At 68.0% G+C, this 53,433-nt stretch carries 46 protein-coding genes and 1 riboswitch; of the genes, 28 read left to right on the top strand and 18 right to left on the bottom strand.

The window, feature by feature from the left end; all coding sequences use genetic code 11:
* Positions 1-102 precede the first annotated feature (102 nt).
* The 6 genes from mdtD to IAE41_RS07695 all read right to left on the bottom strand — a co-directional run bounded on the left by mdtD (position 103) and on the right by IAE41_RS07695 (position 5,674).
* Positions 103-1,551: a multidrug transporter subunit MdtD gene (mdtD, locus tag IAE41_RS07720; RefSeq protein ID WP_200732667.1), complete on the bottom strand. Its 1,449-nt coding sequence runs from the start codon at positions 1,549-1,551 to the stop codon at positions 103-105.
* A 90-nt stretch (positions 1,552-1,641) separates the two neighbouring features.
* Positions 1,642-2,724 (bottom strand): uroporphyrinogen decarboxylase, encoded by a 1,083-nt coding sequence (gene hemE, locus IAE41_RS07715; RefSeq protein WP_079222811.1) that lies wholly within the window; start codon positions 2,722-2,724, stop codon positions 1,642-1,644.
* A 26-nt stretch (positions 2,725-2,750) separates the two neighbouring features.
* On the bottom strand, positions 2,751-2,990 hold the full coding sequence (locus tag IAE41_RS07710; RefSeq protein WP_019336384.1) for a WGR domain-containing protein: 240 nt from the start codon (positions 2,988-2,990) through the stop codon (positions 2,751-2,753).
* 120 nt (positions 2,991-3,110) lie between these two features.
* The gene (aroB, locus tag IAE41_RS07705) at positions 3,111-4,223 is read right to left on the bottom strand and encodes a 3-dehydroquinate synthase (protein WP_200732666.1); all 1,113 of its coding nucleotides are present in this window, start codon (positions 4,221-4,223) and stop codon (positions 3,111-3,113) included.
* On the bottom strand, positions 4,220-4,762 hold the full coding sequence (locus IAE41_RS07700; protein WP_079222809.1) for a shikimate kinase: 543 nt from the start codon (positions 4,760-4,762) through the stop codon (positions 4,220-4,222). The genes aroB and IAE41_RS07700 overlap by 4 nt, the downstream gene beginning before the upstream one ends.
* Before the next feature lie 84 nt (positions 4,763-4,846).
* Positions 4,847-5,674: a kinase gene (locus IAE41_RS07695; protein ID WP_200732665.1), complete on the bottom strand. Its 828-nt coding sequence runs from the start codon at positions 5,672-5,674 to the stop codon at positions 4,847-4,849.
* A gap of 40 nt (positions 5,675-5,714) precedes the next feature.
* Between IAE41_RS07695 and pdxH the strand changes: the two genes are divergently transcribed.
* Positions 5,715-6,314: a pyridoxamine 5'-phosphate oxidase gene (pdxH, locus tag IAE41_RS07690; RefSeq protein ID WP_079222807.1), complete on the top strand. Its 600-nt coding sequence runs from the start codon at positions 5,715-5,717 to the stop codon at positions 6,312-6,314.
* Between the two features lie 87 nt (positions 6,315-6,401).
* Here pdxH and IAE41_RS07685 read toward each other — a convergent pair whose 3' ends face one another.
* Positions 6,402-6,851 carry a hypothetical protein gene (locus IAE41_RS07685; protein WP_200732664.1) on the bottom strand — a complete coding sequence of 150 codons (450 nt, stop codon included), beginning with the start codon at positions 6,849-6,851 and terminating at the stop codon, positions 6,402-6,404.
* 254 nt (positions 6,852-7,105) lie between these two features.
* On the opposite strand from IAE41_RS07685, the gene IAE41_RS07680 reads away from it, so the two are divergent.
* A complete protein-coding gene (locus tag IAE41_RS07680; RefSeq protein ID WP_200732663.1) occupies positions 7,106-7,567 on the top strand; it encodes a DoxX family protein in 462 nt (153 codons plus the stop codon).
* Positions 7,568-7,641: 74 nt separating this feature from the next.
* Here IAE41_RS07680 and prpR read toward each other — a convergent pair whose 3' ends face one another.
* Entirely contained in the window at positions 7,642-9,225 is a 1,584-nt protein-coding gene (gene prpR, locus IAE41_RS07675) for a propionate catabolism operon regulatory protein PrpR (protein WP_200732662.1), read from the bottom strand.
* 153 nt (positions 9,226-9,378) lie between these two features.
* Here prpR and prpB point away from each other — a divergent pair, with 153 nt between their 5' ends.
* From prpB to pbpC, 8 genes are all read left to right on the top strand, one after another.
* Complete coding sequence (gene prpB, locus IAE41_RS07670; protein WP_200732661.1) at positions 9,379-10,272, top strand: methylisocitrate lyase; 894 nt, start codon at positions 9,379-9,381, stop codon at positions 10,270-10,272.
* Between the two features lie 36 nt (positions 10,273-10,308).
* Positions 10,309-11,466 carry a 2-methylcitrate synthase gene (prpC, locus tag IAE41_RS07665; protein WP_079222802.1) on the top strand — a complete coding sequence of 386 codons (1,158 nt, stop codon included), beginning with the start codon at positions 10,309-10,311 and terminating at the stop codon, positions 11,464-11,466.
* 97 nt (positions 11,467-11,563) lie between these two features.
* Positions 11,564-14,182, top strand: coding sequence for a Fe/S-dependent 2-methylisocitrate dehydratase AcnD (acnD, locus tag IAE41_RS07660; RefSeq protein ID WP_200732660.1), 2,619 nt, complete (start codon positions 11,564-11,566; stop codon positions 14,180-14,182).
* A gap of 94 nt (positions 14,183-14,276) precedes the next feature.
* Positions 14,277-14,981, top strand: a complete 705-nt coding sequence (locus tag IAE41_RS07655; protein WP_200732659.1) for a hypothetical protein — start codon at positions 14,277-14,279, stop codon at positions 14,979-14,981.
* A 31-nt stretch (positions 14,982-15,012) separates the two neighbouring features.
* A complete protein-coding gene (gene prpF, locus IAE41_RS07650) occupies positions 15,013-16,197 on the top strand; it encodes a 2-methylaconitate cis-trans isomerase PrpF (RefSeq protein WP_200732658.1) in 1,185 nt (394 codons plus the stop codon).
* 99 nt (positions 16,198-16,296) lie between these two features.
* Positions 16,297-17,757 carry a bifunctional 2-methylcitrate dehydratase/aconitate hydratase gene (locus IAE41_RS07645; protein WP_200732657.1) on the top strand — a complete coding sequence of 487 codons (1,461 nt, stop codon included), beginning with the start codon at positions 16,297-16,299 and terminating at the stop codon, positions 17,755-17,757.
* A gap of 122 nt (positions 17,758-17,879) precedes the next feature.
* Positions 17,880-22,787: an alpha-2-macroglobulin gene (locus IAE41_RS07640; RefSeq protein ID WP_200732656.1), complete on the top strand. Its 4,908-nt coding sequence runs from the start codon at positions 17,880-17,882 to the stop codon at positions 22,785-22,787.
* A 49-nt stretch (positions 22,788-22,836) separates the two neighbouring features.
* Complete coding sequence (gene pbpC / locus IAE41_RS07635) at positions 22,837-25,218, top strand: penicillin-binding protein 1C (protein WP_200732655.1); 2,382 nt, start codon at positions 22,837-22,839, stop codon at positions 25,216-25,218.
* A gap of 106 nt (positions 25,219-25,324) precedes the next feature.
* On the opposite strand, the gene IAE41_RS07630 is transcribed toward pbpC, so the two are convergent.
* Positions 25,325-25,912, bottom strand: coding sequence for a ferritin-like domain-containing protein (locus tag IAE41_RS07630; RefSeq protein WP_200732654.1), 588 nt, complete (start codon positions 25,910-25,912; stop codon positions 25,325-25,327).
* 29 nt (positions 25,913-25,941) lie between these two features.
* A complete protein-coding gene (locus IAE41_RS07625) occupies positions 25,942-26,424 on the bottom strand; it encodes a peroxiredoxin (protein ID WP_079222793.1) in 483 nt (160 codons plus the stop codon).
* A gap of 228 nt (positions 26,425-26,652) precedes the next feature.
* Here IAE41_RS07625 and IAE41_RS07620 point away from each other — a divergent pair, with 228 nt between their 5' ends.
* On the top strand, positions 26,653-27,546 hold the full coding sequence (locus IAE41_RS07620) for a DnaJ C-terminal domain-containing protein (RefSeq protein ID WP_108758018.1): 894 nt from the start codon (positions 26,653-26,655) through the stop codon (positions 27,544-27,546).
* Between the two features lie 70 nt (positions 27,547-27,616).
* Here IAE41_RS07620 and pilH read toward each other — a convergent pair whose 3' ends face one another.
* Together pilH and IAE41_RS07610 are read right to left on the bottom strand one after the other, a co-directional pair.
* Positions 27,617-27,988, bottom strand: a complete 372-nt coding sequence (gene pilH, locus IAE41_RS07615; protein ID WP_005410644.1) for a twitching motility response regulator PilH — start codon at positions 27,986-27,988, stop codon at positions 27,617-27,619.
* 88 nt (positions 27,989-28,076) lie between these two features.
* Entirely contained in the window at positions 28,077-29,072 is a 996-nt protein-coding gene (locus tag IAE41_RS07610) for a YhdH/YhfP family quinone oxidoreductase (protein ID WP_200732653.1), read from the bottom strand.
* A 152-nt stretch (positions 29,073-29,224) separates the two neighbouring features.
* Between IAE41_RS07610 and hflK the strand changes: the two genes are divergently transcribed.
* The 9 genes from hflK (at position 29,225) to IAE41_RS07565 (ending at position 36,669) form a co-directional block, all read left to right on the top strand.
* The gene (gene hflK / locus IAE41_RS07605; protein ID WP_108747183.1) at positions 29,225-30,358 is read left to right on the top strand and encodes an FtsH protease activity modulator HflK; all 1,134 of its coding nucleotides are present in this window, start codon (positions 29,225-29,227) and stop codon (positions 30,356-30,358) included.
* Positions 30,355-31,218, top strand: a complete 864-nt coding sequence (locus tag IAE41_RS07600; protein WP_079222789.1) for a protease modulator HflC — start codon at positions 30,355-30,357, stop codon at positions 31,216-31,218. Before hflK ends, IAE41_RS07600 begins: the two co-directional genes overlap by 4 nt.
* Positions 31,219-31,285: 67 nt before the next feature.
* Positions 31,286-31,471 (top strand): DUF2065 family protein, encoded by a 186-nt coding sequence (locus tag IAE41_RS07595; RefSeq protein WP_079222788.1) that lies wholly within the window; start codon positions 31,286-31,288, stop codon positions 31,469-31,471.
* Positions 31,472-31,905: 434 nt separating this feature from the next.
* On the top strand, positions 31,906-33,198 hold the full coding sequence (locus IAE41_RS07590) for an adenylosuccinate synthase (protein ID WP_006463282.1): 1,293 nt from the start codon (positions 31,906-31,908) through the stop codon (positions 33,196-33,198).
* 698 nt (positions 33,199-33,896) lie between these two features.
* Entirely contained in the window at positions 33,897-34,253 is a 357-nt protein-coding gene (locus tag IAE41_RS07585) for a hypothetical protein (RefSeq protein ID WP_200732652.1), read from the top strand.
* A gap of 156 nt (positions 34,254-34,409) precedes the next feature.
* Entirely contained in the window at positions 34,410-35,054 is a 645-nt protein-coding gene (locus IAE41_RS07580) for a hypothetical protein (protein WP_200732651.1), read from the top strand.
* A 71-nt stretch (positions 35,055-35,125) separates the two neighbouring features.
* A complete protein-coding gene (locus IAE41_RS07575) occupies positions 35,126-35,770 on the top strand; it encodes a transcriptional regulator (protein WP_234458369.1) in 645 nt (214 codons plus the stop codon).
* Positions 35,733-36,140: a hypothetical protein gene (locus IAE41_RS07570; protein ID WP_079222784.1), complete on the top strand. Its 408-nt coding sequence runs from the start codon at positions 35,733-35,735 to the stop codon at positions 36,138-36,140. Before IAE41_RS07575 ends, IAE41_RS07570 begins: the two co-directional genes overlap by 38 nt.
* 103 nt (positions 36,141-36,243) lie before the next feature.
* Complete coding sequence (locus tag IAE41_RS07565; protein ID WP_188115487.1) at positions 36,244-36,669, top strand: DUF4259 domain-containing protein; 426 nt, start codon at positions 36,244-36,246, stop codon at positions 36,667-36,669.
* A gap of 4 nt (positions 36,670-36,673) precedes the next feature.
* Here the strand turns inward: IAE41_RS07565 and IAE41_RS07560 are convergent, their stop codons facing one another.
* The 3 genes from IAE41_RS07560 to IAE41_RS07550 all read right to left on the bottom strand — a co-directional run bounded on the left by IAE41_RS07560 (position 36,674) and on the right by IAE41_RS07550 (position 38,781).
* A complete protein-coding gene (locus IAE41_RS07560) occupies positions 36,674-37,321 on the bottom strand; it encodes a M23 family metallopeptidase (protein WP_200732649.1) in 648 nt (215 codons plus the stop codon).
* 4 nt (positions 37,322-37,325) lie between these two features.
* The gene (locus IAE41_RS07555) at positions 37,326-38,282 is read right to left on the bottom strand and encodes a L,D-transpeptidase family protein (RefSeq protein WP_200732648.1); all 957 of its coding nucleotides are present in this window, start codon (positions 38,280-38,282) and stop codon (positions 37,326-37,328) included.
* Positions 38,283-38,376: 94 nt separating this feature from the next.
* Positions 38,377-38,781 carry a hypothetical protein gene (locus tag IAE41_RS07550; RefSeq protein ID WP_200732647.1) on the bottom strand — a complete coding sequence of 135 codons (405 nt, stop codon included), beginning with the start codon at positions 38,779-38,781 and terminating at the stop codon, positions 38,377-38,379.
* A 79-nt stretch (positions 38,782-38,860) separates the two neighbouring features.
* Here IAE41_RS07550 and IAE41_RS07545 point away from each other — a divergent pair, with 79 nt between their 5' ends.
* On the top strand, positions 38,861-39,226 hold the full coding sequence (locus IAE41_RS07545) for a MerR family transcriptional regulator (protein ID WP_108758029.1): 366 nt from the start codon (positions 38,861-38,863) through the stop codon (positions 39,224-39,226).
* 99 nt (positions 39,227-39,325) lie between these two features.
* Positions 39,326-41,452 carry a methyl-accepting chemotaxis protein gene (locus tag IAE41_RS07540; protein ID WP_200732646.1) on the top strand — a complete coding sequence of 709 codons (2,127 nt, stop codon included), beginning with the start codon at positions 39,326-39,328 and terminating at the stop codon, positions 41,450-41,452.
* Positions 41,453-41,641: 189 nt separating this feature from the next.
* Here IAE41_RS07540 and IAE41_RS07535 read toward each other — a convergent pair whose 3' ends face one another.
* Positions 41,642-42,118 carry a hypothetical protein gene (locus IAE41_RS07535; protein WP_200732645.1) on the bottom strand — a complete coding sequence of 159 codons (477 nt, stop codon included), beginning with the start codon at positions 42,116-42,118 and terminating at the stop codon, positions 41,642-41,644.
* Between the two features lie 23 nt (positions 42,119-42,141).
* Entirely contained in the window at positions 42,142-44,241 is a 2,100-nt protein-coding gene (locus IAE41_RS07530; protein WP_200732644.1) for a catalase, read from the bottom strand.
* A 116-nt stretch (positions 44,242-44,357) separates the two neighbouring features.
* On the opposite strand from IAE41_RS07530, the gene IAE41_RS07525 reads away from it, so the two are divergent.
* The 3 genes from IAE41_RS07525 (at position 44,358) to IAE41_RS07515 (ending at position 47,217) form a co-directional block, all read left to right on the top strand.
* Complete coding sequence (locus IAE41_RS07525; RefSeq protein WP_200732643.1) at positions 44,358-45,080, top strand: AraC family transcriptional regulator; 723 nt, start codon at positions 44,358-44,360, stop codon at positions 45,078-45,080.
* Positions 45,081-45,161: 81 nt separating this feature from the next.
* The gene (locus IAE41_RS07520; protein WP_200732642.1) at positions 45,162-46,523 is read left to right on the top strand and encodes an amino acid permease; all 1,362 of its coding nucleotides are present in this window, start codon (positions 45,162-45,164) and stop codon (positions 46,521-46,523) included.
* A gap of 283 nt (positions 46,524-46,806) precedes the next feature.
* Positions 46,807-47,217, top strand: a complete 411-nt coding sequence (locus IAE41_RS07515; RefSeq protein ID WP_079222771.1) for a VOC family protein — start codon at positions 46,807-46,809, stop codon at positions 47,215-47,217.
* A 58-nt stretch (positions 47,218-47,275) separates the two neighbouring features.
* On the opposite strand, the gene gcvP is transcribed toward IAE41_RS07515, so the two are convergent.
* Positions 47,276-50,143 carry an aminomethyl-transferring glycine dehydrogenase gene (gcvP, locus tag IAE41_RS07510; protein ID WP_108747172.1) on the bottom strand — a complete coding sequence of 956 codons (2,868 nt, stop codon included), beginning with the start codon at positions 50,141-50,143 and terminating at the stop codon, positions 47,276-47,278.
* A 55-nt stretch (positions 50,144-50,198) separates the two neighbouring features.
* A riboswitch (glycine riboswitch) is annotated at positions 50,199-50,301 on the bottom strand.
* A 308-nt stretch (positions 50,302-50,609) separates the two neighbouring features.
* Between gcvP and IAE41_RS07505 the strand changes: the two genes are divergently transcribed.
* The 3 genes from IAE41_RS07505 to IAE41_RS07495 all read left to right on the top strand — a co-directional run bounded on the left by IAE41_RS07505 (position 50,610) and on the right by IAE41_RS07495 (position 53,356).
* Positions 50,610-51,836: a multidrug effflux MFS transporter gene (locus IAE41_RS07505; protein WP_200732641.1), complete on the top strand. Its 1,227-nt coding sequence runs from the start codon at positions 50,610-50,612 to the stop codon at positions 51,834-51,836.
* Between the two features lie 140 nt (positions 51,837-51,976).
* The gene (locus IAE41_RS07500; RefSeq protein ID WP_200732640.1) at positions 51,977-52,870 is read left to right on the top strand and encodes a siderophore-interacting protein; all 894 of its coding nucleotides are present in this window, start codon (positions 51,977-51,979) and stop codon (positions 52,868-52,870) included.
* Positions 52,871-52,951: 81 nt separating this feature from the next.
* The gene (locus IAE41_RS07495) at positions 52,952-53,356 is read left to right on the top strand and encodes a hypothetical protein (RefSeq protein WP_200732639.1); all 405 of its coding nucleotides are present in this window, start codon (positions 52,952-52,954) and stop codon (positions 53,354-53,356) included.
* Positions 53,357-53,433 lie beyond the last annotated feature (77 nt).

The following is a 53,433-nucleotide window of genomic DNA, read 5'->3' as shown; positions in this document are numbered from 1 at the left end:
CGGCGTCCCCGCAAACCCACAGTGCCCCGCCATCCCACGGAATGCCGCTCTTGATCTTGCTTCGGCTTCTGCAGGTGCAGGGCGCAGCCCTGCCGAAAAAAACTACTCCGCGACCGACTCGACCTGCCGCGGTTCCGGCCTCGTATCCGGCAGCTGCCAGAAAATCATCGTCGAAGTCAGCGTGATCGCCCCCACGCAGATGAACGTCGCATGCAGTGCCGCCGTCGCGCCATGGCCCTCCAGATGCGTGCCGAACGCGGCCAGCAGGCTGCCGGCCGCCGCTGCACCAAAACCGGCCGCGAGCATCATCACCATCGACAGCAGGCTGTTGCCGGAACTGGCGAATTCGCGGTCCAGGTCACGCAGCGTCACGGTGTTCATCACCGTGAACTGCAGGGAATTGACCGCACCGAAGAACGCCAGCTGCACCAGGCGCCAGGCCAGGTGCTGGCCCGGGGTCATCAGGATGAAGCTGGCCATCGCCAAGCCCACCAGCACCGTGTTGATCATCAGCACGCGGCGGTAGCCGTACTGCTCCACCAGCCTCACCGCCAGTTTCTTCGACACCATGCCCGCCGCCGCCACCGGCACCATCATCAGGCCTGCATGCATCGGCCCCAGGCCGAGGCCGACCTGCAGCAGCAGCGGGATCAGCATCGGCATGGCGCTGCTGCCGATGCGCGAGAACAGGTTGCCGAGGATGCCGATGCGGTAGCTGGGTACGCGGAACAGCGCCAGCGAGAACAGCGGTGCGGTGGAATTGGCCGCGTGCAGCCAGTAGCCGACCAGCGCAGCCAGGCCGCCCACAGTCATCAGCATGATCAGCGCATGCGGCGTGCCCAGGCCGGAAATGCCGTCCAGCGCCAGTGACAGCACCACCATCGCGAAGGCCAGCATGATGTAGCCGCGCAGGTCGAAGCGGGTGCGGTGGCTGGCGTAGTGGTCGGGCATGATCTTCATCGCGGCGATGAACCCGATCACGCCGATCGGCAGGTTGATCAGGAACACCCAGTGCCACGAGGCGATCTCCACCAGCCAGCCGCCCAGCGTCGGGCCGATCAGCGGGCCGATCAGTGCGGGAATGGCGATGAAGCTCATCGCGCGCAGGAAGTCCTCGCGCGGTACCGAACGCATCACGGCCAGGCGGCCGACCGGCAGCAGCATCGCGCCGCCGATGCCCTGCAGTACGCGGGCGCCGACCAGCTGGTGCAGGTGCTGCGCCAGCGCACAGGCCAGCGAGCCGAGGGTGAACAGGATGATCGCGACCAGGAAGGTACGACGGGTGCCGTAGCGGTCAGCGATCCAGCCGGAGGCCGGGATGAAGGTGGCGACCGCCAGGGCGTAACTGAACACCACCGACTGCATCTGCAGCGGGCTTTCGCCCAGGCTCCTGGCCATCGCCGGCAGTGCCGTGTTGACGATGGTCGAATCGAGCATCTGCATGAAGATGGCCAGCGAAACCAGCCACAGCAGGGGGCGGAAACGGGCGTATTCGGCGGGCGATGCGGAGGTGTCTGGTGCGGGCGCGCCTGCGGGCGACGGTTCGGACATGGCGTGGGGGCCGGTGCAGCGTGGGGCCGCCATGATCGCGCAATGCAGGTCACGGCGCGATCAATGCCGCGCCGTGGCCTGTGCCGGGGTTCAGCGCTGGCTGTGCGCGTGCACCGCGTCGACCAGCACCTGCACGTGCGCCGGGTCCATGTCCGGCGACATGCCGTGGCCCAGGTTGAACACGTGGCCCTCGCGCGAACCGCCGTTGCCGGCGGCATAGGTGTCCAGCACGCGCGCGGCGGCGGCGGCGATGGCGTCGGGCGAGGCATACAGCGTGGTCGGGTCGAGATTGCCCTGCAGGGCAACACGGCCACCGGTGCGGCGCAGCGCTTCGTCCAGGTCCAGCGTCCAGTCCAGGCCCAGCGCATCGGCGCCGGTCTGCGACAGCGCTTCCAGGTGCAGGCCGGTGCCCTTGCCGAACAGGATCAGCGGCGTGCGCTCGCTGCCTTCGCCGCGCTCCAGGCCTTCGGCAATGCGCTGCAGGTAACGCAGCGAGAACTCGCGGTACATCGCCGGCGACAGCACGCCGCCCCAGGTGTCGAACACCTGCAGGGCCTGCGCGCCGGCGGCACGCTGTGCGCCGAGGTAGGCGATGACCGCCTCGGTGGTGACGTCCAGCAGGCGGTGCAGGGCCTGCGGGTGGTTCAGCGCCATCGCCTTGATGCGCGCGAAATCCTTGCTGCCACCGCCTTCCACCATGTAGCAGGCCAGCGTCCACGGGCTGCCGGAGAAGCCGATCAGCGGCACCTGGCCGTCCAGTTCGCGGCGGATCAGGCGCACCGCGTCCATCACATAGCCCAGGTCCTGTTCCATGTCCGGCACCGCCAGCCTGGCGATCGCGGCTTCATCGCGCACCGGGTGGCGGAACTTCGGGCCTTCGCCTTCGACGAAGTACAGCTCCAGGCCCATCGCATCGGGAATGGTGAGGATGTCCGAGAACAGGATGGCCGCATCCAGCGGGAAGCGGCGCAGCGGCTGCAGGGTGACTTCGCAGGCGATCTCGGGGTTCTTGGCCATGGCCAGGAAGCTGCCGGCCTTGGCCCGGGTCGCGCGGTATTCCGGCAGGTAGCGGCCGGCCTGGCGCATCAGCCAGACGGGGGTGCAGTCCACCGGTTCGCGGCGCAGGGCGCGCAGCAGGCGATCGTTGCGGAGAGGGCTGGTCACGATGGGCATTCCTTGGGCGAAAGTTGGCAGCGGCGTCAGTCGCCGTGCGAAAGAATCTGGAAGCCCCGATGCAGTTCGGCATCACGGGCCTTCTCGAAGGCATGGCGGGCTTCGTCGGCCTGCAGGAACAGCTCGCGCCGCAGCTGCGAGCGGGCACCGACGCGGCCGCTCTCGCGCAGCAGCTCCCAACCGCCGAACAGGTCCGGCTGCAGGCTCAGGCGCAGGAAGCGCGGTGCCTGCGCACCGGCATCGGGATGTTGCAGGTAGACGTGCATGGGCCCGATTGTATCGCCCCGGGGGCGACACGGGCCTGTAGCGCCGAGCCCATGCTCGGCTGCGCTTCATGCCGCGAAGGACCGGTAGCGCCGGGCCATGCCCGGCGGTCGTGCGCGGTGTCAGGCCGCGCCGAGCACCTTCAGCACCGCCGCTTCATCCACGTCCGGCACCACTTCAGCCCGGCCCATGCCACGCCACAGCACCAGGCGCAGGCGGCCGGCCACGTTCTTCTTGTCCAGCCGCATCCGCCCCAGCAGGGCCTGTGGGTCCAGCCCGGCGGGGATCGCCACCGGCAGCTGCAGCCGTTCCAGCAGGGCCTGCAGGCGCACGCGGTCGGCATCGTCGGCCAGGCCCAGCGCGGTGGACAGCCTGGCGGCCAGCACCATGCCAACCGCCACGGCCTCGCCATGGTTCAGTGCATCGCGGCCCGGGGCCGAATAGCCCTGCTCGGTCTCGATGGCGTGGCCGAAGGTGTGGCCCAGGTTGAGCAGGGCGCGCTCGCCCTTCTCGAACGGGTCGCGCTCGACGATGGCGGCCTTGTGCCGGCAGCTGCGCGCGATGGCCTCGGCCAGTGCGGCATCCTCACCGGCCAGCAGCGCATCAGCGTGCTGCTGCAGCCATTCGAAGAACACCGCATCGCCCAGCGCGCCGTACTTCACCACTTCAGCCAGGCCGGCACGCAGTTCGCGCGGCGGCAGCGTGGCCAGCACGCGGGTATCGGCGATGACCGCGCGCGGCGGATGGAAGGCGCCGACCAGGTTCTTGCCGGCCGGGATGTCCACGGCGGTCTTGCCGCCGACCGAGGAGTCGACCATGGCCAGCAGGGTAGTGGGCAGCTGCACGCAGTCCACGCCGCGCATCCAGCAGGCCGCCGCGAAACCGGCCAGATCGCCGACCACGCCGCCGCCGAGGGCGAACACGCAGGCATCGCGGGTGGCACCCAGCGCGGCCAATGCCTCGATGGCGCGGCCGAACTCGGCCAGGGTCTTGGAGGCTTCGCCGGCCTGCAGGACGTGTTCGCCAACGATCAGGTCCGGGCGCGCGGCCAGCAGCGTCTGCCTGACGGCTGCCAGATAAAGCGGGGCGACCTCGCTGTCGCTCAGCAGCAGCACGTGGCGGCCACGCACGTGCGAGGCCAGCGCGGCGCCGTCGGCCTGGGCGCCGGCGCCGATGGTGATGGAGTAGGGGCGGTCGCCGCCAACGGCGACCTGCAGCTGAGTGGGGGAAGTCATGCGTTCAGGTCCTGGCGCTGCCATTGCATGGCCAGCTTGACGACAAGCTGGGCGGTGGCATCGGCAGCGGTAAACGGGTCGGTATCGAGGGTGAGGTCGGCCAGCTCGCGGTACAGCGGGTCACGCAGCGCGGCCAGATCGTGCAGCACCTGCTCGCGGTCGGGGCGCTGCAGCAGCGGCCGGCCCTTGTCGCGGGCCAGGCGCTCCAGCTGCGCGGCCACGCTTACCCGCAGGTAGACCACGAAGCCGCGCTGGGCGATGAGCGTACGGTTGCCGGCTTCCAGCACGGCGCCGCCGCCGGTCGAGACCAGCTGGCCCCGGCCTTCCAGCACGCGGGCCAGGGCCTCGCGTTCATGGCTGCGGAAGCCGGCTTCGCCGGAATGTTCGAAGATCGTGGGAATGCTGGCCCCGGCCGCATCGACGATGGCCTGGTCGACATCGACGAAGTCCAGCGTGAAGCGCTCGGCCAGGCGGCGGCCGATGCAGGTTTTGCCGGCGCCCATCGGGCCGATCAGGATCAGGTTCGGAGCAGGATTCATGCCCTCTGATGCTACCACTTCCGCACCCCTGGCCTGGCACGATGGTTGCTGTTGGAAGCATCCGCCGCGGCGCAGCGGTGGGGGTCAGCGCACCGCCTGCACCTGGCGCTGGCCATCCAGCACCACCACGTGGTCGGCGTGGTCGGGCAGGGCGCGCAGGGCCTGCCGGCTGACCCGCTCGTAGTACTGCACGAAGCGCTCCAGCTGGGGGCGGCTCATGCCGTGGCGTCCCGGCTGGGCAGCCTGCAGGTTCTGTTCCTGCTGCCAGCGCCAGCGCGGCACCACCGAGAAATCCGGCGGCTGCAGGAACCACAGGCGGTCACAGCGCTGCCACAGCGCCGGATAGTCGCGGGCCAGCGCCTGGTTGCACCAGCGCCGCCAGCGGCCATCGGCATCGGCCTCGCGTTCCAGCGCGTTCAAGGGGCTGTCCAGCTCGGCATCGTCCTGTGCGGGCGTGCCGAGGAACCAGCCTTCGAACACCAGCAGGTCCAGCGGCGCTTCCAGCGCCACCCACTGCGCTTCGGGCAGCCGCTCATCGGCCAGCTTGTCGAAGCGCGGCAGTGCCAGTGGCCGGCGTGCGGCCACCGCGTCGAGCACGGCATGGGCCAGGGGCAGGTCGTGAGTGCCGGGCGGGCCGCGGGTGATCAGCAGCGGGTGGACCTGGCGGGCGAGGCGCTGCCGCTGCGCGCGGGGCAGGTAGACATCATCGATGGACAGTGCCGCCGCGTTCAGTCCGCGCGCCCGTGCGCGGGCGACCACCTGGGCGGCCAGCGTCGATTTGCCGCTGCCCTGCACGCCGCTGATGGCCAATACTGGCACCGTGGCACCGCTGGCCAGTGCATCGTCCAGCGCCTGCTCGGCGAGCGTTTCGGGGAATCCTTTCACCTGGGGCATGTACGCAGCAGCAACCATACCGCCACAATAGCCCAATCCGTGCACGAAGAAGCGAACCATGACCGACCTTTACGCCGAAGCCCTGTCCACCTTTGCCGCCCTGTTCGACGAGGCGAAGCAGAGCCGCGAGGTCGAGCCCAACGCGATGACCGTGGCCACCGCCGATACGCAGGGCCGCCCGTCGGCGCGTACCGTGCTGCTGAAGGCGTTCGATGAGCGCGGCTTCGTGTTCTACACCCACCTGGACAGCCACAAGGGCCGGGAACTGCAGGCCAATCCGCAGGCGGCGCTGCTGTTCCTGTGGCGCAGCCTGCGCGAGGCCGGCATCCAGGTGCGCATCGAAGGGCGCGTGGAGCAGGTGGCCGATGCCGAGGCTGATGCGTACTTCGCCAGCCGTCCGCGGATGAGCCAGATCGGTGCCTGGGCATCGCTGCAGTCGAAGACGCTGGCGACGCGCGAGGAATTCGATGCACGCGTGGCCGAGGTCGAGGCCCGTTTCGAAGGCAAGGACGTGCCGCGCCCGGATGGCTGGAGCGGCCTGCGCGTGGTGCCCGACCGCATCGAGTTCTGGTACGGCGCACAGTTCCGCCTGCACGAACGCTGGTGCTACGAAGCGGGTGCGGAAGGGCGCTGGAGCAAGCGGCTGCTGTATCCATAAGGCGGCAGGAACTGCGCAGGCAGCAGCACCAGGTGCGCTGCCTCGCCAGCCGAGCCCCTGTTCGGCCGGACGGAGCAGGGGCAGCGGTCAGCAGGCGCTGCTGTGATCCGAAACGGACGCCGCCGAAAACCAGTCGTCCATGCGATCGGCAACCGGATTGTAGCCGTCGACGAAATCACCGCTCACGGTGGCCATCCAGGCGTTGATAACAGTACAGGCGTCGCGCGCGGTGGCGGCCGAGTGTTCCAGATCGAGCTGATGGGCGCTGTTGCGCGACGTGCCCTTGCGCAGGTGCAGGCTGAGCTCATAAGGGCATGCGGCTGCCGGCGCATAGTGCACATGCAGCGATGCCCGCACGCGCTCGCCGTGGCGCAAGGCGAAATCGCCATTGGCGTAGAACACCATTCCGCTGAAGTAAAGATCGCGCAGCAGGAAGGCGACATCCGGGTCTGCCACGTCCTCGAGTACCGCCGGTGTTGCATCCAGCAGATTGTTTTTGGCAAAACACCAGCCCCACGGCGCCAGGAAGTACGGCAAGGGGTGCTGCTGCCGCAGCCGTCGGTCCTGCTGGATGAACGTGTCGATGTGGCGTCTCCTGTGCCGGGGTGGGGCGGCGGGTGCATGCACTATCTGGCCAACGCCCTGTTCCGGGCAACCTGCGGTTCCCTGGGAGAGCGAAGAGATCGGCCCGTCGCGGCGAACGCGTGTCGCATCCAGGCCTGTCCGCTTCATGCGCGAGCAGGGGGCTGGCGGGCACACTGCCTTGAATTTCCTCGATTTCCGGAGTCGCCATGCTCTTCTGGCGTTGCCTGTTTGCCGTACCGCCGCCGCGCCGCGGCGTGGAAGCACTCCTGCTGCTGCTCGCCCGCATCGTGGCCGGGGTGATGTTCTGCGTATCGGGCTGGAACAAGGTGTTCACCGCGGCCGGCCGCGAGCGCATGGTGCATACGCTGGTCGAGGCGGGCATCCCGTTCCCGGTGTTCAGTGCACCGGTGCTGGGCGCGATTGAATGGATTGCCGGTGGGCTGCTGGTGCTGGGCCTGCTCAGCCGGCCCTCGGCCCTGCTGCTGGCGGGCATCTGCGCGGTGGCCGCATTGACCGATGGCATCGCGCGCATTCCGGCAGGGTTGAGCGTGCCGGACTGGCTGAGCTGGTTCTTCTACCTGAGCGAAGTGCCGCTGGGGGTGTTGCTGCTGTGGATAGCGGCGGTGGGCAGCGGCCGGTTCGCCGTTGAGGCGCGCTGGGCGCGCTGACGGCACGCATCCTGTAGAGCCGAGCCCATGCTCGGCTGATGTTCCCGCAGAAGCAGCCGAGCATGGGCTCGGCTCTACAAACCCTCCGCGCGCAACCAGCGCCACAGCGTGGTGCGCGACACACCCAGCGCCTGCGCCATGCCCTCGCGGTCATTGCGGTGCTCCTGCAGCAGCGCTTCCAGCTGCACGCGTGGCGGGCGCCTGCCGTTGCTTTCCAGTGGCAGCGCAGCCGCACCTTCGTTCACCAGCTCCGGCGCCAGCTGCAGCAGGCGCGCGGCATCAATGAGCCCTTCGCCTGGCTGCCAGTGGATGCGCAGGCGATCCACCAGGTTGCGCAGTTCGCGCACGTTGCCGGGCCATTCGGCAGCGGTCAGTACCGCCAGTGCATCGTCATCCAGTGGCGCGTCAATGCCGCGCAGCTGACGGAAGAAATGCTGGGCCAGCAGCGCGATGTCCGTACGCCGCGCCCGCAGCGGCGGCAGTGCGATGCGCAGCGCCGCCAGCCGGTAATACAGGTCGCGACGGAAGCTGCCCGCTGCCGCGCGCTGGTCCAGTGATTGCAGCGTGGCGGCGACCACGCGCAGGTCGACCGGGGTCGGTTCGGTGGCACCCACGCGCAGCACTTCGCGTTCCTCCAGCACCCGCAGCAGCCGGGTCTGCAGCGGCAGCGGCAGTTCGCCGATCTCATCCAGGAACAGGGTGCCACCGTCGGCCGCTTCGACCAGGCCAACGCGGCCACCCCGTCGTGCACCGGTAAAGGCACCATCGCTGTAGCCGAACAGCTCGGCTTCCAGAAGCGATTCGCTGATTGCGCCGCAGTTCAGCGCCACGAAGCGGCCACGACGGCCGCTGGCCGCGTGCAGCTGGCGCGCCACCAGCTCCTTGCCGGTGCCGGTTTCGCCGGTGACCAGCACAGTGCTGTCATGTGGTGCATAGAGCGCGATCTGTGCGCGTACCTGCGCCATCGCATCGCTGTCGCCGAGCAGGGCATGCGCATCATTGCGTGGGGCGGCACGCCGGCGCGCGGCCGGCCGGCTGCCACCGGAGCGGGCCAGCGCCTGGGTCAGTTCCAGTGCGTGTTCGAAGGCATGGCGCACCGAATCGGCCGAATACAGCAGCACGCCCGGCAGGCCCATCTGTTCGGCATGGTCGATGGCCATGCCGGTGCCGACGATCACCTCGATGCCATTGGCGCGCAGGTCGGCGATGCAGTCGCGTGCATCTTCGCGGGTAACGAAGCGGCGGTGCTCGATGTCCAGGCCGAAACTCTGCTGGAAGTTGCTGAACACCGGTACGTCGCTGGCGTGGGTGACCAGGCCGATGCGCGGGGCGATGCGGCGGGCGCGGGCCAGGGCTTCCATCAGGTCGAAGCCGTTGGCCTGGATCGGCACCAGTGGCAGCTCAAGCCGCCCGCGCAGCCACGCGGCATTGGAGCCGCCGGCGATCACCACGTCGCAGTGCTCGCGGCGCAGGCGCTGGCCGATCACGTCCACCGCCTCCTCGAAGCCCAGGTTGATCTGCTCGATGCGTGCGCGGCGGTCGAACTCGGGGATGACATCGCCGAGCAGGCCGGTCAGGCGCGAGACGCTGACGGTCCAGATGACCGGGCGTCCGGGGTCGGCATCGGCATGGCGCAGGGGCGAGCGGGGCAGGTACATGGCAGCGGCAACGGGTAGCGATGTTTCATGATACATCCGTTTCAATGTTTCATTTGTTTCATCGTTGCAATGCGGTCATGCCTTTGAAATCAACCGCTTGCAGCTTGGCATGGTGCTTGCGCCTTCTCTCCCGTTCCCAACCTGGATTGCCGCATGACCGCTTCCACTCCTTCTTCCGCCGGTGCCCGCTTCCGTGAGGCGCTGGCTGCCGAATCGCCGCTGCAGGTGATCGGCGCGATCAACGCCAACCACGCCCTGCTGGCCAAGCGCGCCGGCTTCCGCGCCATCTACCTGTCCGGCGGAGGTGTCGCTGCGGGTTCGCTGGGCCTGCCGGACCTGGGCATCAACACCCTGGAAGACGTGCTGATCGACGTGCGCCGCATCACCGATGTCTGCGACCTGCCGCTGATGGTCGACATCGACACCGGCTTCGGCCCGAGCGCGTTCAACATTGCCCGCACCGTGAAGTCGCTGATCAAGGCCGGCGCGGCTGCCTGCCACATCGAGGACCAGGTCGGCGCCAAGCGCTGCGGTCACCGCCCGGGAAAGGAGATCGTCTCGCAGGGTGAAATGGTCGACCGCGTGAAGGCTGCCGCCGATGCCAAGACCGATCCGGACTTCTTCCTGATCGCCCGCACCGACGCCATCCAGGTGGACGGCGTGGACAAGGCCATCGAGCGCGCCATCGCCTGCGTCGAGGCCGGTGCCGACGGCATCTTCGCCGAGGCCGCCTACGACCTGGACACCTACCGCCGCTTCGTCGATGCGGTGAAGGTCCCGGTGCTGGCCAACATCACTGAATTCGGTGCCACCCCGCTGTTCAGCCGCGACGAACTGGCTTCGGCCGGCGTGGCGATCCAGCTGTTCCCGCTGTCGGCCTTCCGCGCTGCCAACAAGGCGGCCGAGAACGTCTACCAGTCGGTGCGCCGCGACGGCCACCAGCGCAACGTGGTCGACGCCATGCAGACGCGTGAAGAACTGTATGACCGCATCGGCTACCACGCCTTCGAACAGCAGCTTGACGCCCTGTTCGCCGCCAAGAAATAAGCAGTACCCTGCACCATCAGTTTTCGGAGGGAAAACATGAACGATACGACCGCAACCCCGACCTTCAAGCCGAAGAAGTCCGTCGCCCTGTCCGGCACCGCTGCCGGCAACACCGCGCTGTGCAGCGTCGGCCGCAGTGGCAACGACCTGCATTACCGCGGCTACGACATCCTGGACCTGGCCAACACCAGCGAGTTCGAGGAAATCGCCTACCTGCTGGTGCACGGCAAGCTGCCGACCCGCGCCGAGCTGGTTTCGTACAAGGCCAAGCTGAAGTCGCTGCGTGGCATTCCGGCTGCGGTGAAGGCTGCCCTGGAAGAACTGCCGCCGTCGGCACACCCGATGGACGTGATGCGCACCGGCGTCTCCGTGCTCGGTTGCGTCGCCCCGGAAAAGGACGACCACAACCATCCCGGCGCGCGTGACATCGCCGACAAGCTGATGGCCTGCCTCGGCTCGATGCTGCTGTACTGGTACCACTGGAGCCACAACGGCCGCGCCATCGACGTGGAAACCGATGACGATTCCATCGGCGGCCACTTCCTGCACCTGCTGCACGGCGACAAGCCGCAGGATTCGTGGGTGAAGGCGATGCACACCTCGCTGATCCTGTACGCCGAGCACGAGTTCAACGCCTCGACCTTCGCCTGCCGCGTCATCGCCGGCACCGGCAGCGACATGTACAGCGCGATCTGCGGTGGCATCGGTGCACTGCGCGGCCCCAAGCACGGCGGCGCCAACGAAGTGGCGTTCGAAGTGCAGAAGCGCTACGACAACCCCGATGAGGCCGAGGAAGACATCAAGGCCCGCGTCGAGCGCAAGGAAGTGGTCATCGGCTTCGGCCACCCGGTCTACACCGTGTCCGACCCGCGCAACAAGGTGATCAAGGACGTGGCCCGCGAGCTGTCCGAAGAACAGTCCAGCATGAAGATGTACGACATCGCCGAGCGCCTGGAAACGGTGATGTGGGACATCAAGAAGATGTTCCCGAACCTGGACTGGTTCAGCGCCGTCAGCTACCACATGATGGGCGTGCCGACCGCGATGTTCACTCCGCTCTTCGTGATTGCCCGCACCGCCGGCTGGAGCGCGCACATCGTCGAGCAGCGCATCGACGGCAAGATCATCCGCCCGAGCGCCAACTACACCGGCCCGGAAGATCGCGAGTTCGTCGCCATCGACAAGCGCGCCTGATCCACCTGCTGTACCCATCCGGCCGGCCGCGCGCCGGCCGGATGCCTTCGTTGCCGCTTCGACGGCACCCGGCCCGCCCCAAGTACTCCGCCAGCCCATGAATACCGATTACCGCAAGAACCTCCCCGGCAGCACGCTGGATTATTTCGATGCGCGTGCCGCCGTCGATGCGATCCAGCCGGGCGCCTACGCCACCCTGCCGTACACCTCGCGCGTGCTGGCCGAGAACCTGGTGCGCCGCTGCGACCCGGCCACGCTCAGCGATTCGCTGGCGCAGCTGATCGAGCGCCGTCGTGACCTCGATTTCCCGTGGTTCCCGGCACGCGTGGTGTGCCATGACATCCTCGGCCAGACCGCGCTGGTGGATCTTGCCGGCCTGCGCGATGCGATCGCCGACAAGGGCGGCGACCCGGCCAAGGTCAACCCCGTGGTGCCGGTGCAGCTGATCGTCGATCACTCGCTGGCGGTGGAGTGCGGTGGTTTCGATCCGCAGGCGTTCGAGAAGAACCGCGCCATCGAGGATCGCCGCAACGAAGACCGTTTCCACTTCATCGACTGGACCAAGCTGGCGTTCGAGAACGTGGACGTGATCCCGCCGGGCAACGGCATCATGCACCAGATCAACCTGGAGAAGATGTCGCCGGTGGTCTACGTGCAGGACGGCGTGGCCTTCCCCGATACCTGCGTGGGCACCGACAGCCACACCCCGCACGTGGATGCGCTGGGCGTGATCGCCATTGGTGTTGGCGGCCTGGAAGCAGAGAACGTGATGCTGGGCCGCGCGTCGTGGATGCGCCTGCCCGATACCGTGGGTGTCGAACTGAGCGGCCGCCCGCAGCCGGGCATCACCGCCACCGACGTGGTGCTGGCGCTGACCGAGTTCCTGCGCAAGGAACGCGTGGTCGGCGCCTGGCTTGAATTCTTCGGCGAGGGTGCAGCGGCACTGACCATCGGTGACCGCGCCACCATCTCCAACATGTGCCCCGAGTACGGTGCCACCGCCGCGATGTTCTACATCGATGCGCAGACCATCGATTACCTGCGCCTGACCGGTCGCGAGGAATCGCAGGTGGCGCTGGTGGAGAACTACGCGCGCACCACCGGCCTGTGGGCCGATGATCTGGCCACCGCGCAGTACGAGCGCGTGCTGCACTTCGACCTGTCCAGCGTGGTACGCAACATGGCCGGCCCGTCCAACCCGCACAAGCGCGTGGCCACCGCCGAGCTGGCCGAGCGCGGCATCGCCGACGAAGCCAAGCTGGAAGCGGGCAAGGCCGAGCAGGCGCAGGGCCTGATGCCCGATGGCGCGGTGATCATCGCCGCCATCACCAGCTGCACCAACACCTCCAACCCGCGCAACGTGATCGCCGCCGCACTGCTGGCGCGCAACGCCAACGCGCGCGGCCTGCAGCGCAAGCCGTGGGTGAAGTCCTCGCTGGCGCCGGGCTCCAAGGCCGTGCAGCTGTATCTGGAAGAATCCGGCCTGCTGCCGGACCTGGAGCAGCTCGGCTTCGGCATCGTCGCCTTCGCCTGCACCACCTGCAACGGCATGAGCGGCGCGCTGGACCCGAAGATCCAGCAGGAAATCATCGACCGTGACCTGTACGCCACGGCCGTGCTGTCGGGCAACCGCAACTTCGATGGCCGCATCCATCCGTATGCCAAGCAGGCCTTCCTGGCCTCGCCGCCGCTGGTGATCGCCTACGCCATCGCCGGCACCGTCCGCTTCGATATCGAGAAGGACGTGCTGGGCGTGGACGCCGACGGCAACGCGGTGCGCCTGAAGGACATCTGGCCGAGCGACGCCGAGATCGATGCGGTGGTGAAGGCCTCGGTGAAGCCCGAGCAGTTCCGCAAGGTCTACAACCCGATGTTCAACGTGCGCGTGGAGCATGGCGCCGCGGTCAGCCCGCTGTACGACTGGCGCCCGCAGAGCACCTACATCCGCCGCCCGCCGTACTGGGAGGGTGCACTGGCCGGTGAGCGTACGCTGGCAGGGATGCGCGCGCTGGCGGTGCTGCCGGACAACATCACCACCGACCACCTGTCGCCGTCCAACGCGATCATGGCCTCCAGCGCCGCCGGAGAATACCTGGCGAAGATGGGCCTGCCGGAAGAAGACTTCAATTCCTACGCCACCCACCGTGGCGACCACCTGACCGCGCAGCGCGCCACCTTCGCCAATCCGAAGCTGTTCAACGAGATGGTGCGCAACGACGACGGCAGCGTGAAGCAGGGCTCGCTGGCACGCGTGGAGCCGGAAGGCAAGGTGATGCGCATGTGGGAAGCGATCGAAACCTACATGGACCGCAAGCAGCCGCTGATCATCATCGCCGGTGCCGATTACGGCCAGGGCAGCTCGCGCGACTGGGCCGCCAAGGGCGTGCGCCTGGCCGGCGTGGAAGCGATCGTGGCCGAAGGCTTTGAACGCATCCACCGCACCAACCTGATCGGCATGGGCGTGCTGCCGCTGGAGTTCAAGCCGGGCACCACCCGCCTGACCCTGGGCATCGACGGCACCGAGACCTTCGACGTGGTCGGCGAGCGCACCCCGCGCGCCGAGCTGACCCTGGTCATCCACCGCCGCGACGGCCAGGACGTGATCGTGCCGGTTACCTGCCGCCTGGACAGCGACGAGGAAGTGGCGATCTACGAGGCAGGCGGCGTGCTGCAGCGCTTCGCCCAGGACTTCTTGGAAGGGGCCAAGGTGGCGTAAGGCAGCAGGTAGCTGCCTTGTGTCGAGTTGCCGCCCTGCTGGCTCCGGCCCGCATGGCGGTAGTCACGGAGGAGAGGGGCGTAGCCCCATCTGCATGGGAACGGCGTTCTACAACATCGCAGGCACGGTCAACACCGCTTTCATCCTGCTGAGCCTGTTGGGTGTGGGCGCGCAGCTGCGGCTGGTGCGCCGCCGCCGGGAACGTGCGGGCGCGTCTGACAGCGCCACTGCGGTGCTTTCGCTGAACCAGTTCACGGTCAGCTTCCTGGCCTACCTGTCCTTCTTCGTCTATGGCTACAGCATCACGCCGTTCAATCACTTCATTGTCTGGCCGCGCTTGCTCGCGTCGGTGCTGGTTATGGCCATCCTGGTGGAGATCTGGCGCGACCGACGGAATCGCTCCGCCACGACCAGCGTGGTGGCAGTCGCGCTGCTGCTGATGTGCGCGCTGGCCGGTCTGGCCTGGGGTGATCGTCACGTGGACGAGGGCAGGGTGGTGGCCAGCGCGATGATCGTGGTCATCACTGCCTTGCTGGCGCAGGGCTATACGCATCAGATCCTGCTGATCCTGCGCAATGGCCATACCGGTGCAGTGTCGCTGCGGATGAGTCAGTTGATCCTGCTGATGGACCTGTCCACGATCGTGTTTGCCTTCGCCATGGGCCTGCGGATGGGATGGCCGTTGCTGCTGCTGGCAGTGGTGAGTGGCAGTACCAAACTGGTCATCCTGTATCTGTTCCGATGGCAGCACGGGACGTCCGCCGCGGATCGCCGTCGGCAGCGGCTTCAACCAGCGTAATGCGTGTGTTCCTCACATTATCGAGAATTTCATGACCTTCCTCCCGCAACTCCGTATTCCCGCCACCTACATGCGCGGTGGCACCAGCAAGGGCGTGTTCTTCCGCCTGCAGGACCTTCCCGAAGCCGCCCAGGTCCCGGGCGCCGTGCGTGATGCGCTGCTGATGCGCGTGATCGGTTCGCCCGATCCGTATGGCAAGCACACCGACGGCATGGGCGGGGCGACGTCCAGCACCAGCAAGTGCGTGATCATTTCCAGCGCCTCGGTGCCCGACCACGACGTGGACTATCTGTACGGCCAGGTGTCGATCGACACCGCCTTCGTCGATTGGAGCGGCAACTGCGGCAACCTCAGCACCGCCGTCGGCCCGTTCGCGATTGCCAACGGCCTGGTGGATCCGGCCCGGGTGCCGCGCGATGGCCTCTGCACCGTGCGTATCTGGCAGGCCAACATCGGCAAGACCATCATCGCCCACGTGCCGATGCGCGACGGCGAAGTGCAGGAGACCGGTGATTTCGAGCTGGACGGCGTGACCTTCCCGGCCGCCGAGATCCAACTGGAGTTCATCGATCCGTCCGACGACGGCGATGCCGGTGCGATGTTCCCCACCGGCAACCTGGTCGACACGCTGGACGTGCCGGGCGTGGGCAGCTTCGAAGTGACCATGATCACCGCAGGCATCCCGACCATCTTCCTCAACGCCGCCGAACTGGGCTACACCGGCACCGAGCTGCAGCCGGCCATCAACGAGGACAAGGCGGCGCTGCAGAAGTTCGAGACCATCCGCGCCCACGGCGCGCTGCGCATGGGGCTGATCTCGAAGCTGGAGGATGCGGCTACCCGCCAGCACACGCCGAAGGTGGCGTTCGTTGCGCCGGCGCAGGATTACGTGTCGTCCAGTGGCAAGGCCATTCCGGCGTCGGCCATCGACCTGCACGCACGGGCGCTGTCGATGGGCAAGCTGCACCACGCGATGATGGGTACCGCTGCGGTGGCGATCGGCACCGCGGCGGCCATTCCGGGCACGCTGGTCAATCGCGCGGCCGGTGGCGGCGAACGCGAGGCGGTGACCTTCGGCCATCCGTCCGGCACGCTGCGCGTGGGTGCGCAGGCCGGGCGCGTTGACGGCCAGTGGACGGTGACCAAGGCCATCATGAGCCGCAGCGCCCGCGTGTTGATGGAAGGCAAGGTGCGGGTGCCCGCCGACACCTTGTAACGTGGGGCCATCGCGGTAGCGCCGGGCCACGCCCGGCGAGCGCAGCAGGGCCCGCCCATGAACCGCCGGGCGTGGCCCGGCGCTACCGGAGTCCAGATGATGTCCAGCAGCCACACCCCCTCCAACGAGCGTGCAGCGTGGGATGCGCTGCTGGTGGACATCGTCGATTACGTACGCGACGCCCGCATTGAATCCCCCCTGGCGTTCGAGACGGCGCACCACTGCCTGCTCGACACCCTGGGCTGCGGCCTGGAAGCGCTGTCCTTCCCGGCCTGCAGCAAGCTGCTGGGCCCCCTGGTGCCGGGCATCCATGTGGTCAACGGTGCGCGGGTGCCGGGCACGCACTACGAACTGGACCCGGTGCAGGCGGCCTTCAACATCGGCGCGATTGTGCGCTGGCTCGATTTCAACGACACCTGGCTGGCAGCCGAATGGGGCCATCCTTCGGACAACCTCGGCGGCATCCTCGCCGTCTGCGATTGGCTGGGGCGCAACGCGCTGGCCCTGCGGCGGCCACCGCCGACCGTGCATGTCGTGCTGCAGGCGATGATCAAGGCGCACGAGATCCAGGGCGTGCTGGCGCTGCAGAACTCGTTCAACCGGGTCGGGCTGGACCATGTGGTGCTGGTCAAGGTGGCCACCACGGCGGTGGTCGCGCACCTGCTGGGGCTGGACCGCGAGCGCATGCTCAATGCGCTGTCGCTGGCCTGGGTGGATGGCCAGGCACTGCGCACCTACCGGCATGCGCCCAATACCGGCTCGCGCAAAAGCTGGGCGGCCGGCGATGCCACCAGCCGTGGCGTGCGCCTGGCGCTGATGGCAGCCAGCGGCGAAATGGGCTACCCCAGCGCGCTCAGCGCACCGGTCTGGGGTTTCGAGGCGGTATCCATGCACGGCCAGGCACTGACGCTGGGGCGACCGCTGGGCAGCTATGTGATGGAGAACGTGTTGTTCAAGATCAGCTACCCGGCCGAGTTCCACGGCCAGACGGCCGTGGAGGCGGCGATCACGCTGCACCAGCAGCTGCGTGCAGCGGGGCGGCGGGTCGAGGACATCGCGCACATCGACATCCGCACCCAGGAAGCCTGCATCCGCATCATCGACAAGCAGGGGCCGCTGCATAACCCGGCCGACCGCGATCACTGCGTGCAGTACATGGTGGCCATCGCGCTGCTGCACGGGCGGCTGGTGGCCGAGGATTACGAGGACGACATGGCCGCCGACCCGCGCATCGACGCGCTGCGGGCGAAGATGGCCTGCCGGGAAGACCCGCAGCTCAGCGCGGACTATCTGGACCCCGGCAAGCGCAGCATCGCCAACGGGCTGAGCGTGCGCTTCACCGATGGCAGCGGACTGCCGGAGGTACTGGTGGAGCACCCGCTCGGCCACGCGCGGCGCCGGCAGGAGGGCATCCCGCTGCTGATGGACAAGTTCCGCCGGCACCTCGCGCACCGCTTCCCGACCGCCCAGCAGCAGCGCATCCTGGCGGCCTCGCTGGACCCGGTGGCGCTGGCCGCGATGCCGGTGACGGACTACGTGGACCTGTACCTGCCGGGGTAGGCGACGCCGATCCCGCCGGGCATGGCCCGGCGCTACCCTTGGCCCCCGCTGTCCGACCGCCGGGGCGTCAACACCTTGACGCGGCGCGCCTATAATGGCCGCCTCGATCAAGGAGTGACGACATGAGCGGTCCGGCACGGCGGAAGCGGTGGGGTTGGGCGGCGGCTGTACTGGCAGGAGGCCTGTTGCTGGGTCTGGCCGGCTGTCGCAATGACAATGGGCAGCTGCCCAAGGCCAGCGGCGAAGCCATCGCCACCAAGGCCGAGCAGGTGAAGGACTTCACCCTGCTGCGCGCCTACCCGGACCAGAAGAGTGAGGGCCTGTCGCTGGCGCTGGAGTTCTCGCGCCCGCTGGTCGGCACCCAGGACTTCGACAAACTGGTGCGCTTCGAAGAGAAGGTCGGCAACGACGACAGCAGCTGGACCCTGTCCGACGACGGCCTGACCCTGCGCTACCCCTTCGTTGAAGCCGGCAAGGAATACAGCCTGGTCGTCTCCGAAGACCTGCTGGCCGCCGACGGCAGCCGCCTGGGCAAGGAACTGAAGCAGAAGGTGTTCAGCGGTGAGCTGAAGCCGGTGGCCGGTTTCGCTTCGCAGGGCAGCGTGCTGCCGGCCAAGGACAGCCGCGGCCTGCCGGTGGTCTCGGTGAACGTGCCCGAGGTCGACGTCGAGTTCCTGCGCGTGCGCGAGAAGGACCTGCCGACCTTCTTCAGCCAGTACCAGCGCGGCGGCCGCCGCGGCAGCTGGGAACTGAGCAGCGACTACGAGCGCAGCCCGATCAACCAGCTGGCCGAGCCGGTCTACGTCAACCGCTTCATCCTCGGTGGCAAGCAGAACGAGCGGGTGCTGACCTACCTGCCGACCCAGGACATCAAGGAGCTGCAGGAGCCGGGCCTGTACTTCGCCCTGCTCAAGCGCACCGGTGACTACGAAGGCGAGTTCGATACCGCGTTCTTCTCGGTCAGCGACATCGGCCTGCACACCCGCGCCTACAAGGACAAGCTGTTCGTCCACACCGCCGCACTGAAGGACGGTGCGGCGCTGAAGAACGTCGAGCTGCGCGTGCTCGACGCCAAGGGCGAGGTGGTGCTCAAGGGCAGCACCGACGGCAACGGCAATGCGCTGCTGAACTACACCCTGGATGCCACCCACGTGCTGGTCGCCAGCAGCGGCAAGGACACCAGCTTCCTGCCGTTCAACCAGCCGGCGCTGGACCTGAGCGAATTCGCCGTGGCCGGCCGTGACAACGCTTGGTTCGACGTCTACGCCTGGTCGGGCCGCGACCTGTACCGCCCGGGCGAAACCGTGCGCCTGTCGGCCCTGCTGCGTGACAACGACGGCAAGCCGGTCAAGGCGCAACCGGTGTTCCTGCGCCTGAAGCAGCCCGACGGCAAGACCTTCCGCGAGACCCGCCTGCAGCCCGGTGACCAGGGCTACATCAACTTCGAGCAGACCATCCCCGCCGAGGCGCCGACCGGGCGCTGGCAGGTCGAGTTCCGCACCGATCCGGCCAGCAAGGAAGCGATCCAGGGCATGACCCTGCGCATCGAGGAGTTCCTGCCCGAGCGCATGAAGCTGGACCTGGACAGCGTGCAGAAGACGCTGAAGCCGGGCGAGGAGCTGCGGCTGCAGGCCAACGGCGCCTATCTGTACGGCGCGCCGGCCGATGGCAACCGCTTCACCGCACGCATGGCGGTGGCCGCCGAGCAGAAGCCGGTGGAAGGCCTGCCGGGCTATTTCTTCGGTGACCCGACGCTGCAGCTGCCGCGCGAAGCCAAGGATGTGGTCGATACCACGCTGCCGGCCAATGGCCAGCTGCGCGAAGACGTGGCACTGCCGGAAGAGGCGGCCAAGGCCAAGGCACCGATCGCCGTGGTGCTGTCGGGCAGCCTGTATGAAACCGGTGGCCGTACCGTCACCCGCACCCTGAAGCGGGTGATGTGGCCGGCCAATGCACTGGTCGGCGTGCGCCCGTTGTTCAACCCGGACGACGGCGCCGATGCCAACGGCACTGCGCGCTTCGAGCTGATGCGCGTGGATGCCGCCGGCAAGCCGCAGCCGGCCAAGGGCCTGAAGGTGACCCTGGTGCGCGAGCTGCGCGATTACCACTGGACCTTCAACGACAACCGCTGGGACTACGATTTCACCCGCCGCTTCGAGAACAAGGACACCCGTACCGTCGATGCCGGCAGCAGTGCAGTCGCCTTCGATTTCGCGGTGGAGTGGGGCGAATACCGGGTGGACGTGTTCGATCCGTCCACCGGCCTGACCAGCCGCTACCCGTTCCGCGCCGGCTGGAGCTGGGGCGATGACAACCGCGGCCTGGATGCACGCCCGGACAAGGTCAAGCTGGGCCTGGACAAGACCGGCTACAAGGCCGGCGATACCCTGCAGGTGACGGTGACCCCGCCGCACGCCGGCAAGGGCGTGCTGATGGTCGAGACCGACCGCATGCTGTACGTGCAGGAGATCGACGCCAAGCCGGGTGCCACCTACAAGATCCCGGTCACCGCCGACTGGGAACGCCACGACGTCTACATCACCGCGCTGGTGTTCCGCGGTGGCAGTGCGCCCAGCAAGATCACCCCGGCCCGCGCCGTGGGCGTGGTGCACGTGCCGATGGACCGCAAGGCACGCACCGTGGCCGTGGGCCTGGTCGCACCGAAGCAGATGCGCCCGGAACAGGACCTGCCGGTGACGGTGAGCGCACCGCAGCTGGCCGGCAAGACCGCGCACGTCACCGTTTCGGCGGTGGACGTGGGCATCCTCAACATCACCCGCTTCCCGGTGCCCGATGCCGGCGCGCACTTCTTCGCCCAGCGTCGCCTCGGCATCGATGCCTACGACATCTACAGCCGGGTGATCGAGAGCTTCGACGGCAGCAGCGGCAAGCTGAAGTTCGGCGGCGACATGGCCCTGCAGGCGCTGCCGCAGGCCAAGCGGCCAACCGCACGCGTGCAGACCGTGGACCTGTTCTCCGGCCCGGTGCAGCTTGATGCCAAGGGCAATGCGCGCATCCGCCTGAAGGTGCCGGACTTCAACGGCACGCTGCGCGTGTCGGCGCTGGTCTACAGCGATGACCAGTACGGCAAGCGCGATGTGGAAACCATCGTGCGCGCGCCGATCCTGGCCGAGGCCAGCATGCCGCGCGTGCTCGCCCCGGGTGACCGCAGCACCGTCACCCTGGACGTGCAGAACTTCACCGGCAAGCCCGGCCAGTTCAACGTGCAGGTGGACACCGAAGGTCCGCTGAGCCTGGGCGAGGGCAGCCGCAACGTGCAGCTCAACGCAGATGCCAAGACCACGCTGAGCTTCCCGTTGTCGGCCCGCGAGGGCAACAGCGTGGCCAAGGTACGGGTGCGCGTGGATGGCAACGGCTTCAAGGCCGACCGCCGATACGAGCTGCCGGTGCGTGCGGCGTGGCCGCAGGTGATCCGTTCGCAGGTGCGCACGCTCGATCCGCTGGCTGCGGTCAGCCTGGACGGCGGCCTGGCCGATGGCCTGATGGCCGAGTCGGTCAATGCCCGCCTGCTGGTCAGCCCGCTGCCGCCGATTCCGTTCGCCAGCGCCCTGCAGGGCGCGCTGAACTATCCCTACGGCTGTGCCGAGCAGACCACCAGCAAGGGCTACGCCGCGCTGATCCTGGACCAGGCCACTTCGTCGATGCTCGGCACCGACGGACTGGACGCCAAGACCCGCCGCGAGCGCATGGAAGGCGCGTTCGGTCGCCTGGCGTCGATGCAGGTGGCCAACGGCAACTTCTCCATGTGGGGCGACGATGGCTACGTGAACCCGTGGCTGACCCCGTACATCACCGAGTTCCTGCTCGATGCCAAGGACGGCGGTTTCGCCGTGCCCGACAACGTGCTGCAGAAGGCGCTCAACCGCCTCAGCGAGGACCTGCTGTCCGGTGGCAACCAGTTCTACGGGCAGGATGACCGCGAAAAGCTGAAATTCGCCAACCAGGCGTATTCCGGCTACGTGCTGGCCCGCGTCAACCGTGCCCCGCTGGGTACCCTGCGCACGCTGTACGACAACGAGCGCAGCAAGGCGGTCGGTGGCCTGTCGCTGGTCCACCTGGGCGTGGCGCTGTCCCTGCAGGGCGACGCCAAACGCGGCCAGGCGGCGATTGCTGCCGGCTTCGCCAAGTCCAGCAGCGAGCGCCCGTCGTACTTCGGCGATTACGGCAGTGCCATCCGTGACGACGCGCTGATGATCGCGCTGACCCACGAAAACAAGCTGGCCAAGCCGGCCTGGGATGCGCGTGCGGTCGATCTGGGCCGTGGCCTCGATGCCCGCCGCAATGCCGGCTGGATGTGGCTGAGTACCCAGGAGCAGGTGGCCATCGCCCGCCTCGGCAAGGCCCTGGCCGCCAACCAGAAGGCACTGGTGGCCGGTGAACTGGTGATCGGTGGCAACAGCGAGGCCATCGGCGAGCGCAAGCTGTTCGGTCGCAACTTCACCGGCAGCGAGCTGGCCAGCGGCGTGCGCTTCACCCCGCAGGGCGAGCCGCCGATGTTTGCCAGCATCGACGTGGCCGGCATCCCGCGCACCGCGCCGGCACCGGACAACAGCGTGCTGGGTGTCGAGCGCAGCTACTTCGGTACCGATGGCAAGCCGTGGACGCCGCGACCGCTGAAGGAAGGCGAAGCCCTGATCGTGCGCATCACCATCAGTGCCGATACGCAGATGCCCGATGCCCTGCTGACGGACCTGCTGCCGGCCGGCCTGGAGATCGAGAACTTCAATCTGGGCGATGCCAAGCAGTGGGCCGACGTGGTGGTCGATGGCATCACCATCAGCGACCGCAGCTCGGCTGCCGATACCAAGCACGAGGAGTTCCGCGACGACCGCTACGTGGCCGCGCTGAAGCTCTCGCGCGGTGGCAAGGCGAACGTCTTCTACCTGGTGCGTGCGGTGACCCCGGGTACCTACTCGGTGCCGCCGCCGCTGGTGGAAGACATGTACCGCCCGCAGCTGCGCGGCGTGGGCCGCAGCAACCCGACCACGATCACGGTGGTCCAGCCGTGACCGCGCGGACGGGCCGCGACGGCGCGGCCCGTCCTGCGGGCAATTCGCAATGAAAGACGCAATGAAGACCCGGCTGGCGGCCCTGCGCCGCCGGCTGCGGCCGCTGTGGCCGTGGTTGCGCTGGGGGACGGCCGCCACGCTGGCGCTGCTGCTGGTGCTGGACGTCGCCTTCCCGCCACCGCTGCCGAAGCAGCGTGATACCAGCACCCTGGTGGTGGCTGCCGACGGCACGCCGCTGCGTGCATTCGCCGATGCCGAAGGCGTGTGGCGCTATCCGGCGTCGATCGACAGCGTCTCGCCGTTGTACCTGCAGGCACTGCTGACCTACGAAGACCGCTGGTTCTGGAAACACCCGGGCATCAACCCGCTGGCGATCCTGCGTGCCAGCGGCCAGCTGCTGCGTGGCGGCCGCATCGTGTCGGGCGGTTCAACGCTCACCATGCAGGTCGCGCGCATCCTTGATCCGCACTCGCGCACGCCGTGGGGCAAGCTCAAGCAGATGCTGCGCGCGGTGCAGCTGGAAGTACACCTGAGCAAGGCGCAGATCCTCGCGCTGTACCTGGAACGCGCGCCGTACGGCGGCACCATCGAGGGCGTGGAAGCGGCCAGCTGGGCGTACCTGGGCAAGCCGGCCACGCAACTGTCGCACGCCGAGGCCGCGCTGCTGGCGGTACTGCCGCAGGCGCCCAGCCGGCTGCGCCCGGACCGCCACCCGGAAGCGGCGCAGAAGGCGCGCGACAAGGTGCTGGCGCGCATGGCCGAACTGGGCGTGTGGACGCCGGAAGAAGTAGACGATGCACGCATCGAGAATGTGGTCGCGCGGTCGCTGCGGCCGCCGATGCATGCGGCGCTGCTGGCGCAGCGGCTGCATTCGGCACACCCGGGCCAGGCGCGCATCCAGAGCAGCATCGACCTGGACCTGCAGCGCACGCTGGAAGAGCGCGTGGCCAGCTATTTCTCCACGCTGCCCGAGCGCACCTCGGCTGCGCTGCTGGTGGTCGACAACCAGACCCTGCAGGCCCGTGCGTATGTCGGCACGCTGGCCTTCGGTGACCGCCAGCGCCTGGGCCACGTCGACATGGTGCAGGCCTGGCGCTCGCCGGGCTCCACGCTCAAGCCCTTCCTGTACGCCATGGCGCTGGACGATGGCCTGATCCATTCGGAAAGCCTGCTGGTGGATGCGCCGCAGAGCTTCGGCAGCTATCGGCCGGGCAACTTCGACGAGGCATTCAACGGTCCCGTCAGTGCATCCAGCGCGCTGCGCCTATCGCTCAATGTGCCAGCGGTGGACCTGCTGCAGCGGGTAGGGTCGGCGCGCTTCGCCGCGCGCCTCTCGCACGCGGGCATCCAGTTGCGCTTCCCGCCGGGCAGCTCGCCCAACCTGTCGCTGATTCTCGGTGGCACCGGTGCGCGGCTTGAGGATCTGGTTGGCGCCTTCGCCGCGCTCAACCGCAACGGCATAGCCGGGCGCGTGCGCTATAGCGATGACGATCCGATGATCGAGCGGCGCCTGTCCTCGCCCGGGGCCAGCTGGATCGTGCGCGAGATGCTCGAGTCCAACCCGCGCCCGGGTTATGGGGTGGGCACGTTCGACGTCGGTGGACGACCGCGCGTGGCCTGGAAAACCGGCACCAGCTATGGCTACCGCGATGCCTGGGCGATCGGCAGCACCCGCCACTACACGGTGGGCGTGTGGGTGGGCCGGCCCGATGGCACGCCGCTGCCCGGCCAGTACGGCGCGGTGACGGCGTTGCCGCTGATGTTCGAAGTTGTCGACAGCCTGCCGCGCCAGCCCGGCGATGCCGCTGCTGCACCGATGCCGGCCAGCGTCAGCCGCGCCGACGTGTGCTGGCCCACCGGCGAACTGGCCGGGTCATTGCCGGCCACGCTGTGCCAGCGGCGCATGACGGCCTGGCTGCTGGACGGTGGCGTGCCGCCGACCTTCCCCGAACGTGAGGCGCGGCGCTGGCAGCCGGGCCGGCAGCGCTACATCGCCGATGCGCGCACGGGCCAGCGGCTGTCCGCCGACTGCAGCGCGCCGCACCAGGAAGTGGAACGCGAGATCGCGCGCTGGCCGGCGTTGCTGTCGCCGTGGTTGCCCAAGGCCACGCGCGATGCATCGCAGTTGCCGCCACTGGCTGCCGACTGCCGCGACGATGGCCGCGAAGCGAGCGTGGCCCTGCACGTGGATGGCCTCAACGATGGCGCCGCGCTGGCGCGTGCACCCAATGCCCAGCATGGCGTGCGCCTGCAGCTGCGTGCGCTGGGCAGTGAACAGGCGGTGGACTGGCTGCTGGATGGCCGCTGGATCGCCCGCACCCAAGGGGCGCAGCTGATGCAGCGCGAGTTCGCCGAGCCGGGCGCGCATACGCTGACCGCGCTGGCGACCGATGGCGCGTGGACGCAGGTGAGGTTTACCGTTCTCCGCTGATGTCTGCTTCGCTGCTGTAGAGCCGAGCCCATGCTCGGCTGCATCTGTGGCGGACGTGCAACCGTCAGCCGAGCATGGGCTCGGCTCTACAGAGTGCACGGTGCCGCTATTCCCCGATCCAGCCGTCCAGCAGGTCGGCAAACTCGTCGGCGTGTTCCTCCTCCTGCGCCAGGATTTCCTCCAGGATGCGCTTGGTGGTGGTATCGCGGTCGCCGATGAAGTTGATCATCTCGCGGTAGCTGTCGATGGCAATGCGCTCGGCCACCAGGTTCTCGCGCACCATGTCGCGCAGGTCGCTGCCTTCCTTGTACTCGGCATGCGAGCGCGCGGTCAGGGTGTCAGGGTTGAAATCCGGCTCGCCGCCGAGCTGCACGATGCGCTCGGCCAGCTTGCCGGCATGGGCCTGTTCCTGCTGCGCGTGTTCGAGGAACTCGGCCTTGACCGCATCGGCCAGCATGCCCTTGGCCATGAAGTAGTGCCGGTAATAGCGCAGCACGCACACGTACTCGGTGGCGAGGGCATCGTTGAGCAGCTTGATCACCACCTTGCGATCGGCGCTGTAGCTGTCGGTGATCGCACCGTCCTCGATGTTGCGCCGGGCGCGTTCGCGCAGGGTCGTGCGGTCACTGATGCCGGGCACCTGGGCGCTGGGCTTGGCGGCGGGCTTGCTGGCTTTGGCTGGCTTGTTGGACATGGCTGGCCGGTTCCTCTTGCAGTGGGGTATCAGGTGGGAAGGTGCTCCAGCACGTAGTCGGCCGAGGACACCTCGAACTGGCCGGGTTCCTCGATCCACGCGGCGCGTACCACGCCGTCATCGACGTACAGGGCGTAGCGGCGCGACCGGATGCCCATGCCCGAGGCGCTGGCATCCAGCTCCAAGCCCAGCGCACGGGTCAGTTCGGCGTTGCCGTCGGAGAGCATCAACAGGCCCTCGGGCACGTGCTGGTCGGCGGCCCACGCCTTCATCACGAACGGGTCGTTGACCGCCAGGCAGTACACATCGATGCCACGCTGGCGGAACGCGGCGAACCTCTCGACGAAGCCAGGCAGGTGACGGGCCGAACAGGTGGGAGTGAAGGCCCCGGGCACGGCGAACAGGACGACCTTGCGTCCTTCGAACAGCGCCTGGGTGTCCAGCGTTTCGATGCCCTCGCGGATACGCTTGAGTGTCACTTCCGGGATGCGGTCGCCAACGTGGATCGTCATGGGAACTCCTTGCTGGTGGGCAGGCTAGTCGGGCGGGTGGGAGGAACGCGTCAAGACATTGGAAAACCGGTGTGCACGCCCCATTCTGGGGTCAGGGCGGCGGCCGGTGCATTGCGCCGGATGAAACGGCCTCACCGGCGTCGCACGGGCAGCGGCGTAGCATGCCGGCGCGTAGAATGAGCCCGGGGCGGCGCCACCGGCGCGGCCGAAGCAGATCGAGGTAGCTGGATGGAATTCAAGGATTACTACGCCACCCTGGGGGTGGAACCGAGTGCGGGCGAGGCCGAGATCAAGACTGCCTACCGCCGGCTGGCGCGCAAGTACCACCCGGACGTGAGCAAGGAGGCCGGCGCCGAGGACAAGTTCAAGGCGGTCAACGAGGCCTACGAGGCGCTGCGCGATCCGGAAAAGCGCGCTGCCTATGACCAGCTGCGCGCGCAGGGCTATCGCCCGGGCGAGGAGTTCAACGTGCCGCCGAACTACGGCGGTGCGGGCGGCTTCAACTTCGAGGAAGTGTTCGGCGGCGGCGGTGCCGGCGGCGGCTTCAGCGATTTCTTCGAAAGCCTGTTCGCGCGCCAGCGCGGCGGGCAGGGTGCAGGCCCCGGCCCGGGCTTCAGCAGCCACGGCCAGGCGCCCAACCGCGATACCCGGGCCAAGCTGTCGGTGCCGCTGGAAGCGGCGTACAGCGGTGACAGCCTCCGCATCACCGTCAACGGCAAGCAGCTGGACGTGCGCGTGCCGAAGGGCATCCGCCCGGGCCAGGTGATCCGCCTGTCAGGGCAGGGCACCCACGGTGGCAACCTGCTGCTGGAAGTGGAATATGCCGCCCATCCGCAGTTCGAGGTGGATGGCCGCAACATTCTCTACACGTTGCCGGTGACGCCGTGGCAGGCAGCGCTGGGCACCAGCATCAGCGTGCCGACGCTGGGCGGCGCGGTGGAGTTGAAGATCCCGGCCGATTCCGATGCCGGCCGCAAACTGCGCCTGCGTGGCCGCGGCCTGCCGGGCAGCCCGGATGGCGACCAGATCGTTGAGCTGGAGATCGTGGCGCCGGCGGCGACCGACGACGCGCAGAAGAAGGCCTACCGGAACCTGGCAAAGGCCTTTGGCGAAACGATCTGAAGGTAGCGCCGGGCCACGCCCGGCGGTTTCAAACGCGTGCCAACCAAGGTTGGCACCCACCGGGAACGGTTCAGCCCTGGCCGGCGAACACCCGCTCCAGCACCTCGGACAGCTCGTCTTCCGAGAACGGCTTGGTGATGTAGGCCTTCGCGCCCTGGCGCATGCCCCACATGCGGTCGGTGTCCTGGTCCTTGGTGGTCACCAGGATTACCGGGATGTGCCGGGTCGCCTCGTCGCGGGCCAGCGTGCGCGTGGCCTGGAACCCGTTGAGGTTCGGCATCACCACGTCCATCAATACCAGGTCGGGCAGTTCGGCCTTGGCCGTTTCCACCCCGGCCGCGCCATCGGTGGCGGTCAGGATCTGGTGCCCGAGTTTCTCGACGATGCGCTGTATCCCCAACAGCTGCGACGGTGAATCGTCGACGATCAGAATGCGTGCCATGTTGTTCCCCGTGTCATGCCCGCAGTGTAGTGCGGGCACATTGCTGGTGGGAGTAGGGTAGCTGCCGTCCGTCGCCTGCCTGCGACGTTCAGTCGATCCGCACCACCGTGCGGCCCAGCGAACCACCGGCCAGCATCCGCTCGAACACGCCCGGCAGGTCCGACAGGCCTACTTCCGCGGTGCAGATGCGCTCCAGGTGCTGCGGCTTCCATTCCCCGCCCAGGCGTGCCCACACCTGCTCGCGCAGGTCACGCGGCGCACTGGCCGAGGACACGCCGAGCAGCGAGACGCCACGCAGGATGCATGGCATGACCGTCATCTCCAGCGTCGCGCTCGCGGCCAGGCCGGCACTGACCACGCTGCCATAGGGCACCGTCTGCGCCAGCAGGCTGGCCAGCATCGATCCGCCGGCATTGTCCAGGCCGCCGCCGAAGCGGGCCGACTGCAGGGGCGCGGTATCGGCCAGTGCCTCGCGCGGCAGCACCTCGCTCGCGCCGATGTCGCGCAGGAAGGCGGCCTGCTCCGGCTTGCCACTGATCGCATGCACCTCGTAACCGGCGCGGCTGAAGATGTCCACGGCCAGCGCGCCGACGCCGCCGGTGGCGCCGGTCACGGCCAGCGGCCCGTGCCCCGGGGTCTGCCGGTTGTCCTGCAGGCGCAGCAGGGCCAGGGCCGCGGTGAAGCCGGCGGTGCCCAGCACCATCGCCTCGCGCGGGCTCAGCCCGGCCGGCTGGGCGATGACGGCGCGTGATTCCAGCCGTACGTACTGGCTGTAGCCTCCGTCACGGGTTTCGCTGAGGCCGCAGCCGGTCGCCAGCACCGCATCGCCCTCGCGCCAGGCCGGGTCGCTGGAGGCGACCACCGTACCGGCCACGTCGATGCCGCCCACCAGCGGGAAGCGGCGCAGGATCTTCCCTTTGCCGGTGCCGGCCAGGGCGTCCTTGTAGTTGACCGAGGACCAGTGGGCGCGGACCAGCACCTGGCCGGGGCTGAGGTCATCCACGCCCAGCTGGACCAGGCCGCTGCGGTAGCCGGCATCGTCGTTTTCGATCCGGAAGGCGGTGAACGGGGTGGTGGGGGCCATTGGCGCTGCCTGACTTCGAGGAAAACGCCACATTACCCGGTCAGGGCCCTTTCAAACCTGCCAGTCCGCCCCATCTTGTATGATCGGTGAAGATTCACGGCTGGCGCCGCGGGAAGGGCCCGCGCCGCAGCCCACATATTGATGGAGCGTGCATGGCCTGGAATACACCCGGCGGCAACAAGGGCGGACAAGGCCCCGAGGACAATCGACGCGGGCCATTCGGGTCGCGCGGTGGTGGCAATGGTGGTGGCTGGGGCGGTCTGCCCGGGCCGCTGAAGGACCTGTTCGATGGCGGCATCCTGCGTTGGGTGGCGGCGGCGGTGGTGTTGCTGGTGCTGTTCTCCAGCTTCCAGCTGATCGGCGAACAGCAGCGTGGCGTGGTGCTGCGCTTCGGCCAGTTCTCGCGGATCCTGACCCCGGGCCCGAACTTCAAGCTGCCCTGGCCGATCGAATCGGTCACCAAGGTCAATGCCACCGAGATCAAGACCTTCTCGATCCAGGTGCCGGTGCTGACCCGCGACGAGAACATCGTCAATGTCTCGCTCAACGTGCAGTACCGCATCGATGACCCGCAGCAGTACCTGTTCGGTACCGTCGATGCCGACCAGGTGCTGGAACAGTCCGCGCAGAGCGCGGTGCGCGAGGAAGTCGGCCGCGCCGACCTCAACTCGGTGCTGAACAACCGTGGCCCGCTGGCCGTGGCCGCCGAGGAGCGCCTGCAGGCGCTGCTGGGTGCGTTCAAGACCGGCCTGACCGTGACCGGCCTGACCCTGCAGGACGCCCGTCCGCCGGAGGAGGTCAAGCCGGCCTTCGACGAGGTCAACGGTGCCCAGCAGGTCAAGGAACGCCTGATCAACGAAGCCCAGGCCTACGCCGCCAAGGTCGTGCCGGAAGCCCGAGGCCAGGCCTCGCGTGCCCGTACCACCGCCGAAGGCTACAAGCAGGCCGTGGTGTCCAAGGCCGAGGGTGACGCACAGCGCTTCAGCCTGCTGCAGGCCCAGTACAAGGACGCCCCGGAAGTGACCCGCAAGCGCCTGTGGCTGGAAACCGTGCAGCAGGTGCTGAGCGAGAACCGCAAGGTGATCGGTGGCGATGGTCGCCAGCTGATCTACGTGCCGATGACCGGCGACACCCGTCCCAGCGCCTCGGCGCCGGCCGCGGTGCCGAACCCGGACGTGGTGATGCCGTCGCTGCCGGGTACCGCAACCGAAGTTTCCCGTGATCCGGGCCGGGCCGTGACCCGCCCGACCGGGCGTCCGAGCGGCCGTGAGGAGGGCAGCCGATGAGAAGTTCTATCTGGATTGCCGTCGCCGTGGCGGCCCTGCTGGCCCTGCTGGGTTCGGTCTACGTGGTCCGCGAGGACCAGACCGCCATGGTCCTGAACCTGGGCAAGGTGGTGCGTTCGGACATCAAGCCGGGCCTGCACTTCAAGGTGCCGGTGGTGGAAACCGTGCGCGTGTTCGACCGCCGCTTCCAGGTGCTGGACACGGCGCCGGCGCGTTACTTCACCGCCGAGCAGAAGGACGTCAGCGTCGACTTCTTCGCCGTCGGCTACATCTCCAACGTGGGCGACTACTTCCGTGCCACCGGTGGTGACCCGCGCGTGGCCAACGCGCGCCTGCAGCCGATCATCACCGATTCGCTGCGCAACCAGATCAACTCGCGCACCCTGCAGCAGCTGGTGTCGGGCGACCGCAGCGAACTGATCGCCGCGCAGCTCAAGGACATCAACGAAGCGGTGTCCGGGCTGGGCATGCAGATGATCGACCTGCGCATCAAGCAGGTCGACCTGCCCACCGACAGCCAGGTGATCAACGACGTGTACGAGCGCATGCGCGCACAGCGCAAGCAGGAAGCCGCCAAGCTGCGCGCCGAGGGCGAGGAGCAGTCGCTGACCATCCGTGCCCAGGCCGACCGTGACAGCACCGTGCTGATCGCCGAAGCCGAGCGCGATGCCCAGCGCCTGCGCGGTGAAGGCGATGCCGATGCCGCCCGCATCTACGGCAAGGCCGGTTCGGCGGACCCGTCGTTCTATGCGTTCTACCGCAGCCTGGAGGCCTACCGCGGCTCCATGACCGACGGCAACGGCATTATCGTGCTGGACAAGAACGACCCGTTCCTGCAGTACCTCAAGAGCGACCGCTGAGTCGTTCGGCAAGATCCCACGGGGCCCGGCCAGATGCCGGGCCCCGTGTTTTTTCCGGAGTGCCCACATGAAAGATCTGTTCGCGGCCGTCTGCCTGGTGGCCGTGCTCGAAGGCCTGCTGCTGTTCGTGGCCCCGCTGGCCTGGAAGCGCATGGCCGAGCGCCTGCTGGACCTGCCCAGCCCGGCCCTGCGCAGCTTCGGCGGGCTGGTGCTGCTGGCCGGCCTGAGCCTGCTGTGGTGGGCGCGGCACTGAACCCCGTCCTGTGCCGTCCACGCCACGCAGCCGAGCGTGGGCTCGGCTCTACCGGGCGGTCGGGTGTAGCGCCCGAGCCCATGCTCGGGCGGCGCCGCGCAGCGGCGGGAAGGCAGCCGAGCGTGGGCTCGGCTCTACCGGGGCGGTCGGGTGTAGCGTCCGAGCCCATGCTCGGGCGGCGCCGCGCAGCGGCGGACGGAGAGCCGGGGCGCCTGACCGGCCGGTGAAGCCGTCCGTCGGAAAGGTGGCACCGGACCCCGGAAACCCGGATAATGCACAAAAGCCGGACGGGCCTCCCCGTTCGGCTTTTTCCGTGTCTGGGCCTTCCATCGCCGGCCGCTCCCCGTTTGGAGCCGCCTTCCAGGTGCTGGCCAGCCCCGCCACGGTTTACCCGTCCGCGGCCCCGATGGCCGCAACAAATCGAGGAGCCCGTCATGGGTCAGTCTGTCGTAGTGTTGGGTGCCCAGTGGGGCGATGAAGGCAAGGGCAAGATCGTCGATCTGCTCACCGAGGAAATCGGCGCCGTGGTGCGCTTCCAGGGCGGCCACAATGCCGGCCACACCCTGGTCATCAATGGCAAGAAGACCGTCCTGCACCTGATCCCGTCGGGCATCCTGCGTGACGATGCGCTGTGCCTGATCGGCAACGGCGTGGTGATCTCGCCGGCCGCGCTGCAGAAGGAAATCGCCGAGCTGGAAGCCTCCGGCGTCGAAGTGCGTTCGCGCCTGAAGATCTCCCCGGCCGCCCCGCTGATCATGCCGTACCACATCGCCCTGGACCAGGCGCGCGAACGCGCTGCCGGCGGCAAGGCGATCGGCACCACCGGCCGCGGCATCGGCCCGGCCTACGAAGACAAGGTGGCGCGCCGCGGCATCCGCATCGCCGACCTGCATTACCCCAAGCAGCTGGAAGAACTGCTGCGCACGGCACTGGACTACCACAACTTCGTGCTGACCAAGTATCTGAACACCGATGCGGTCGACTTCCAGAAGACCTTCGACGAAGCACTCGCCTTCGGCGAGTACGTGCAGCCGATGAAGTCCGACGTGGCCGGCATCCTGCACGACCTGCGCAAGCAGGGTAAGCGCGTGCTGTTCGAAGGCGCGCAGGGCGCATTGCTGGACATCGACCACGGCACCTACCCGTACGTCACCAGCTCCAACACCACCGTCGGTGGCGCACTGGCCGGTTCCGGCGTCGGCGCCGATTCGATCGACTACGTGCTGGGCATCGCCAAGGCCTACGCCACCCGCGTCGGCGGCGGCCCGTTCCCGACCGAACTGGACGACGAAGTCGGCCAGGGCATCCGTGACCGTGGCGCCGAGTACGGTGCCTCGACCGGTCGCCCGCGTCGTTGCGGTTGGATGGACATCGTTGCGCTGAAGCGCGCCGTGGCCATCAACGGCATCAGCGGCCTGTGCATCACCAAGCTGGACGTGCTGGACGGCATGGAAAAGCTGAAGGTCTGCATCGCCTACGAATACAACGGCAAGCGCACCGAGTACGCGCCGCTGGACGCACAGGGCTGGGAAGACTGCACCCCGGTGTACCTGGAGTTCCCGGGCTGGAGCGAGAACACCCACGGCATCACCAACTGGGACGAGCTGCCGCCGGCCGCACGCGCCTACCTGCGTTCGCTGGAAGAGCTCGCCGGTTGCCCGATCAGCATCGTCTCCACCGGCCCGGACCGCGACCACACCATGGTCCTGCAGGATCCGTTCGCCTGAGTGGGCGGTAGCGCCGGGCCATGCCCGGCGTGGTGGTAACGCTGTGCTATTGAAAAAGAGCGCCGCGACTCCCTGAGGGTCGCGGCGCTTCTTTTTGGGTTCTCCACCAACTCCGGTTCTGCCAGCCCATGGCTGGCAGAACCGGAGCCACCAGCATGTCGCTTCCGGCACTCTAAATCGGCCATCCACGTCAGATTCCCCCAAGCCACACGCCACTCGCACTTTCTGCACGATCCCCGCATACAACTTCTGGTAAGCGATAAGCGTCACGCGCCATTCTGAAGCGCGGGTTGTTTGCGTCACCGCACGTCGCTCTCGCCCGCGCAGCAGCAGATTCGCGCCTTTTCCTGTCGCATCCGCCACTCCCCGCGTATGCAACACTTCGCATCGCACGCTCGATTCCCTCCGGACCTTTCGGATTTTTCTCATTGAATCGATCGTGCAGGCGTAGACACCATGGCGCGCCACCGAAAAAGGGTGGCCGGGCATGCAAACCCGCGATATGTGCTGTAAGCGCTTGCCAGCCGGCACCGTCCTGAAACGGTGCCGGCTGGCAATCCGTCGGCCTTCTATGGCGGGCGGTGCGTGGGGGTCTTCGGACCCGCCGGTCTGCATGTATCCCGGTTTGCAACCCGCACCGTCCGCCACCCCGCTTCTGCGCGGTGGCGCTGTTACGTACAGCCAGGGAAGCCGACGCCATGACCACTCGCAAGAACCCGCCACTCCATGTTGTTGATGCCGTCAACGACGATGAAGACCCCACCTCCGATATCAGCACCTTCCAGGGCTGCCTCACCCGCATCCGTGATGGCGAAGGCTCTGATGGCATGCTCTGGCCGGAGGAAAACCTGTCCGACGGCCGACGCCAGTCACTGGCGCGGATCGACCGTGCGGCCGTGGCCATCCTCACCGCGGCGGAGATGCTGCACGCCGCGAACCGCTGCAAGACCATGGCCACGCCCCGCCGCCACCTCGATGAGGGCGTGGTGGAAGGCTTGTTCTTCGCCTGCCGCGAACTGGCCGAGCTGGTGTGCCGGGAAGTCAGGCCGGCCTGACCTCCGTTCTGCATGTGCGATGCCCAGCCTCGCCATCTGGCGAGGTACCGGGCCGGCTCGCGCGCTGCCTTACGCTAGCACTATGGCCACGTGCAGTTCTGCGCTACGTTGTGGCCAACGCCAGCAGGGACGCAGCGCGATGACCGGGAGTTCGGCATGAAGGGCGAGACGGTCGCACGGGTGACCCTGTGGCTGCTGTGGAGCCTGTGGGCGCTGGCCTGCATCGTGCTGGTACTGGGCGCGGCCGCCAACCACCTGGCCTCGCGCACGCAGACCCTGCCACTGGTGCTGCAGCCCGGCGCGACGGCGGAGGTCACGGTCTACCGTTTCATCGACGACCCCTTGCGTCTGCGCCTGCGCTACGCCGATGACGGCGCCGATCCGTCGATCGATCCGGAGCTGCGCCTGCGCGCGGACACCCCGACCGATCGCAACGAGTTCCGCGCGAAGACACGCTCGGCTGCGCCCGGACTGGATGTTTCCCGTGCGCTGGAGTCGGTGGGGCCCAGCAGGTTCGCCGCCTCGTACTTCGGCTATGGGCGGGGGGACGCACTGCCGCGCGGGCGTTCCTGGCTGCGGCTGACCGTGCTGGAGGTTGACCCGGCGCTGGCCGGGCGAGCGGCCTCGGTGGAACTGCTGCCGCCGATGGACGTGTTGAAGCTGACCGACCTCGATTACCTCTGGCTGTGGCCGTTCTTCTTCTGGCAGCCGGTGGCGATGCTGTTGCTGATTGCCGCTGGCGGGCTGGCGGTCGCCAGCATCGCGCTGCGGCGCTGGCAACGGCGCAACAGTGCCCGGTAGCGCCGGGCCATGCCCGGCAGGGCAGGCGCCGCACTTGCCAAATACCCAATATGGGCACAATAATGCCCAATATGGGTAACCACGCCGCCACATCGTCGTCCACAGGCCCCATCGGCCTGGCCGACGCGCTGTTCACCCAGACCCAGCAACGGGTGCTGGCCCTGCTGTTCGGGCAGGACCGCCGTGATTTCAGCATTTCCGAGCTGATCAGTGGCAGCGGTGCCGGTTCCGGCGCCGTGCAGCGCGAAGTGGCCAAGCTGGTCGCCAGCGGCCTGGTGGAGCAGCGCAAGGTCGGCAACCAGAAGCGCTATCGCGCATTTGCGGGCTCGCCGATCCATGCCGAACTGGTGGCGCTGGTGCACAAGACCATCGGCCTTGCACAGCCGCTGCGCGACGCACTGCAGCCGCTGCAGGACCAGATTGCGGCGGCCTTCGTCTTCGGCTCGGTGGCCAAGCGCACCGACAGCGCGCACAGCGACATCGACCTGATGCTGGTCTCCGATACGCTGGGCTATGCTGAGCTGATGGCCGTGCTCGATCCGCTGGAAGATCGCCTGGGACGGCCGGTGAACCCGACGCTGTACACGCACGACGAATTGAACGATCGCCTGCACAAGGGCAATGCCTTCCTGCAGCGTGTACTGGAACAACCCAAGCTGTGGGTGATTGGAGGAATGGATGACCTCGCCATTGCAGAACCTGGTCGGGCCGGGTAAACCGCTCAGCGCCGAGCCGCCGGATCCGCGCGAGATCGAAGGCCTGCAGCGCTCGGGCCTGGCGCGGTTGCGTGACGCACGCAATGCGACGCTTTCGCTGGAAAGCCGCTTCGACCTGGCCTACAACGCCGCCCACGCATTGAGCCTGGCAGCGCTTCGTGCACAGGGGTTCCGGCCCAGCAACCGCTACATCGTGTTCCAGTCGCTCAAGCACACGCTGGGCGTGGGCCCCGAGGTATGGCGGGTGCTCGACAAGTGCCACCAGCAGCGCAACATCGCCGAGTACGAGGGCGAACTGGATGTCAGCGGGCGCCTGGTGGAAGACCTCATCGCCGCCTGTGAAGCGGTGCGGGTGGCCTGCGGTCTCTGAGCGCGCCGGTGGGTTGCCAGGATCCGCAGCCGTGCCGCATGCTTCTGCGTCGCGCCTCGCGGTCCGCGCGTGGCAGGACATCAATCAAGGAAGGAGCAACATCATGGGTGCATGGGGCAGCGGTACATTCGAGAACGATGACGCCTGCGATCTGGTCTGCGACCTGCGCGAAAGCACGGATCTTTCACTGCTGGAAGACGCGCTGCGCACGGCTGCCGAGACCGACGAAGACCTGGACGCCGGCGACGGCAGCAAGGCCCTGGCCGCAGCGGAAGTGATCCTGGCGCTGCTGGGCAATCCCTCGCCGGCGATCGCCGAAGAGGAAGACCTGCAGGCGTGGATGAAGGCCAATCCGCAGCGCCCGACCGCCGCGCTGCTGGCACTGGCCGAACGCGCCGTACAGCAGGTGACGGCCGAAGACAGTGAGCTGCGCGAGCTGTGGGACGAGGTCGATTCGCTGGACGAATGGATGGCCGAAGTGAACACGCTGCAGGCGGGCCTGCGCGCCGCACGCAGCGCAGTCGGCTGAAGCCTCAGCGGCCAGCCGCCTGCAGCAACGGGTAAGGGTTGATCGATTCGCCCTTCCACCATTGCTTCTCCGGGCCCAGCACGTGCACCTCGAAATGCAGGTGCGGGGCCTCGGCGCTGGCATTGCCGGTGCTGCCGACGTAGCCGATCACTTCACCACGCTTGATCGCCTGCTTTTCCGCCAGGCCATCGGCGTAGCGCTGCAGGTGCGCGTAGTAGTAGCACCAGCGTCCGCCGGGCTCGAACTGGTAGATCGTCAGGCCACCGCGTTCGCTGTCGAACAGCTTTTCCACCGTGCCATCGGCCACTGCCAGCACCGGCGTCCCGGCGTCGGCCATGATGTCGATGGCATCGTGCACGCGCCCCTCGCTGCGTGCATCGGTGAAAGTGTCGCGCAGCTGCGATGGCTGGATGCCCTGCACGGGCAGCAGCAGGCCTGCGGGCGCATCCGCACCGGGAAAGGCCAGCGTGAGTGCTGGAGCCGCAGCATCCACGCGCGCGGGTGCAGCCGGCTTCACCGGCGCCGCCGTCACGGCTGCGGGTGGCGTTGCAGGCAGGGCAACCGCTACCGGCTCACCCGCATCGCGGCGCAGCCACCAGCCTGCACCCAGGCCCAGCAGCACGCCCAGTACGATCAGCTGCGAAAGACGCATCGGCTTACTCCTGCATCACCACGGGTACCGAGGTATCCAGCGCATCGGCCACGCGCACCGCATCCCAGTTGGTCATGCGCACGCACCCATGCGATTCGGTCTTGCCCACATGGCCGGGCTCGGGCGTGCCGTGCAGGCCGTAATGCGGCTTGGACAGGTCAATCCAGACGCGCCCGACCGGGTTGTTCGGGCCCGGCGGCAGCGTCGCCTTCTTCTCGCCCTTGCGCGCATCCCAGAACAGCTTCGGGTTGTAGTGGAACGGCGGGTCGCGGTACACGCCGAGGATCTTCCATTCACCGATCGGCAGCGGATCGTGCTGGCTGCCCGAGGACACCGGCACCTGCGCGATGACCTTGCCCGCCGCATCGAGCAGCTGCAGGGTGGAATCGGATTTGTCGACCACCACCTTGGCCGCCTTCGGCAACGGTGCCGGGGCGATGTTGGGTACCTGGATGCGGCTGCCGGCCTTGCCCAGGTCGACGCCGGGGTTGAGGGCCTTCAGCAGCTCGGGCGAGGCATGGAAGCGCTCGCCCAGCGACTCTTCCACGCTGCCGTAGCCCAGTGCTTTCAGCTTGGCCTGTGCGGCCGGTCCCTTCGGCACCGGCTGGAACGGACCGGCGACGTCCTCGGGGGTCAGCGTGTAACTGGCCAGCGGCGCGTTGGCATCGGCCTGCAGTGCGTTCCAGGTCGCATCGTCCAGCTCGCCGGTGACGGTCAGCCCGTGTGCGGCCTGGAAGCCGGACACCGCGCGACGCTGGTTGCTGCCCACCTCGCCATCGATCTGGCCGGGCGAGAAATTGGCGCGGTCCAGCAGTACCTGTGCGTGCAGCGGCGAGCGTGCGGCGATGTCCGGTCCTGCACGCTCGGCAATGGGCGCAGGTAGGTTGGCCGGCGGGGCCTGCGCGAATGCAGGGGAAACCAGCAGCGACAGCGCAAGCACGGCAACACGGGGTGAACGCATGGGAAGCTCCTGCAGAACGTGCCCCCACCATGCCTGCACCCCGCGACCAGCCCGCGTGAAAACACGGGCGTGTTGCTGAGCCGCAGATGAGCGCTCAACGCACGGGTGGGTCCTGGAGGCGCCAGCTCTGCAGCACGCCGAAGACGATCTCGGCGACGGTGAACAGCAGCAGGATCGCACTGGCACCGTGCAGCACCGCATACACCTGCCACAGCGCGAACAGCCCGCGTGCGGCGGCATCGAGCCGGCCCAGCAGCACGCTGGGGGCAAGCACGCGGGCCAGCGACCACATCACCACCACCGAGCCGAGCAGGTTGGCCAGCAGCATGTGCAGCGGGTCCAGCGCCGGTACCTGGCCCGGCAGCTGCCAGGCATCGGCCAGCGCAGCCATCGCCGCGTGCAGCGGGGCGAAGGTCCAGGGCAGGGCGAAGGGCAGGGTGACCAGCAGGTCGTAGAAAGCACTGGCGCGGACGATGCGGAGATAGCGGGAGGTGAGCATGGACGCCTTCAACAGGAGAAAGAGGGCGTACTGTCAGGGCTGAAGTAAACTTCAGGGTCAAGCGTTTTCTGGAGCCCCCATGCAGATTGGAGAACTGGCCCAGGCCTGCGGCCTCTCGCGCGAAGCCCTGCGTTTCTACGAGAAGCAGGGCCTGATCGGCGCACGGCGCCTGGCCAATGGCTACCGCGATTACCCGGATGAAACCGCGATGCTGGTGCACTACATCCGCACGGCCCAGCAGCTCGGTTTCACCCTGGCCGAGATCGGCCAGCGCCTGCCCAGGCTGTGGGAACAGGCCGATGCCGGCCCGCTGCTGGCGGCCGCCCTGCAGGAAAAACTGGCCGACATCGACGCCCGCATCGCCGCGCTCAGCGCCCTGCGCCAGGACCTGGCCACCCGCCTGGCCAGCGCCTGTCCGCTGCAACCGCAACAGGCATCCGGCTGAACGGCCAACGTGAACGCCCACCGAAGCGTTCACGGTTGCACGGTCAAGGCGAGCGGGCGGCGCGCCGATAAGGGCACATCCCCCCGTTTGGATACCCCCATGAACTACTTGAGGAACGTCAGGGTTGCCTGGCGCCTTGGCCTTGGCTTTGGCCTGTTGCTGCTGCTGGTGGCTGCCGTGGTTGCCACCGGCGCCACCGCCACCGCCGTGCAGAAGCGCGCGATGCAGCAGGTGGTCGACGTCAGCGTGGCCAAGGTGCGGCTGCTGTCGGAGATGCTCGATGCCAACAACCAGATGATGGTCGTGCGCCGCGAGATGCTGATCCGCCAGGGTGATGCTCGCGACGCCGACGAGAAGCGCATCGCCGACCTGGTCAAGCGCTACGAGGCCAGCTGGACCGCCTACCAGGCGCTGCCCGGCGATGCCGAGGGCAAGGCCATGGGCGAGGCCATCGCGGCCAAGCGTGCCATTGCGCGCCCGCTCAACAAGCAGACCAGCGAACTGATGGAACAGGGGGATTTCCCCGGCGCGGTCGCGCTGACCCTGGGCCCGGTGCAGGAAGCGGCCAACGGCTGGAACAAGGCGCTGGCTGATGGCGTGGCCTTCGAGGAAAAAGAGAGCCGCGAGGCGGCGGCCGAAGCGATCCGCCTCGGCGAGCGAAGCCTGCTGCAGCTGCTGGTGCTGGGCGGCGTGGCGCTGCTGGTCGGCATCGCCGCTTCGGTGATGATCGGGCGCAGCATGACCGGCCCGCTGGCGCGCGCGGTGCAGCTGGCGCAGCAGCTTTCGAAGGGCGAGCTGGACCAGTCCTTCCACCTGGGTGGCCGCGATGAACTGACCCAGCTGGGCGAGGCCATGGGCAGCGTGCGGCAGAGCGTGCAGGCCGCCATCGGCGCGCAGCTGCAGATGGCCGAACAGCACGAGGCCGGTGCCATCGGCTACCGCATGGATGCCCGCGCCTTCCCCGGCGATTTCGGCCGCATGGTGCAGGCCACCAACAGCCTGGTGGAATCGCATGTGCAGGTGGAACTGCTGATGGCTGAAGTCATGCAGCGCTACGCGATCGGTGACCTCAGCCGCGATCTGCCGCAGTACCCGGGTGAGAAGGGCGCGTTCACCCGCACCCTGGCCGCCGTGAAGCAGAGCCTGATGGCGATCAGCGCGCAGATCGACACGCTGGCCCGGGCCGCCGGTGCGGGCGATTTCAGCGTGCGCGGCGATGCCGAGGCGTTCCAGTTCCAGTACCGCGCGATGGTCGAACACCTCAACGCCATGATGGCCAGCTCGCAGGCCAGCATCGCCGACGTGTCCGACGTGCTGCGCGCGATTTCGCACGGCAACCTGACCGCGCGCATGGACGGTGAGTACGAAGGTGTCTTCGCCCGCATGCGCGACGATGCCAACACCACCACCACGCAGTTGACCGGCATCGTCCGTGGCATCCAGGTGGCGGCCGACAGCATCAACAATGCAGCGCAGGAACTGGCCGCGGGCAACAGTGATCTCTCGCGCCGTACCGAACAGCAGGCGGCGAACCTGGAAGAGGCTGCTGCATCGATGGAGGAACTGACCTCCACCGTGCGCCAGAACGCCGAGCTGGCCCGCCAGGCGGACAGCGAAGCCCACGCGGCCGGTGCTGCCGTGCGCGAAACCGAACAGGCCATGGCGCAGATGGCAACGGTGATGGGCGAGATCGACCAGTCCTCGGCGCGTATCTCCGAGATCTCCACGGTGATCGACGGCATCGCGTTCCAGACCAACATCCTGGCGCTGAACGCCGCCGTCGAAGCGGCACGTGCCGGTGAGCAGGGCCGTGGCTTCGCCGTGGTCGCCAGTGAAGTGCGCACCCTGGCGCAGCGCGCCGGCGTCGCCGCCAAGGAGATCAAGGAGCTGATCGAGGATGCCGCCGCCAAGGTGCAGAGCGGCCTGGCCGTAACCGTACAGTCCGAGGCGGCGATCGCTCGCCTGGCCCACGCCAGTTCGCGCACCAACCAGCTGATGAGCGACATCGCTGCGGCCAGCAAGGAACAGGCCGCGGGTATCGAACAGGTCAACCAGGTGGTGGTGCAGATGGACCAGGTGACCCAGCAGAACGCGGCGCTGGTGGAGGAAGCCACCGCGGCCAGCCGCGCGCTGGAAGAGCAGGCCAACGCACTGACCACCTCGGTGTCGGTGTTCCAGATCGAGCAGGGCGGTGCAGCCCGTGCCGTGGTGGCGCGCGCGGCCTGACCGCTGCACCAGTAGAGTCGAGCAAGCTCGACTCTACCGCGCGGCCCCCTTTTTCGGCGATGCTCGCTGGGGTGCTCGCTGGGGTGCTCGCTTGGAGCCGAGGGTGGAGGCATGGACAGCAACGAAACCGAAGGCGCGCAGATCCCGCACCTGGCATTGCAGGTGCGGGTGGGGCTGCCTGGGTGATTATCAAGCTCTGGCGCGCGTTCGGGCAGCCTTTTTTGCTGCTGTCTTGCGTGCCGCCGTCTTCCGCGCACGGGTTGCCGCCGCCTTCTTGGCGGCGGCGCTGCGGGTTGCGGCGGTAGTTTTCTTCGCCGCGGCTTTCCTCGTCGCGGTTTTCTCTGTCGCCGTGGATGCGGGGGCTCTCTTTGCAGCCGACTTCTTCGCAGGCGATTTCGTCGTCGCCGACTTCTTCGCAGGCGCCTTACTCGCTGCTGACTTCTTTGTAGCAGTCTTCTTTGCAGCGGCTTTCTTCGCTGGCGCCTTCTTCGCCGCCTTGCGCCCGCTGCCGCTGCGCTTGCCACCGCCATCCTGCTTGTTGACGGTGGCCCACGCGATGCGTTCGGCCGTACTCTCACTGGCGCCGCGCGCGCGTTCGCTTTCCTCGATGTGCTCGGCTTGGCGCTTCTGCTTGTCGGTGTAGGCAGATTTCTCACCACGGGGCATGTCGCTTCTCCTGTAGGGAACGATCAGGCCAGCAGGCGCAGCTTGGGTTCGCGTGCCCACTGACGGGTGGCCGCGGCAGCGAGGAAGCCCTTGGCGTCCTCGGCTTCCACGGTGCCGGCATCGTTGCCCACGCGGGCGGCCTTCAACAGCGCCTGGCCACCGGCATCGCTGGCAATGGCCTTCAGGTGTGCCCACGCATGGCTGACGAATTCGACGGCAGCGGCTTCCTTGGCCAGCGCCTTGGCCCCGTCCGCACTGAGCACCAAGGCCACGGCATCGAACACCGCCGAGGGCGTGCCCGCCAGCTGGCCATCGGCGGCCTGGCGCTTGCCGTCGCTGAGCGTGGCGCCACCCACTTTCGGCGCCACCAGTTTCACTTCGGCACCGGCCTTCTGCGCGGCCTTGCGCAGGCTGGCGATCAGCCCCGCATCAGAGCCTTCATCGAACAGGATGCCGATGCAGCGCCCCTGCAGCGTGTCTTTCGTGCGGCCGATGATGCGTACCTCGGGAACGGCGGGCATGTCCTGTGCGGGCGTTGCGGTCGGCGCTGCATCGGGCAGGTCGGCCAGGGCCAGCCCATCGGCCACGCGCGTGGCCAGTGACTCGTCGATGTTGCGCAGGTGGCTGACGGTACGCACGCGTACCTTCAGTGTTTCCACCTTGGACAACTCAAACACCAGCGCCGAAGCGAGATGCGCCTGCTCCGGCTTTTCCAGGCTGCGGAAGAACGCGCGCGCCTGGCTGTAGTGGTCGGCGAAGCTCGCCGCACGCGTGCGGCCCTTGCGGCCATCATCGGCGGTTGCATGGCTGCGGAACCCGGCAGCGGTTTCGCGCGGGCTGTCGTCCTCCAGCGAGCTGGGGTCATAGGCCACGCGGCCCTTCGGCACCTGCATCTGCATGTGCCCATCGCGCTGGTGGTTGGCGAACGGGCACTTCGGCGCATTGACCGGAATCTGGTGGAAGTTCGGCCCGCCCAGGCGGATCAGCTGCGTGTCCAGGTAGGAGAACAGGCGGCCCTGCAGCAGCGGATCGTTGCTGAAATCGATGCCGGGCGGCACGTTGGCCGGGCAGAACGCCACCTGCTCGGTTTCGGCGAAGAAATTGTCCGGCCAGCGGTCCAGCACCATGCGCCCGATCACCTTCAGCGGCACCAGCGATTCGGGAATGATCTTGGTCGGGTCGAGGTGGTCGAACGGGAACGCCTCAGCCTCTTCTTCGGTGAACAGCTGCACCGCCAGTTCCCATTCGGGGAAGTCGCCGCGCTGGATCGCCTCGAACAGGTCGCGGCGATGGAAATCGTTGTCGGCGGCCTGCAGTTTCAGCGCTTCGTCCCACACGGTGGACTGGATGCCCAGCTTCGGCCGCCAGTGGAACTTGACGAACGTGGAGTCGCCGTTCTCGTTCAACAGGCGGAAGCTGTGCACGCCGAAGCCCTCGATCATGCGCAGCGAACGCGGGATGCCACGGTCGCTCATCGCCCACATGATCATGTGCATCGATTCGGGCATCAGCGAGATGAAATCCCAGAACGTGTCATGCGCGCTGGCGGCCTGCGGGAATGCGCGGTCCGGCTCCATCTTCACCGCATGCACGAGGTCGGGAAACTTCATCGCATCCTGGATGAAGAACACCGGGATGTTGTTGCCGACCAGGTCCCAGTTGCCTTCCGGCGTGTAGAACTTGACCGCGAAGCCGCGAACGTCGCGCGGGGTGTCGACCGAACCGGCACCGCCGGCCACGGTGGAGAAGCGGGTGAACACCGGCGTCTTCGTGCCCACTTCGGTGAGCACGCGGGCGCGGGTGTACTTCGCCAGCGAACGGGTCAGTTCGAAATACCCATGGGCGGCGCTGCCGCGCGCATGCACGATGCGTTCGGGAATGCGCTCGTGGTCGAAGTGGGTGATCTTCTCGCGGAGGATGAAGTCCTCCAGCAGGGTGGGGCCGCGCGGGCCCTCGCGCAGCGAGTTCTGGTTGTCGGACACCGGAATGCCCTGTGCGGTGGTCATCGCCGGATGCGTGCCGCCGGCTTGCAGGTGCAGTTCGTCACCGTCGCCGCGCTGCTGGGCCTGGGACGTCTGGGACGGGGCGGGTGCGCGCTTGCCGGTCGGCTTGCTGGCGGCCATCGGGGGGTTCTCCGGGATACGAGGGGTCAAGCCATGACAGTCGCCCCCGGGCCGTTAACCCACGGTCCGCCGCGGGTGAACGTACAGGCAAAAGCAGGCTCGGGTATGCTTGCTGCATGCGAGTCGAGCCCACCGACATCGAAGCCCTGTTCGACGCCATTCCGGACGTGCTGTTCTTCATGAAGGACCGCCAGGGCCGCTACACCCACGTCAACCAGACCATGCTGCGGCGGCTGGGCCTGCGTGCGCGCAAGGATGTCATCGGCCGCACCGCTGCCGAGATCTACCCGACCGGCCTGAGCGCGGATTACGTGGACCAGGACGCACGCGTGCTGTCCGGTGAAGTGATCGAGAACCTGATGGAGCTGCACCTGTTCGCCAACCGCGAACCGGGCTGGTGCCTGACCTGCAAGCGGCCGCTGCTGGTGGATGGCAGCATCGAGGGGCTGATCGGCATCTCCCGCGACCTGGGCCAGAAGGACAGCCTGGGCACCCAGTACGAGCAGCTGCGCCTGGCCCTGGCCCACCTCAACGCGCACTACGCCGAGAACGTGCGCATGCAGACCCTGTTGGACATCACCGGTTTCTCGCTGTCCAAGCTGGAGCGCAGCTTCCGCAAGGTGTTCCAGATGACCCCGCAGCAGGTGCTGACCCGGCTGCGCATCCAGATGGCCATGCACCTGCTGCACGGTGACGACAGCATCGCCTGCATCGGCCAGGCCTGCGGTTTCAGCGACCAGAGTGCGTTCACCCGCAAATTCAAGGCTGAAACCGGTTTCTCGCCGCGTGCCTATCGGGCCCGTATCGGGGGGAGTGTCGGCGAGGCCCTGCTGTCCTGAGCGGTCTGCTGCACTGTGCCTATCCCCGTGGGTGGGGGACAATGTAAGGTGACGCCCCTGTAGCCGCCGCCAGTCCCGCCGATGTCCGCCAGCCCCGTTACGCCTTCCCGCCTTGGCCATTCGCTCAAGCCGCGCCAGTTGATCATGATGGGCCTGGGCAGCGCGATCGGCGCCGGCCTGTTCCTCGGTTCCGGCGTGGGCGTGCAGGCGGCCGGCCCGGCCGTGCTGGTGTCCTACCTGGTGGCCGGCGCGCTGGTGATCATCGTGATGAATGCCCTGGGCGAAATGGCCGCGGCCAAGCCGACCAGTGGCGCGTTCTCGGTGTATGCGGCCGATGCCATGGGCGCCACCGCCGGTGCCACCGTGGGCTGGTTGTGGTGGGTGCAGCTGGTCATCGTCATCGCCGCCGAGGCGGTGGGTGCGGCCGGCCTGCTGGCCACGGTCTGGCCGGTGATACCGGTCCCGATGGCGGCGCTGGCCTTCATGCTGTTCTTCACTGCGATCAACCTGCTCGGGGTGAAGAACTTCGGCGAGTTCGAATTCTGGTTCGCCATCCTCAAGGTGGCCGCCATCCTGGCCTTCATCGCCATCGGCATCGCCCTGCTGATGGGCTGGCTGCCGCAGGTGGCCTCGCCGGGGCTGAGCAACTTCACCCAGCACGGCGGCTTCGCGCCGAAGGGCCTGGCCGGCATCGGCGCGGCCCTGCTGGTGGTGGTGTTCGCCTTCGGCGGCACCGAGATCGTGGCAGTGGCCGCCGCCGAAACCGAAGACCCCGAGCGCAGCATCGCCCGTGCCATCCGCACCGTGGCCTGGCGCATCCTGGTGTTCTACATCGGCTCGCTCAGCGTGATCATCGCCGTGGTGCCGTGGACCAGCGAGTCGCTGAAGTCGCCGTTTGCCGCCGTGCTCGCGGTCGCCAACATTCCGGGCGCGGCCACGGCCATCACCCTGATCGCGGTGATCGCGCTGCTGTCGGCGCTCAATGCCAACCTCTACGGTGCCTCGCGCATGATGTATTCGCTGGCGCAGCGCCGCGAAGCCCCCGCCGTGCTGGGCTGGACCGACCCGCGCCAGGTGCCGGTCATCGCCGTGCTGGCCAGCGTGCTGTTCGGCTTCGCCGCCACCATCATGGAGCTGCTGTTCCCGGACAAGGTGCTGCCGGTGCTGCTCAACATCGTCGGCTCCACCTGCCTGCTGGTGTGGACGCTGTCGCTGGTCTCGCAGCTGGTGCTGCGCCGTCGTGCCGATCGCCTGGGCGCCCGCCTGCCGTTCCGCATGGCCGGCTTCCCGTGGCTGACGGTGTGCGCGCTGGGCATCCTGGCGCTGATCTTCGGCCTGCTGCTGAGCGAGGCGCATACGCGCCTGCAGTTCCTGTCGATGGTGGCGCTGACCGCGGCCATCGCCGCCGGCAGTGCCATTGCGCGGCGCATGCGCGAGGCGTAATTCTGTAGAGCCGACCCGACGGTCGGCTGCTGTTCGCGCGGCCGCCAGCCGAGCATGGGCTCGGCTCTACAGAAGGCATACATCCGCCGTGCCATCCTGATCGCGTGGGCCGTCACCGGTCCGTCGAACAGGAGTTGCTTTGCCTTTGTAGAGCCGACCCGACGGTCGGCTGCTGTTCGCGCGGCCGCCAGCCGAGCATGGGCTCGGCTCTACAGAAGGCATACATCCGCCGTGCCATCCTGATCGCGTGGGCCGTCACCGGTCCGTCGAACAGGAGTACCGCATGCTGCGCAGTCGCCCGTTCCTGATGTTCACCGGCCAGGCCGAGGCCGCCATGGCCCTGTACGCCGACGCCTTCGCCGATTTCCGCCTGCTGGCCCTGCAGCACCACCCCGAAGGTGCCGGCGCCGGCGTGCCCGGCCAGGTGCGCCAGGCCATCTTCCTGCTGGGTGGCACCCACTACCTGTGCTTCGACAGCCTGGACGTGCACGACTTTACGTTCAGTCCGTCGATCTCGCTGTTCGTCGAATGCGCCGGCAGCGAGCAGTTCGAGCGCGCGGCGCGGGTGCTGGGCGAGGGCGGGCACTGGCTGATGCCGGTGGGGGACTACGATTTCAGCAACCGCTACGGCTGGGTGCAGGACCGCTACGGCGTGTCGTGGCAGTTGAGCCTGGGGCAGATGCCGGACCCGTGAGGTACAACGAAAACGGCCCGCTTGCGCGGGCCGTTCCGTTTACCGATCCATCGGGAATTTACGCCTCGACTTCGTCGTCCTTGTAGGCATCGACCGGGATGCAGGCGCACATCACGTTCTTGTCGCCATACACGTTGTCGACGCGGGCCACCGGCGGCCAGTACTTCTGCAGCTTCAGGCTGGGCAGCGGGAAGGCCGCCAGCTCACGCGGGTAGGCGTGGGTCCACTCGCTGGCGGTCACCGCCGTCGCGGTATGCGGGGCGTTCTTCAGCGGGTTGTCCTCGCGGTCCAGGCGGCCGTCCTCGATCGCGCGGATTTCCTCGCGGATCTGGATCATCGCGTCGATGAAGCGGTCCAGCTCGTGCAGCGATTCGCTCTCGGTCGGCTCGACCATCAGCGTGCCGGCCACCGGGAAGCTCAGGGTCGGGGCATGGAAGCCGAAGTCGATCAGGCGCTTGGCCACGTCTTCGGCGCCGATGCCGCTGGTCTTCTCCAGCGGGCGCACGTCGAGGATGCACTCGTGCGCCACCAGGCCGTTGCGGCCGGTGTACAGGGTCTTGAAGTGCGGGGCCAGGCGCTTGGCGATGTAGTTGGCGTTGAGCTGGGCCACCTGGGTGGCCTTGCGCAGGCCTTCGCTGCCCATCATGGCGATGTACATCCAGCTGATCGGCAGGATCGAGGCGCTGCCGAAGCTGGCCGCGCTGACCATGCCGACCGGGCCGTTGTCACCCAGCTTGCCCGGCAGGAACGGGGCCAGGTGTTCCTTCACCGCGCACGGGCCGACGCCCGGGCCGCCGCCGCCGTGCGGGATGCAGAAGGTCTTGTGCAGGTTCAGGTGGGAAACGTCCGAACCCCACTTGCCCGGCTTGGCCACGCCGACCAGGGCGTTCATGTTGGCACCGTCGGTGTACACCTGGCCACCGTGCTGGTGGATGATCTCGCAGATCTCGACCACTTCTTCCTCGAACACGCCGTGCGTGGAGGGGTAGGTGATCATGATCGCGGCCAGGCGGCTGCTGTACTTCTCGGCGTTGATGCGGATGTCTTCGACATCGACATTGCCGTTGGCATCGGTCTTGGTCACCACGACCTTCATGCCGCACATCTGCGCCGAGGCGGGGTTGGTGCCGTGCGCCGAATCCGGAATCAGGCAGATGTCGCGATGATCTTCGCCGCGCGAGCGGTGGTAGGCGCGGATCGCAAGCAGGCCGGCGTACTCGCCCTGCGCGCCGGAGTTCGGCTGCAGGCTGACCGCGTCGTAGCCGGTGCACTCCACCAGCATCGCTTCCAGCGAGTCGATCAGCTCCTTGTAGCCCAGCGCCTGGTCGGCCGGCACCAGCGGATGGATCTGCGAGAACTCCGGCCAGGTCACCGGGATCATCTCGGCGGTGGCGTTGAGCTTCATGGTGCACGAGCCCAGCGGGATCATCGTGCGGTCCATCGCCAGGTCCTTGTCGGCCAGCGAACGCAGGTAGCGCAGCAGTTCGTGCTCGCTGTGGTGGGTGTTGAACACCGGGTGGGTCAGGAATTCCGACTGGCGCAGCAGGGCCGCCGGCAGTGCGTCGGCGGTGCTGGCATCCAGTGCGTCAACGTCGGCCTGCGCACCGAACACGGCGGCCAGGGCGACGATGTCGGCGCGGGTCGCGGTCTCGTCCAGGCTGATGCCGACCGAGTCGCTGTCGATCGCGCGCAGGTTGTAACCGGCGGCGCGGGCCTTGGCGTGGACCTCATCGGCATGCACGCCGGTGATGTGCAGGGTGTCGAAGAAATCGCCACCCACCTGCACGCCGGCATTGCGCAGCGATGCGGCCAGGATCGAGGCCAGGCGGTGGGTACGACGGGCGATGCGGGCCAGGCCTTCCGGGCCGTGGTAGACGGCGTACATCGAGGCCATCACCGCCAGCAGCACCTGCGCGGTGCAGATGTTGGAGGTGGCCTTCTCGCGGCGGATGTGCTGCTCGCGGGTCTGCAGGGTCAGGCGGTAGGCCGGCTTGCCTTCGGCATCGATGGAGACACCGATCAGGCGGCCCGGCATCGAGCGCTTATAGGCATCACGGCAGGCCATGAACGCGGCGTGCGGGCCGCCGAAACCGAACGGCACGCCGAAACGCTGGCTGTTGCCGACCACGATGTCCGCGCCCCATTCGCCGGGGGCGGCCAGCAGGGTCAGGGCCAGCAGGTCGGTGGCCACGGCCACCAGGCCGCCGCGCGCGTGCACGGCATCCACCAGCGCCTTGTAGTCGCCCACCTGGCCGAAGGTGTCCGGGTACTGCAGCAGCAGGCCGAAGGCCTCCGCTTCCAGCGCTTCGGCCGGGGTGCCCACGCGCAGCACGATGCCCATGGGCTCGGCGCGGGTGCGCAGCAGTTCCAGCGTCTGCGGGTGCACGGCGTCGTGCACGAAGAAGGTGTCCGACTTCGACTTGGCCGAACGCTTGGCCAGGGTCATCGCTTCAGCGGCGGCGGTGGCTTCGTCCAGCAGCGAGGCGTTGGCGATTTCCATGCCGGTCAGGTCGGCGCACAGGGTCTGGAAGTTGATCAGCGCTTCCATGCGGCCCTGCGAGATTTCCGCCTGGTACGGGGTGTAGGCGGTGTACCAGGCCGGGTTTTCCAGGATGTTGCGCAGGATCACGTTCGGCGTGTGGGTACCGTAGTAGCCCTGGCCGATGAAGCTGCGCAGCACGGTGTTCTTGTCGGCAATGGCACGGATCTTGGCCAGCGCCTGCACTTCGGTCATCGATTCCGGCAGTGCCAGCGGCGCGGGCGACTTGATCCTGGCCGGCACGATGGCATCGGTCATCGCATCCAGCGTGGCGTGGCCGAGGACATCGAGCATCTGCGCGACCTCGGCATCGTTGGGGCCGATGTGGCGCTCGACGAACGCGGAATGATGCTCAAGCTCACGCAGGGAGGGGGTGTTCTGGGACATGGCGAAGGATCCGTCAGGAAAGGGCACACGCACGGGCACAAGCCGCCGGCTGGCGGGGCGCCCCTCTGTCCTTTTGCCTGAGAGTTTAAAAGCGCGGCTGGCCGCAGCTTCGTGCCCCTTCGGCGCCGGATCGAACCGGTCTCTCCAGAGTTCTGTTACGGGTGGTATCGGGCCTGAGCGATTACGGGCGTTGCGCCTTCGGCAGCGGTGTTCCGCTTCTCCCACCATGTTGCCCGTCGATTATAGCGGGTTGCCGCCGCTGAACACGGGTCCGGAACCGGGGCAGGGCGCCTGCGCGCCTGAATGGCCGATGGCCCGGCCATGCGTTTCGTGCAGTGGTCGATGGCATCGGCCGCAATCCGGGCCTATCATGGCCGGACTCTCGTATTCATCTGGCGCCGTCCCTGCTGCAGGGGATCGGCGCCCGCCGTGCGTGCCGCGCATGGCCCTGCCGGACGCTTTGCCGATGACCCCCGCTGTTGCCCCTTCCACCCGACGCATGGCCCTGCTGCTTGCCGGCCTGGCCATGTTCGGCCCGTTCTCGATCGACACCATCTTCCCGGCCTTCCCGCAGCTGGCCCAGCGCCTGGCGGTGGATGAGGTGGCGGTGCAGCAGACCATCAGCGTCTACCTGCTGTTCTACGCGTTGATGAGCCTGGCGCACGGGCCGCTGTCCGATGCCTGGGGCCGCAAGCGGGTGATCCTCGGCGGCCTGGTGGTGTTCATCGGCGCCTCGGTCGGCTGCGCGCTGTCCACCGACCTGAGCACCCTGCTGGTGTTCCGCGCGCTGCAGGGCCTGTCGGCCGGCGTGGGCATGATCGTCGGCCGCGCGGTCATCCGCGATCTGTACCACGGCCACGATGCGCAGCGGCTGATGAGCCAGGTATCGATGCTGTTCGGCATCGCCCCGGCCATCGCGCCCATCATCGGCGGCTGGATCCTGCTCAGTGGCGCCGGCTGGCCGCTGATCTTCTGGTTCCTGGTGGCGTTCTCGCTGCTGCTGCTGGTGTGCACCGCCCGCTTCATGCCGGAGACCCACCCGGTGGAGGCACGCGTGCCGTTGTCGCCGCGCGTGCTGATGCGCGACTACGTACGCATCGGCTTCAACCCGCGCTTCCTGCGCCTGGCCCTGGCTGGCAGCGTCGGTTTCGGTGGCATCTTCCTGTACATCGCCTCGGCGCCGGTGTTCGTCATGCAGCACCTGCACCTGGGCGAAGGTGGTTTCGCCTGGTTGTTCATCCCCACCATCGGCGGCATGACCACCGGTTCGTTCCTGTCCGGGCGCATGGCCGGGCGCACCACGCCCACCCGCCAGGTCGCCATCGGTTTCACCCTGTGCGCGGTGTCGGTGCTGCTCAACGTCGGCTACGTGTCCCTGGCACCGCAGTTCGTGCTGCCGTGGGCGGTGCTGCCGATCTTCCTGGGCGGCATGGGCATGGCGCTGATCTTCCCGATCCTGGCGCTGGCGGTGCTGGACATGTACCCGCACCAGCGCGGCCTGGCCTCCTCGCTGCAGGCGTTCATCCAGCTGATGATCAGCACCGTGGTGGCCGGCGTGGTGTCGCCGCTGCTGAGTGGCAGCCCGCTGCACCTGGCCCTGGGACAGGCCGCCTTCTTCGCGGGCGGCTTCGTGTTCTGGTACTGGGAACACCGCCGTGAGCGCGCAGTGCAGGCAGTGGCCACCGGCCTTTGAGCACCGCGCAGGGGCAGGGCGGCGCAAGCGTCCCCCGGCCCCTTGCGGCGCTGCAGCGGCGGGCTAGGCTGGGTGTTCCAGCCAGCCACTGCACGGGTGCATGACGGCCAGCCGATCCGAAGCCGTCGCGAGGTACCCCCATGGCTGCGCAGCAGACCTACCGCCTGTTCGAGGTGGCGCTGAAGGAGCGCCGCGTCCTTTCCCCCTCCCTGCACCGCCTGGTGTTCACCGGCGCCGACGTGGCGCGGATGAAGACCGAGGGCCCGGACCAGCGGATCAAGGTGTGTTTCCCCTTGCCCGGCCAGGACGCCCCGGACGTGCCCAGCGGCGAGGACTGGTACGCCCGCTACCGCGCCCTGGCCGACGACCAGCGCCCGCCGATGCGCACCTACACCCTTCGCCAGCTGCGCGCCGCGCAGGGTGAGGTCGACGTGGATTTCGTCCTGCATGGTGAAACCGGGCCGGCCTCGCGCTGGGCCACGCATGCCCGGCCCGGCGACCGTGTGGTGCTGCTGGCCCCGGATGCCGATTGCGCCGAAAGCAGCGAAGGCTGGGAATGGAAGCCGCCGGCCGGGGTCGGCCAGGTGCTGCTGGTGGCTGACGAGACGGCGCTGCCGGCGGTGGCCGGCATCCTCGAGGAACTGGCCGCGCAGGTAGATCCGCCGCGCGTGCTGGCCCTGCTGGAAGTGGCGGGCGAGGGCGGTGCCATCGCCTTGAAGGCGCCGCCCACTGCCGAACTGATGTGGCTGCCGCGCGGCCAGGCCGCTTACGGCCAGGCGCTTGTGGAGGCCGTGCAGGCACGGTTGGCCGCCTCGTCGGCGGTTGCCGGGGAAGCGCTGGACGAGATCGACGTGGACGCACAGATCCTGTGGGAGCAGTCCGACGCGGGCGTGGCCGGGCCGTTCTACGCCTGGGTGGCCGGCGAGGCCGGGGCCGTGATGGCGATCCGCCGCCACCTGGTCCGCGACTGCGGGCTGGACCGCCGTGCGCTGACGTTCATGGGTTACTGGCGGCAGGGCAGGGTGCTGGACTGAGCGTACGCGGCCGCCGCCCGTGAAGCGGCGTCATGGCCGGGGTGCGTTATCCTTGCGCCCCCTCGTCGCGGTACCGCCCCCATGTCCACCACCTCCAAGACCCGTCGCGACCAGCGCCGCCGCCAGGAAGAAAAGGCTGCCAACAAGGCCGCTGCCCAGGCCTCGCCGGTGGGCTCGCCTGTCGAGCCGCATGCCGAACTGCGCGATGCGCAGCGCACGCTGCTGGCTGGCGTCGTGCGCCGCGATGGCGAATGGGTGCTGGGCATGGATGGCCGCATCGCCGGCCACAGCGAGAGTGCCGCGCAGGTGCTCGCGCTGATCATGCAGGCCGGTGAACTGCACGAGCGCAAGGGCACGCCGGTACGCCTGGTGTATTCCGATGCGCTGCGCGATGCCGCGCAGGCCGAGGCCAAGGAGAAGGGCCAGACCTTCGAGGAATACAAGGCCGAGCTGGCCGCGGCAATGGCGGCGAAAAAGAACAACTGACCTGCAGTTGCGGTAGTGCCGGCCGCTGGCCGGCAACCCAAACGTCAAAAGCTGGCTTTCCGTGGGGGGGCGGGGTG

The organism is Stenotrophomonas sp. S39, from assembly GCF_016624665.1.
Taxonomy (GTDB): Bacteria; Pseudomonadota; Gammaproteobacteria; order Xanthomonadales; family Xanthomonadaceae; genus Stenotrophomonas.
This window is presented reverse-complemented; position numbering and strand designations above follow the sequence as displayed.

Bases quoted from the DNA above. Each gene is read 5' to 3' on its own strand.
- mdtD (WP_200732667.1), bottom strand. From the start codon at position 1,551: ATGTCCGAACCGTCGCCCGCAGGCGCGCCCGCACCAGACACCTCCGCA.
- hemE (WP_079222811.1), bottom strand. From the start codon at position 2,724: ATGCCCATCGTGACCAGCCCTCTCCGCAACGATCGCCTGCTGCGCGCC.
- IAE41_RS07710 (WP_019336384.1), bottom strand. From the start codon at position 2,990: ATGCACGTCTACCTGCAACATCCCGATGCCGGTGCGCAGGCACCGCGC.
- aroB (WP_200732666.1), bottom strand. From the start codon at position 4,223: ATGACTTCCCCCACTCAGCTGCAGGTCGCCGTTGGCGGCGACCGCCCC.
- IAE41_RS07700 (WP_079222809.1), bottom strand. From the start codon at position 4,762: ATGAATCCTGCTCCGAACCTGATCCTGATCGGCCCGATGGGCGCCGGC.
- IAE41_RS07695 (WP_200732665.1), bottom strand. From the start codon at position 5,674: ATGGTTGCTGCTGCGTACATGCCCCAGGTGAAAGGATTCCCCGAAACG.
- pdxH (WP_079222807.1), top strand. From the start codon at position 5,715: ATGACCGACCTTTACGCCGAAGCCCTGTCCACCTTTGCCGCCCTGTTC.
- IAE41_RS07680 (WP_200732663.1), top strand. From the start codon at position 7,106: ATGCTCTTCTGGCGTTGCCTGTTTGCCGTACCGCCGCCGCGCCGCGGC.
- prpR (WP_200732662.1), bottom strand. From the start codon at position 9,225: ATGTACCTGCCCCGCTCGCCCCTGCGCCATGCCGATGCCGACCCCGGA.
- prpB (WP_200732661.1), top strand. From the start codon at position 9,379: ATGACCGCTTCCACTCCTTCTTCCGCCGGTGCCCGCTTCCGTGAGGCG.
- prpC (WP_079222802.1), top strand. From the start codon at position 10,309: ATGAACGATACGACCGCAACCCCGACCTTCAAGCCGAAGAAGTCCGTC.
- acnD (WP_200732660.1), top strand. From the start codon at position 11,564: ATGAATACCGATTACCGCAAGAACCTCCCCGGCAGCACGCTGGATTAT.
- IAE41_RS07655 (WP_200732659.1), top strand. From the start codon at position 14,277: ATGGGAACGGCGTTCTACAACATCGCAGGCACGGTCAACACCGCTTTC.
- prpF (WP_200732658.1), top strand. From the start codon at position 15,013: ATGACCTTCCTCCCGCAACTCCGTATTCCCGCCACCTACATGCGCGGT.
- IAE41_RS07645 (WP_200732657.1), top strand. From the start codon at position 16,297: ATGTCCAGCAGCCACACCCCCTCCAACGAGCGTGCAGCGTGGGATGCG.
- IAE41_RS07640 (WP_200732656.1), top strand. From the start codon at position 17,880: ATGAGCGGTCCGGCACGGCGGAAGCGGTGGGGTTGGGCGGCGGCTGTA.
- pbpC (WP_200732655.1), top strand. From the start codon at position 22,837: ATGAAAGACGCAATGAAGACCCGGCTGGCGGCCCTGCGCCGCCGGCTG.
- IAE41_RS07630 (WP_200732654.1), bottom strand. From the start codon at position 25,912: ATGTCCAACAAGCCAGCCAAAGCCAGCAAGCCCGCCGCCAAGCCCAGC.
- IAE41_RS07625 (WP_079222793.1), bottom strand. From the start codon at position 26,424: ATGACGATCCACGTTGGCGACCGCATCCCGGAAGTGACACTCAAGCGT.
- IAE41_RS07620 (WP_108758018.1), top strand. From the start codon at position 26,653: ATGGAATTCAAGGATTACTACGCCACCCTGGGGGTGGAACCGAGTGCG.
- pilH (WP_005410644.1), bottom strand. From the start codon at position 27,988: ATGGCACGCATTCTGATCGTCGACGATTCACCGTCGCAGCTGTTGGGG.
- IAE41_RS07610 (WP_200732653.1), bottom strand. From the start codon at position 29,072: ATGGCCCCCACCACCCCGTTCACCGCCTTCCGGATCGAAAACGACGAT.
- hflK (WP_108747183.1), top strand. From the start codon at position 29,225: ATGGCCTGGAATACACCCGGCGGCAACAAGGGCGGACAAGGCCCCGAG.
- IAE41_RS07600 (WP_079222789.1), top strand. From the start codon at position 30,355: ATGAGAAGTTCTATCTGGATTGCCGTCGCCGTGGCGGCCCTGCTGGCC.
- IAE41_RS07595 (WP_079222788.1), top strand. From the start codon at position 31,286: ATGAAAGATCTGTTCGCGGCCGTCTGCCTGGTGGCCGTGCTCGAAGGC.
- IAE41_RS07590 (WP_006463282.1), top strand. From the start codon at position 31,906: ATGGGTCAGTCTGTCGTAGTGTTGGGTGCCCAGTGGGGCGATGAAGGC.
- IAE41_RS07585 (WP_200732652.1), top strand. From the start codon at position 33,897: ATGACCACTCGCAAGAACCCGCCACTCCATGTTGTTGATGCCGTCAAC.
- IAE41_RS07580 (WP_200732651.1), top strand. From the start codon at position 34,410: ATGAAGGGCGAGACGGTCGCACGGGTGACCCTGTGGCTGCTGTGGAGC.
- IAE41_RS07575 (WP_234458369.1), top strand. From the start codon at position 35,126: ATGGGTAACCACGCCGCCACATCGTCGTCCACAGGCCCCATCGGCCTG.
- IAE41_RS07570 (WP_079222784.1), top strand. From the start codon at position 35,733: ATGACCTCGCCATTGCAGAACCTGGTCGGGCCGGGTAAACCGCTCAGC.
- IAE41_RS07565 (WP_188115487.1), top strand. From the start codon at position 36,244: ATGGGTGCATGGGGCAGCGGTACATTCGAGAACGATGACGCCTGCGAT.
- IAE41_RS07560 (WP_200732649.1), bottom strand. From the start codon at position 37,321: ATGCGTCTTTCGCAGCTGATCGTACTGGGCGTGCTGCTGGGCCTGGGT.
- IAE41_RS07555 (WP_200732648.1), bottom strand. From the start codon at position 38,282: ATGCGTTCACCCCGTGTTGCCGTGCTTGCGCTGTCGCTGCTGGTTTCC.
- IAE41_RS07550 (WP_200732647.1), bottom strand. From the start codon at position 38,781: ATGCTCACCTCCCGCTATCTCCGCATCGTCCGCGCCAGTGCTTTCTAC.
- IAE41_RS07545 (WP_108758029.1), top strand. From the start codon at position 38,861: ATGCAGATTGGAGAACTGGCCCAGGCCTGCGGCCTCTCGCGCGAAGCC.
- IAE41_RS07540 (WP_200732646.1), top strand. From the start codon at position 39,326: ATGAACTACTTGAGGAACGTCAGGGTTGCCTGGCGCCTTGGCCTTGGC.
- IAE41_RS07535 (WP_200732645.1), bottom strand. From the start codon at position 42,118: ATGCCCCGTGGTGAGAAATCTGCCTACACCGACAAGCAGAAGCGCCAA.
- IAE41_RS07530 (WP_200732644.1), bottom strand. From the start codon at position 44,241: ATGGCCGCCAGCAAGCCGACCGGCAAGCGCGCACCCGCCCCGTCCCAG.
- IAE41_RS07525 (WP_200732643.1), top strand. From the start codon at position 44,358: ATGCGAGTCGAGCCCACCGACATCGAAGCCCTGTTCGACGCCATTCCG.
- IAE41_RS07520 (WP_200732642.1), top strand. From the start codon at position 45,162: ATGTCCGCCAGCCCCGTTACGCCTTCCCGCCTTGGCCATTCGCTCAAG.
- IAE41_RS07515 (WP_079222771.1), top strand. From the start codon at position 46,807: ATGCTGCGCAGTCGCCCGTTCCTGATGTTCACCGGCCAGGCCGAGGCC.
- gcvP (WP_108747172.1), bottom strand. From the start codon at position 50,143: ATGTCCCAGAACACCCCCTCCCTGCGTGAGCTTGAGCATCATTCCGCG.
- IAE41_RS07505 (WP_200732641.1), top strand. From the start codon at position 50,610: ATGACCCCCGCTGTTGCCCCTTCCACCCGACGCATGGCCCTGCTGCTT.
- IAE41_RS07500 (WP_200732640.1), top strand. From the start codon at position 51,977: ATGGCTGCGCAGCAGACCTACCGCCTGTTCGAGGTGGCGCTGAAGGAG.
- IAE41_RS07495 (WP_200732639.1), top strand. From the start codon at position 52,952: ATGTCCACCACCTCCAAGACCCGTCGCGACCAGCGCCGCCGCCAGGAA.